This is a genomic window from Butyrivibrio fibrisolvens, assembly GCF_023206215.1.
GTDB classification, from domain to species: Bacteria; Bacillota; Clostridia; order Lachnospirales; family Lachnospiraceae; genus Butyrivibrio; species Butyrivibrio fibrisolvens_C.
In genome coordinates this window covers 3,170,873-3,228,543 of record NZ_CP065800.1, presented here as the reverse complement: position 1 = coordinate 3,228,543, position 57,671 = coordinate 3,170,873, and the positions used below count along the sequence as shown (strand labels likewise).

The 57,671-nt window shown below is 40.1% G+C and carries 48 protein-coding genes, 1 tRNA gene and 3 rRNA genes (1 of these 52 cut by a window edge); 45 read left to right on the top strand and 7 right to left on the bottom strand.

Annotated features, from left to right (window positions below):
* Positions 1-633 precede the first annotated feature (633 nt).
* The 16 genes from I7804_RS13500 to I7804_RS13425 all read left to right on the top strand — a co-directional run bounded on the left by I7804_RS13500 (position 634) and on the right by I7804_RS13425 (position 21,984).
* Positions 634-1,290: a hypothetical protein gene (locus tag I7804_RS13500; RefSeq protein WP_248403860.1), complete on the top strand. Its 657-nt coding sequence runs from the start codon at positions 634-636 to the stop codon at positions 1,288-1,290.
* A gap of 141 nt (positions 1,291-1,431) precedes the next feature.
* Entirely contained in the window at positions 1,432-2,106 is a 675-nt protein-coding gene (locus tag I7804_RS13495; RefSeq protein WP_248403859.1) for a response regulator transcription factor, read from the top strand.
* Between the two features lie 5 nt (positions 2,107-2,111).
* A complete protein-coding gene (locus I7804_RS13490; protein WP_110073219.1) occupies positions 2,112-3,611 on the top strand; it encodes a sensor histidine kinase in 1,500 nt (499 codons plus the stop codon).
* A gap of 138 nt (positions 3,612-3,749) precedes the next feature.
* On the top strand, positions 3,750-4,739 hold the full coding sequence (locus tag I7804_RS13485; RefSeq protein WP_248403858.1) for a hypothetical protein: 990 nt from the start codon (positions 3,750-3,752) through the stop codon (positions 4,737-4,739).
* 918 nt (positions 4,740-5,657) lie between these two features.
* Positions 5,658-7,202: ribosomal RNA gene (locus I7804_RS13480) — 16S ribosomal RNA — on the top strand.
* A gap of 164 nt (positions 7,203-7,366) precedes the next feature.
* Positions 7,367-7,484: ribosomal RNA gene (gene rrf, locus I7804_RS13475) — 5S ribosomal RNA — on the top strand.
* 336 nt (positions 7,485-7,820) lie between these two features.
* Positions 7,821-10,734: ribosomal RNA gene (locus tag I7804_RS13470) — 23S ribosomal RNA — on the top strand.
* The 16S, 23S and 5S rRNA genes sit together here, the layout of an rRNA operon.
* Before the next feature lie 234 nt (positions 10,735-10,968).
* Positions 10,969-11,877 carry a chemotaxis protein gene (locus I7804_RS13465; protein WP_022756205.1) on the top strand — a complete coding sequence of 303 codons (909 nt, stop codon included), beginning with the start codon at positions 10,969-10,971 and terminating at the stop codon, positions 11,875-11,877.
* A 267-nt stretch (positions 11,878-12,144) separates the two neighbouring features.
* Positions 12,145-12,936 (top strand): hypothetical protein, encoded by a 792-nt coding sequence (locus tag I7804_RS13460; protein ID WP_051199560.1) that lies wholly within the window; start codon positions 12,145-12,147, stop codon positions 12,934-12,936.
* A gap of 7 nt (positions 12,937-12,943) precedes the next feature.
* Entirely contained in the window at positions 12,944-15,754 is a 2,811-nt protein-coding gene (locus I7804_RS13455; RefSeq protein WP_248403857.1) for a hypothetical protein, read from the top strand.
* A gap of 32 nt (positions 15,755-15,786) precedes the next feature.
* Positions 15,787-16,392 carry an imidazole glycerol phosphate synthase subunit HisH gene (gene hisH / locus I7804_RS13450; protein WP_248403856.1) on the top strand — a complete coding sequence of 202 codons (606 nt, stop codon included), beginning with the start codon at positions 15,787-15,789 and terminating at the stop codon, positions 16,390-16,392.
* A 97-nt stretch (positions 16,393-16,489) separates the two neighbouring features.
* Positions 16,490-17,251 (top strand): imidazole glycerol phosphate synthase subunit HisF, encoded by a 762-nt coding sequence (gene hisF, locus I7804_RS13445; RefSeq protein WP_022753918.1) that lies wholly within the window; start codon positions 16,490-16,492, stop codon positions 17,249-17,251.
* Positions 17,252-17,393: 142 nt separating this feature from the next.
* Positions 17,394-18,077, top strand: a complete 684-nt coding sequence (gene ung, locus I7804_RS13440; RefSeq protein ID WP_027204845.1) for a uracil-DNA glycosylase — start codon at positions 17,394-17,396, stop codon at positions 18,075-18,077.
* 165 nt (positions 18,078-18,242) lie between these two features.
* Positions 18,243-19,535 (top strand): diaminopimelate decarboxylase, encoded by a 1,293-nt coding sequence (locus I7804_RS13435; RefSeq protein WP_248403855.1) that lies wholly within the window; start codon positions 18,243-18,245, stop codon positions 19,533-19,535.
* Positions 19,536-19,653: 118 nt separating this feature from the next.
* Positions 19,654-20,961 (top strand): aminotransferase class I/II-fold pyridoxal phosphate-dependent enzyme, encoded by a 1,308-nt coding sequence (locus I7804_RS13430; RefSeq protein WP_022753921.1) that lies wholly within the window; start codon positions 19,654-19,656, stop codon positions 20,959-20,961.
* Positions 20,962-21,096: 135 nt separating this feature from the next.
* Positions 21,097-21,984, top strand: coding sequence for a tyrosine-type recombinase/integrase (locus tag I7804_RS13425; protein ID WP_248403854.1), 888 nt, complete (start codon positions 21,097-21,099; stop codon positions 21,982-21,984).
* A 211-nt stretch (positions 21,985-22,195) separates the two neighbouring features.
* On the opposite strand, the gene I7804_RS13420 is transcribed toward I7804_RS13425, so the two are convergent.
* Positions 22,196-23,224: a 3-deoxy-7-phosphoheptulonate synthase gene (locus I7804_RS13420; protein ID WP_022753923.1), complete on the bottom strand. Its 1,029-nt coding sequence runs from the start codon at positions 23,222-23,224 to the stop codon at positions 22,196-22,198.
* Between the two features lie 270 nt (positions 23,225-23,494).
* Here I7804_RS13420 and I7804_RS13415 point away from each other — a divergent pair, with 270 nt between their 5' ends.
* The 8 genes from I7804_RS13415 to I7804_RS13380 all read left to right on the top strand — a co-directional run bounded on the left by I7804_RS13415 (position 23,495) and on the right by I7804_RS13380 (position 31,027).
* Positions 23,495-24,493, top strand: a complete 999-nt coding sequence (locus I7804_RS13415; protein ID WP_248403853.1) for an AAA family ATPase — start codon at positions 23,495-23,497, stop codon at positions 24,491-24,493.
* A gap of 15 nt (positions 24,494-24,508) precedes the next feature.
* Positions 24,509-25,441 carry a DUF58 domain-containing protein gene (locus tag I7804_RS13410; protein ID WP_022757866.1) on the top strand — a complete coding sequence of 311 codons (933 nt, stop codon included), beginning with the start codon at positions 24,509-24,511 and terminating at the stop codon, positions 25,439-25,441.
* Positions 25,441-25,917 (top strand): hypothetical protein, encoded by a 477-nt coding sequence (locus I7804_RS13405; protein ID WP_022753926.1) that lies wholly within the window; start codon positions 25,441-25,443, stop codon positions 25,915-25,917. Before I7804_RS13410 ends, I7804_RS13405 begins: the two co-directional genes overlap by 1 nt.
* On the top strand, positions 25,908-27,035 hold the full coding sequence (locus tag I7804_RS13400) for a vWA domain-containing protein (RefSeq protein WP_027206978.1): 1,128 nt from the start codon (positions 25,908-25,910) through the stop codon (positions 27,033-27,035). The genes I7804_RS13405 and I7804_RS13400 overlap by 10 nt, the downstream gene beginning before the upstream one ends.
* The gene (locus I7804_RS13395) at positions 27,029-28,057 is read left to right on the top strand and encodes a vWA domain-containing protein (RefSeq protein ID WP_248403852.1); all 1,029 of its coding nucleotides are present in this window, start codon (positions 27,029-27,031) and stop codon (positions 28,055-28,057) included. Before I7804_RS13400 ends, I7804_RS13395 begins: the two co-directional genes overlap by 7 nt.
* Before the next feature lie 28 nt (positions 28,058-28,085).
* Positions 28,086-29,027 (top strand): tetratricopeptide repeat protein, encoded by a 942-nt coding sequence (locus I7804_RS13390; RefSeq protein WP_248403851.1) that lies wholly within the window; start codon positions 28,086-28,088, stop codon positions 29,025-29,027.
* Between the two features lie 2 nt (positions 29,028-29,029).
* Positions 29,030-30,040: a zinc ribbon domain-containing protein gene (locus I7804_RS13385; protein ID WP_248403850.1), complete on the top strand. Its 1,011-nt coding sequence runs from the start codon at positions 29,030-29,032 to the stop codon at positions 30,038-30,040.
* A 195-nt stretch (positions 30,041-30,235) separates the two neighbouring features.
* Complete coding sequence (locus I7804_RS13380) at positions 30,236-31,027, top strand: hypothetical protein (RefSeq protein WP_248403849.1); 792 nt, start codon at positions 30,236-30,238, stop codon at positions 31,025-31,027.
* A gap of 15 nt (positions 31,028-31,042) precedes the next feature.
* On the opposite strand, the gene I7804_RS13375 is transcribed toward I7804_RS13380, so the two are convergent.
* A tRNA-Gln gene (locus I7804_RS13375) sits at positions 31,043-31,115 on the bottom strand.
* A 32-nt stretch (positions 31,116-31,147) separates the two neighbouring features.
* Positions 31,148-31,336, bottom strand: a complete 189-nt coding sequence (locus tag I7804_RS13370; protein ID WP_022757872.1) for a hypothetical protein — start codon at positions 31,334-31,336, stop codon at positions 31,148-31,150.
* Positions 31,337-31,557: 221 nt separating this feature from the next.
* Here I7804_RS13370 and I7804_RS13365 point away from each other — a divergent pair, with 221 nt between their 5' ends.
* The 13 genes from I7804_RS13365 to I7804_RS19295 all read left to right on the top strand — a co-directional run bounded on the left by I7804_RS13365 (position 31,558) and on the right by I7804_RS19295 (position 44,065).
* A complete protein-coding gene (locus I7804_RS13365) occupies positions 31,558-31,782 on the top strand; it encodes a hypothetical protein (RefSeq protein ID WP_027206973.1) in 225 nt (74 codons plus the stop codon).
* A gap of 282 nt (positions 31,783-32,064) precedes the next feature.
* Complete coding sequence (locus I7804_RS13360; protein ID WP_248403848.1) at positions 32,065-32,778, top strand: hypothetical protein; 714 nt, start codon at positions 32,065-32,067, stop codon at positions 32,776-32,778.
* Between the two features lie 28 nt (positions 32,779-32,806).
* On the top strand, positions 32,807-34,432 hold the full coding sequence (locus I7804_RS13355; protein WP_248403847.1) for a L,D-transpeptidase family protein: 1,626 nt from the start codon (positions 32,807-32,809) through the stop codon (positions 34,430-34,432).
* A gap of 429 nt (positions 34,433-34,861) precedes the next feature.
* Positions 34,862-35,950 (top strand): hypothetical protein, encoded by a 1,089-nt coding sequence (locus tag I7804_RS13350; protein WP_022757876.1) that lies wholly within the window; start codon positions 34,862-34,864, stop codon positions 35,948-35,950.
* Positions 35,951-35,966: 16 nt separating this feature from the next.
* Entirely contained in the window at positions 35,967-36,788 is an 822-nt protein-coding gene (locus I7804_RS13345) for a TPM domain-containing protein (protein ID WP_248403846.1), read from the top strand.
* A 155-nt stretch (positions 36,789-36,943) separates the two neighbouring features.
* A complete protein-coding gene (gene trpE / locus I7804_RS13340) occupies positions 36,944-38,410 on the top strand; it encodes an anthranilate synthase component I (protein WP_248403845.1) in 1,467 nt (488 codons plus the stop codon).
* A complete protein-coding gene (locus I7804_RS13335; protein WP_022757879.1) occupies positions 38,411-38,980 on the top strand; it encodes an anthranilate synthase component II in 570 nt (189 codons plus the stop codon).
* Positions 38,981-39,096: 116 nt separating this feature from the next.
* Positions 39,097-39,975 (top strand): class B sortase, encoded by an 879-nt coding sequence (locus I7804_RS13330; protein ID WP_248403844.1) that lies wholly within the window; start codon positions 39,097-39,099, stop codon positions 39,973-39,975.
* A 170-nt stretch (positions 39,976-40,145) separates the two neighbouring features.
* Entirely contained in the window at positions 40,146-40,706 is a 561-nt protein-coding gene (locus I7804_RS13325; RefSeq protein WP_248403843.1) for a CAP domain-containing protein, read from the top strand.
* A gap of 400 nt (positions 40,707-41,106) precedes the next feature.
* Positions 41,107-41,319 carry a FeoA family protein gene (locus I7804_RS13320; protein ID WP_022753943.1) on the top strand — a complete coding sequence of 71 codons (213 nt, stop codon included), beginning with the start codon at positions 41,107-41,109 and terminating at the stop codon, positions 41,317-41,319.
* Positions 41,320-41,333: 14 nt separating this feature from the next.
* Positions 41,334-41,558, top strand: a complete 225-nt coding sequence (locus tag I7804_RS13315) for a FeoA family protein (protein ID WP_022753944.1) — start codon at positions 41,334-41,336, stop codon at positions 41,556-41,558.
* 104 nt (positions 41,559-41,662) lie between these two features.
* A complete protein-coding gene (feoB, locus tag I7804_RS13310; RefSeq protein ID WP_022753945.1) occupies positions 41,663-43,852 on the top strand; it encodes a ferrous iron transport protein B in 2,190 nt (729 codons plus the stop codon).
* A gap of 57 nt (positions 43,853-43,909) precedes the next feature.
* On the top strand, positions 43,910-44,065 hold the full coding sequence (locus I7804_RS19295; protein WP_080651681.1) for a FeoB-associated Cys-rich membrane protein: 156 nt from the start codon (positions 43,910-43,912) through the stop codon (positions 44,063-44,065).
* A gap of 171 nt (positions 44,066-44,236) precedes the next feature.
* On the opposite strand, the gene I7804_RS13300 is transcribed toward I7804_RS19295, so the two are convergent.
* The 3 genes from I7804_RS13300 to I7804_RS13290 all read right to left on the bottom strand — a co-directional run bounded on the left by I7804_RS13300 (position 44,237) and on the right by I7804_RS13290 (position 47,149).
* The gene (locus I7804_RS13300; RefSeq protein WP_022753946.1) at positions 44,237-44,695 is read right to left on the bottom strand and encodes an aspartate carbamoyltransferase regulatory subunit; all 459 of its coding nucleotides are present in this window, start codon (positions 44,693-44,695) and stop codon (positions 44,237-44,239) included.
* A gap of 128 nt (positions 44,696-44,823) precedes the next feature.
* Positions 44,824-45,771 carry an aspartate carbamoyltransferase gene (pyrB, locus tag I7804_RS13295; RefSeq protein ID WP_034453996.1) on the bottom strand — a complete coding sequence of 316 codons (948 nt, stop codon included), beginning with the start codon at positions 45,769-45,771 and terminating at the stop codon, positions 44,824-44,826.
* Between the two features lie 361 nt (positions 45,772-46,132).
* Positions 46,133-47,149, bottom strand: a complete 1,017-nt coding sequence (locus I7804_RS13290) for a DUF5050 domain-containing protein (RefSeq protein ID WP_248403842.1) — start codon at positions 47,147-47,149, stop codon at positions 46,133-46,135.
* Positions 47,150-47,421: 272 nt separating this feature from the next.
* Between I7804_RS13290 and pheA the strand changes: the two genes are divergently transcribed.
* The 6 genes from pheA (at position 47,422) to I7804_RS13260 (ending at position 55,002) form a co-directional block, all read left to right on the top strand.
* Positions 47,422-48,549 (top strand): prephenate dehydratase, encoded by a 1,128-nt coding sequence (pheA, locus tag I7804_RS13285; protein WP_248403841.1) that lies wholly within the window; start codon positions 47,422-47,424, stop codon positions 48,547-48,549.
* Between the two features lie 100 nt (positions 48,550-48,649).
* Positions 48,650-50,017 carry an ATP-binding protein gene (locus I7804_RS13280; protein WP_248405975.1) on the top strand — a complete coding sequence of 456 codons (1,368 nt, stop codon included), beginning with the start codon at positions 48,650-48,652 and terminating at the stop codon, positions 50,015-50,017.
* A 71-nt stretch (positions 50,018-50,088) separates the two neighbouring features.
* Entirely contained in the window at positions 50,089-51,633 is a 1,545-nt protein-coding gene (locus I7804_RS13275; protein ID WP_248403840.1) for an exopolyphosphatase, read from the top strand.
* Positions 51,634-51,766: 133 nt separating this feature from the next.
* The gene (locus I7804_RS13270; protein WP_248403839.1) at positions 51,767-53,965 is read left to right on the top strand and encodes an RNA degradosome polyphosphate kinase; all 2,199 of its coding nucleotides are present in this window, start codon (positions 51,767-51,769) and stop codon (positions 53,963-53,965) included.
* 31 nt (positions 53,966-53,996) lie between these two features.
* Positions 53,997-54,701, top strand: coding sequence for a Maf family protein (locus I7804_RS13265; RefSeq protein ID WP_022753953.1), 705 nt, complete (start codon positions 53,997-53,999; stop codon positions 54,699-54,701).
* A gap of 46 nt (positions 54,702-54,747) precedes the next feature.
* On the top strand, positions 54,748-55,002 hold the full coding sequence (locus I7804_RS13260; protein WP_022753954.1) for a hypothetical protein: 255 nt from the start codon (positions 54,748-54,750) through the stop codon (positions 55,000-55,002).
* A gap of 132 nt (positions 55,003-55,134) precedes the next feature.
* Here I7804_RS13260 and I7804_RS13255 read toward each other — a convergent pair whose 3' ends face one another.
* The gene (locus I7804_RS13255; protein WP_248403838.1) at positions 55,135-55,944 is read right to left on the bottom strand and encodes a Cof-type HAD-IIB family hydrolase; all 810 of its coding nucleotides are present in this window, start codon (positions 55,942-55,944) and stop codon (positions 55,135-55,137) included.
* Positions 55,945-56,088: 144 nt separating this feature from the next.
* Between I7804_RS13255 and I7804_RS13250 the strand changes: the two genes are divergently transcribed.
* Complete coding sequence (locus tag I7804_RS13250) at positions 56,089-56,934, top strand: PHP domain-containing protein (protein WP_027217967.1); 846 nt, start codon at positions 56,089-56,091, stop codon at positions 56,932-56,934.
* Positions 56,935-57,095: 161 nt separating this feature from the next.
* A protein-coding gene (locus I7804_RS13245; RefSeq protein ID WP_022753957.1) for an ABC-F family ATP-binding cassette domain-containing protein crosses the window boundary here: on the top strand, positions 57,096-57,671 show its beginning. The gene runs 1,065 nt beyond the window's last position; only the first 576 of its 1,641 coding nucleotides appear in the window; the start codon lies at positions 57,096-57,098; its stop codon lies beyond the right edge, outside the window.

Here is a 57,671-nt window from a genome sequence, read left to right as displayed (position 1 = left end):
ATAAAAAGGATTTTATTGTCTGGACTTTGATCCGGCAATAAAATCTTTTTTGTTTTATTGACTTGATTACACTCAGATAACAGAAACTTCGCACTTGCCAAACATACGCCACCCTCTGAGGCAACGCCGATGCGGATAGTTTATAATGCATTTTCATATCTTGAAGGTGTTATAATTCAGGGCATGATATCTGGATTTTTATATTCTAGGGTCTGAAACTCGCTTCGCTCAGACATGCAGACCCTAAGAAGAATATAAAAATCCATCTCTCATGCTCCTGAATTTTATAACACCTTCAAAAGATATGAAAATGCATTATAAACTACCCGCATCGGCGCTGCCTCAGAGGGTGGCGTATGTTTGGCAAGTGCGAAGTTTGAGTCAGATAACAAGAACTTATTTATTGTATGTTTGAAGCAAATCCTGGATAAAACAAAATAAAATCTTGATATTATTGGATTTTCTGCCGAAATAGAAGAGTGAAGTACATGGAAATACATCCATGTATTTCCATACATGTACTAAATACATCCTGTATTTGTACATGGAAATACATCCCCCCAAAAAAATTAGCTGCTGAGGGGATAATGATTTTGCGAAAAATGGGTTATTGTGTATCTTCAGGAGGCTGCAATGGCAGATTTGCGAGACAATATAATTCCAGATAAAAATACTGAGCCTGCTAAGAATGATCCTGTAGAGACTGATGATGCACTTGATGTTGGCGGCTTTTTGTTTAAGACCAAAGAAGACGCAGACAAAGCAAGAGTCGATGCCAGAAAAATAGAGTATCTGGAGTCCCATGTCAAACTGAACAGTCTTGCCAATATTAAAACAGTCTATACTAAATCTATACAGAACAAAGTATTTGGAACGCCTCTTGGATGGAGCTTTCTGTCTTTTTTGCGTCGTCAGGTCATGCTCCAGGGAGGGGATCTGTCTGATATGCCATCTATAGAACTAAAGCATATCTATACACATACAACTTCTCCTGATGATTATGTTCCGAAGGAAATTGTTAAAGAAAAACCGGAGAAAAAGAAAAGCCCCAAATTTTTGCAGTATTCTCTTTTTCTAAATATATTCCTGATAATCCTTGTAATTGCGATGTTCCTCATAGCTGCTAGTAACAGTTCAACTACTGTGCTTAATTATAAAGAAACTATAACCGATGAGTATGAAGCCTGGGAAGAGGAGCTTGCTGAGAGAGAGAAGGCAGTGAAGGAAAAAGAGAAAGAACTTGGAATTGAATCAAAGAAGGATTTTAGAAGCTCTTCTGAAGAGGAGTGATTTGTATATAAACGTTTGAGGGAGGATTTTTATCTTTTCACAAAAAAGACATATAAAGGGTATACTATATATATGGTCGTTGTGAGCCCTGTATAGTATACAAAGGAGGCGAAGACCCGTAAAAGAGGTCTGACTAAGGGAATGGATAAACTTAAGATTTTAGTAGTAGATGATGAAAGCAGAATGAGAAAACTTGTCAGTGATTTCCTGATAAAAGCCGGGTATGAAGTGGAAGAGGCCGGTGATGGAATGGAAGCTATAGACAAGTTTTTTGCTGATAAGAGTATATCTTTGATAATACTTGATGTGATGATGCCTAAGATGGACGGATGGGAAGTATGTCGCGAGATAAGAAGGTACAGCAAAGTCCCGATAATAATGCTGACTGCAAGGTCTGATGAAAGAGATGAGCTTCAGGGATTTGAACTTGGAGTGGATGAATATATATCTAAACCATTTAGCCCTAAGATTCTCGTTGCCAGAGTTTCGGCTATACTTAGAAGAAGCTCTCAGACGTCTAATGAAGATTCTATCGAAGAAGGCGGTATCGTTATCAATAAATCTGCTCATATTGCTTCTATCGATGGTACCCCTATTGAACTATCTTTTAAGGAGTTTGAACTGCTTACTTATTTCCTTGAGAATAAAGGAATCGCACTTTCGAGAGAAAATATTCTGAATAATGTTTGGAATTATGACTACTTCGGTGATGCAAGAACCATAGATACTCATGTAAAAAAACTAAGAGCAAAACTAGGAGATAAAGGTGACATGATAAAGACTATTTGGGGGATGGGATATAAGTTTGAGGTATAGTTATTATGAGTGATAATAACAAAAACAAAATAAAAAGACCGCTTCGCCGTGACTTCATGCTTATCTTTGCAGTACTTTTAATAGGCATGGTGGGCGGCGTTTTGCTTTTTAATAATATATTACTTGAAAAATATTATATAAATGATAAAGCTAATGTAATAACTATAGCTTATGAAAGCGTCAATGATGCGATGAATTCAGGGGACATTACCTCGGATTCTTTTAACATAGAACTGATGAGGATATGTGAACGCTATAACATTGATGTTATCGTTGCGGACGAAAATTCGAACATCGTAAAATCGTCATCTCCTGATTATTTTTATCTTCAGAAAAAACTATGGGCTAACATGCTGGGGTTATCTGAATATAGTGATAATCCGACGATACTGATTCAAAAAGACGATTATATTCTCCAAATAGACACAGATGCAAGAACAGATACTGATTATATGGAAATGTTCGGCTTTTTGGATAATGGAAATGTATTCATGATAAGAAGTGCGCTGGAAGGAATTAAAGACAGTGTACGAATTTCCAATACTTTTATGACTTATGTAGCGATAGGAATTCTTTTGATCGGGGCGTTATTATCTTTTTTTCTGGCAAGAAGGATCACTAAACCAATCAGTAAACTTACTGAAATCTCAAATAGGATGAAGGAACTGGATTTCGATGCAAAATATACGAGCAAACATAAAAATGAGCTTGATCTTCTGGGAGAAAATATAAACGAACTTTCGGAAACGCTTGAAAAAACGATACGTGAATTGAAGACAGCTAACCTGGAACTGAAAAAAGATATTGAAACCAAAGAAAAGATAGACAAGATGAGGAGTGAATTTCTTGCAAATGTTTCTCACGAGCTCAAGACTCCTATTGCACTGATCCAAGGATATGCAGAAGGACTGCAGGATGGAATAGCAGATGATGATCCTGAAAGCAGGGAGTTTTACTGCGATGTAATTGTAGATGAAGCGGGCAAGATGAATAAGATGGTCAAACAGCTTATGACGCTCAATGAGCTGGAATTTGGCAAGAACAATTATAATCTTGAACGCTTTGATATAGTAGCGGTTATTCAGAATTATCTCAAATCAGCCGATATATTAGCGAAGCAGAAAGATGTCACTGTGCAGATAGAGGATTCTGAACCGATATATGTCTGGGCAGATGAATTCAAGGTAGAGGAGGTACTTCAGAACTATTACAGCAATGCTCTAAACCATATAGATGGAGACAGGATAATAAAGATAAAATTCAAAAAAGGTGACGGAGTAGTTAGGGTGTCCGTCTATAATACTGGAGATCCAATTCCTCAAGATAGTATTGAACATCTCTGGGAGAAGTTTTATAAAGTTGATAAAGCAAGAACCAGAGAATACGGCGGAAGCGGCGTGGGTCTGTCGATAGTGAAAGCTATCATGGACTCAATGGGACAAAGATATGGAGTTGTGAATTGCGAAAAAGGTGTTGAATTCTGGTTTGAGCTTGAGACCTGCTAGACATGTTCATGATTTGATCAGATATGAGTAAGACACTACAGAAGGCAGTATGAAATATTAACCATAAGATTTGGCATTACTGAAAACATTGGTACCTGAACAAAAGTTGTGATAGCTCATGAAAGTAGGAACAAGAAAATGAAGAGATTATTGTCCAAAATATCATTGATCATAATAATTCCATCGGTTTCTCTGTTTATGTCTGCATGCGCAACAGATGATACGATTCCCATCTCAAAAGAAGAGAACAAAGAGGAATACGATCAAGTGACAACCTATGCAGCAGAGCTTCTTATGAAGTATTCGTACAATGTAGTGGATGATCTGACTTATGTGGCTATCAAGAATTCTGATAAAGGTCCTTACTATGATGAAAAAAAGACAGTGGATACTACCAATGCTTTTGCCGACATGGCGATTGAGGCTGGTGAAGGGCAGACTACAGAAGTGGTTGATGCAGGTAATACAGAAGCGGATGATCCTGATGCTGATAATATTGACCAGACAGGAAGTGATATTGATGTTCCTGAATCAGGAGATGATAACATTGTTGCAGGTATAGAAGACGATAATACTGATACAGACAGCAGTACAGATGTTTCTATAGATGTATCTGGTGGTCAGGGAAATGATGACGGATCTGACAAAGGAACGGACCAGGATGACAGCGGGTCTGATCTGCAAAATACAGTAGAAACAGCGGCTGCGGATGATGACCTATCTGATCTGGATTCTGAACTTGGTGGTCTTAAACTTTCATTTAACGGTTATTCGGTTATGAATGCCTATCCTTCATCGAGTGCACAAGGCGGTGTAGTAGCAGGAGATGGAGAAAAAATACTAGTTCTTAACTTTGGGCTTAGTAATCCTACTTCATCAGCGATATCACTTAATATACTCAACAGAAATGCGACTTTTAAAGTAAGTGTAAACGGGCAGAATGTAGGATACACAAAAGTTACAATGCTTATAAATGACCTTAGCAGCTATGTAGGAACAGTATCATCCGGATCGGAAGAACAGCTTGTGCTTCTGGTTGTGATTCCATCATCACAGGCCTCATCCATAAGCGACATAACAGTAACTGCGGCTATCAATGGTAAGACTTATACAATAAAGCTGGAATAATGAGATTGGTATAATAAAACTGGAGTAAAAAATAATTTGACTGAAACTTCGCACTTGCCAAACATACGCCACCCTTTGAGACAGTGCCGATGCTGATAGTTTATAATGCATTTTCATATCTTGAAGGTGTTATAATTCAGGGCATGATATCTGGATTTTTATATTCTAGGGTCTGAAACTCACTTCGCTCAGACATGCAGACCCTAAGAAGAATATAAAAATTCATATCTCATGCTCCTGAATTTTATAACACCTTCAAAAGATATGAAAATGCATTATAAACTATCAGCATCGGCACTGTCTCAAAGGGTGGCGTATGTTTGGCAAGTGCGAAGTTTGAATTATTTAACCAGAATAAATGATAGTGATAATATGCAGTGGTGATATTTGTGAAAAGAGGAAGCTGATCATGAATAGTTTCCTCTTTTGTGATATAAAATAAACGTAAAAATAATTGTTGACGTTAGAGTATTACTGTCATATAATCAATTTCGCTGTCGCAAAGAGCTCGTGTAATAACGAGCAGATTGCTTTAATAAATAGTATCGAGCCATCCTTGAATGAGCTGATATGAAATAAAAAAAGCAGTTGACAAAAAAAAAGCGAGAGAGTAAAATAATAAATGTTCCGCAAAAAACGGAACGTGCAAAAATCGAATAGATTTAATGCAAAAGCACTTTGACAACTTAACAGTAATGCAACCCTGAAAATTCCAGTTCTTCTTTTAAAGAAGAACAGAATGTTCAGAAGAACAAAAACCAAAAGTAAATTTTTGATGGTTTAGCCACCATCAAGCTGTTAGAAATAACAGTGGAGCAGAATTATTCTGATTAAGTCAGCATAAGTCTGAACCGGCGAACTCGGAATCACGAAGTGATTCCAAGCGTAAGAAGATCATTTATGATTTTTGTCGCATTTTAAAGTGAGAGTTCGATCCTGGCTCAGGATGAACGCTGGCGGCGTGCCTAACACATGCAAGTCGAACGGAGTTTAGCGCTGATGAAGCTTCGGCAGATTCTTGTTAAACTTAGTGGCGGACGGGTGAGTAACGCGTGGGTAACCTGCCTCATACAGGGGGATAGCAGTTGGAAACGACTGATAACACCGCATAAGCGCACAGGATCGCATGATCTAGTGTGAAAATATTTATAGGTATGAGATGGACCCGCGTCTGATTAGCTAGTTGGTGAGGTAACGGCCCACCAAGGCGACGATCAGTAGCCGGCCTGAGAGGGCGGACGGCCACATTGGGACTGAGACACGGCCCAAACTCCTACGGGAGGCAGCAGTGGGGGATATTGCACAATGGGCGAAAGCCTGATGCAGCGACGCCGCGTGAGTGAAGAAGTATTTCGGTATGTAAAGCTCTATCAGCAGGGAAGAAAGGCCTCGAAAGAGGAGATGACGGTACCTGAGTAAGAAGCCCCGGCTAACTACGTGCCAGCAGCCGCGGTAATACGTAGGGGGCAAGCGTTATCCGGATTTACTGGGTGTAAAGGGAGCGTAGACGGTGTATCAAGTCTGAAGTGAAACCCCACGGCTCAACCGTGGGCTTGCTTTGGAAACTGGTAGACTAGAGTACTGGAGAGGTAAGCGGAATTCCTGGTGTAGTAGTGAAATGCGTAGATATCAGGAAGAACATCAGTGGCGAAGGCGGCTTACGGGACAGCAACTGACGTTGAGGCTCGAAGGCGTGGGGAGCAAACAGGATTAGATACCCTGGTAGTCCACGCAGTAAACGATGAATACTAGGTGTTGGGAGACATAGTCTTTCAGTGCCGGCGCTAACGCAATAAGTATTCCACCTGGGGAGTACGTTCGCAAGAATGAAACTCAAAGGAATTGACGGGGACCCGCACAAGCGGTGGAGCATGTGGTTTAATTCGAAGCAACGCGAAGAACCTTACCAGATCTTGAGATCCAGATGAATTATGGGTAATGCCATAAGACCTTCGGGACATCTGAGACAGGTGGTGCATGGTTGTCGTCAGCTCGTGTCGTGAGATGTTGGGTCAAGTCCCGCAACGAGCGCAACCCTTGTCCATAGTAGCCAGCAGTAAGATGGGCACTCTATGGAGACTGCCAGGGATAACCTGGAGGAAGGTGGGGATGACGTCAAATCATCATGCCCCTTATGATCTGGGCCACACACGTGCTACAATGTCGTAACAAAGGGAAGCAACCCTGCGAAGGTGAGCAAATCCCAAAAATAACGACCCAGTTCGGACTGTAGGCTGCAACCCGCCTGCACGAAGCTGGAATCGCTAGTAATCGCAGATCAGAATGCTGCGGTGAATACGTTCCCGGGTCTTGTACACACCGCCCGTCACACCATGGGAGTCGGAAATGCCCAAAGTCAGTGGCCTAACCGTAAGGAGGGAGCTGCCTAAGGCAGGTCGGATAACTGGGGTGAAGTCGTAACAAGGTAGCCGTAGGAGAACCTGCGGCTGGATCACCTCCTTTCTAAGGAAAATAAAGAAGGAAGAAGTAGGGAGTTGCATTACTGTTTAGTTGTTAAGGTTATTTATTAACTAAAAAGCAAAGAAAAGTCTTTGAAAAATCGAGCTTGACAGGCGAAAAACTGCAGAGTAAGATATCAAAGCGCTGAACATTAACAACAAAACATTTCTGGTGGCGATGCGCTTGGGGGAAACACCCGTTCCCATCTCGAACACGACGGTTAAGACCTAAGCGGCCGAAAGTACTATACTGGTGACGGTATGGGAGGATAGGTGGCTGCCAGATTTATAAAAAAAGTTTGAATGATGATGAGAGATCAGAAAACAAAAGTCTTCCGATTTCTGATGACTGTTCAAACAGTCAGACTTAGATCGTGATCGAAGATCATGAATAAGGTAATTGTTCCTTGAAAACCGAATACTGAAATATAGATTATATCAAGATCCAAAAAGATCAAAGATATGTTCTATGTCCAAACCAAAATCAAGACATCAAAAAATGATGAAGAAATTCATCAAGACCATTTCGAAAGAAATGGGCCTTATCTGACTCATATCGCTGTGAGAAAGATAAGAAGAGAATCCAGATGATCGAAAGATCAGGACTGATTCCTGCATAACAGGTTAAGTTATGTAGGGCGCAGGGCGGATGCCTTGGCACTAAGAGCCGATGAAAGACGTGATAAGCTGCGAAAAGCTGCGGGAGAGGCAAATACTTCAAGATCCGCAGATATCTGAATGGGGCAACCTAACCAGGGAGACCCTGGTTGACCTTAACTGAATCCATAGGTTAAGGCCGGGAACCCGGTGAACTGAAACATCTAAGTAGCCGGAGGAAGAGAAAACAAAAGTGATTCCGTAAGTAGCGGCGAGCGAACGCGGAAGAGCCCAAACCGGAGAGCTTGCTTTCCGGGGTTCGGACTGCATGATCGATTCAAATCTGCTAACAGAAAGGTCCTGGAAAGACCTGCCAGAGAACGTGAAAGCCGTGTATGTGAAAGTGGAAGAGACGAGGCAGAATCCAGAGTAGGACGAGACACGTGAAACCTTGTCTGAAAGAGCGGGGACCACCCCGTAAGGCTAAATACTACTTAGTGACCGATAGCGCATAGTACCGTGAGGGAAAGGTGAAAAGGACCCCGGGAGGGGAGTGAAAGAGAACCTGAAACCCTGTGCCTGCAAGCTGCGAAAGCTCTATATACGAGTGATCGCGTACTTTTTGTAGAACGGTCCGGCGAGTTATGTATACCGGCAAGGTTAAGTGTTTAAGACACGTAAGCCGAAGGGAAACCAAGTGTGAATAGTGCGAATAGTCAGTATACATAGACCCGAAACCGGGTGATCTATCCATGGACAGGATGAAGCGGCCGTAAAAGGCTGTGGAGGTCCGAACGCACATCCGTTGAAAAGGGTGGCGATGAGCTGTGGATAGGGGAGAAATTCCAATCGAACTCGGAGATAGCTGGTTCTCCCCGAAATAGCTTTAGGGCTAGCCTTGTAGCGTGCCTGTTGGAGGTAGAGCACTGAATATCCGCGGGGCTTCACCGCTTACCAAAGATTATCAAACTGCGAATGCCAGTCAGGTTAAGCACAGGAGTCAGACTGCACGAGATAAGTTGGGCAGTCAAAAGGGAAACAGCCCAGATCTACGGCTAAGGTCCCAAAGTACGTGTTAAGTGGAAAAGGATGTGGGATTTCATAGACAGCTAGGATGTTGGCTCAGAAGCAGCCACCCATTCAAAGAGTGCGTAATAGCTCACTAGCCGAGAGGTCCTGCGCCGAAAATTACCGGGGCTAAAACACGACACCGAAGCCTAGGGATTGCTTGTATCTACGGGTATAAGTGATCGGTAGGGGAGCATTCATAAGAGCGTAGAAACTGTACCGATAAGGAGCAGCGGAGCGTTATGAAGAGAGAATGCCGGAATGAGTAGCGAGATGAGGGTGAGAATCCCTCAGGCCGAATATCCAAGGATTCCAGGGTAAAGCTGATCTGCCCTGGGGAAGTCGGGACCTAAGACGAGGCCGAAAGGCGTAGCCGATGGACAGCAGGTTGATATTCCTGCACCAGATATCATCAGAACTGTGGGGACACAGGTAATAAGGACAGCCCGGGAGAGCAGCCCGGGGCAAGCATGGCAAGAGGAAAGGGAGAAAACCCCTTTCAGGATCGAGCTGTGTGATGCGGAGCGAAATAAAGTAGTGAAGTGTCCGGAGGACCTGTCGAGAAAAGCCGCTATAGTGTGATATCTGCCCGTACCGTAAACCGACACAGGTGGATGAGGAGAGAATCCTAAGGCCGACGGAAGAAGCATTGCTAAGGAACTCGGCAAAATGTACCCGTAACTTCGGGATAAGGGTAGCCCTCATGTATGAGTATATGAGGGCCGCAGAGAAGAGGCTCAAGCAACTGTTTAGCAAAAACACAGGTCTATGCGAAACCGAAAGGTGAAGTATATGGGCTGACGCCTGCCCGGTGCTGGAAGGTTAAGAGGAGAGGTTAGAGCAATCGAAGCTTTGAATTTAAGCCCCAGTAAACGGCGGCCGTAACTATAACGGTCCTAAGGTAGCGAAATTCCTTGTCGGGTAAGTTCCGACCCGCACGAAAGGCGTAATGATTTGAGTACTGTCTCGGCAATGCATCCGGTGAAATTGAAGTGCCAGTGAAGATGCTGGCTACCCGCGCCAGGACGGAAAGACCCCATGGAGCTTTACTCCAGCTTGATACTGGGATCCGGTATTGTATGTACAGGATAGGTGGGAGGCTAAGAGATTGTGGCGTCAGCTGCAAAGGAGCCGCTGTTGGGATACCACCCTTACCGTACTGGATTTCTAACCATGGACCGTGAAACCGGTCCGGGGACAATGTCTGGCGGGGAGTTTGACTGGGGCGGTCGCCTCCGAAAGAGTATCGGAGGCGCTCAAAGGTTCCTTCAGGATGGACGGAAACCATCCGAAGAGTGCAAAGGCATAAGGGAGCCTGACTGTGACACCGACGGGTGGAACAGGTACGAAAGTAGGACTTAGTGATCCGGTGGCAGAACGTGGGATTGCCATCGCTCAACGGATAAAAGCTACCCTGGGGATAACAGGCTTATCACTCCCAAGAGTTCACATCGACGGAGTGGTTTGGCACCTCGATGTCGGCTCATCACATCCTGGGGCTGTAGCAGGTCCCAAGGGTTGGGCTGTTCGCCCATTAAAGTGGTACGCGAGCTGGGTTCAGAACGTCGTGAGACAGTTCGGTCCCTATCCGGCGCGGGCGTAGGATATCTGAGAGGAGCTGTCCTTAGTACGAGAGGACCGGGATGGACGGACCGCTGGTGTATCTGCTGCGAAGGCAATCGCATAAGGCAGGGTAGCCAAGTCTGGCAGGGATAAACGCTGAAGGCATCTAAGCGTGAAGCCCCCCTCAAGATGAGATATCCCCACGCAAGTGGTAAGACCCCTTGGAGAGTACGAGGTTGATAGGCACAAGGTGTAAGAGTGGTAACATTCTCAGCTGATGTGTACTAATAGGTCGAGGACTTAACCAAAAAGTCAAGAAAAGTTTGGAGATTCAGTGTTCGGTTTTGAAGGAATGATCAAGGCTCTATGCATTGCATGGAGCTTTTTTATTGGTACAAAATATACTACTAATATATTTACCAGTATCATCCGATATCTCTTATGCAATACTGTCAAAAAATATTTATTTTAAACCTTAAGTTACCAGGCTCTAAGCCGATATAATAAGTGAGCCATTATTTATTTCATTGCGAGGTGATAAGATGGAAAGTAAAATTCTGTTGGAAAACGGTACTAATGAGCTGGAGGTTTTGGAATTTAAAATTGACGATCACTGTTATGGAATAAACGTTGCTAAGATAAAAGAAATAATTACTTATCAGGAAGTAACGCCTGTTCCTAATGCACATCCTAGTATCGAAGGCATATTTATGCCACGTGATATGATGATCACTGCAATCGATCTTCGCAATTGTCTTCAAAGAGGAACATCGAAACCCGGCGGACTTTTTATAGTTACTAATTTCAATAAGCTCGATATTGCATTCCATGTTGATTCCGTTATTGGTATTCATCGTGTGTCCTGGGCTGATATAATCAAGCCCAATGCTACTATATCCACAGCTGAACAAAGTATTTCCACAGGTATCATAAAATTTGAAGATCGTCTTATCATCATCCTTGATTTTGAAAAGATTGTATCTGATATTAATCCTAATACTGGTCTTAATATGGATCAGATAAAGGATATCGGTCCAAGAACAAGGACAGATGTACCGATTGTCCTTGCAGAAGACTCACAGCTTCTTAATAAGCTCATTGTTGATGCTCTTAACAAGGCTGGATATTCTAATGTAAGACATTTTGAAAATGGTAAGCTTGCATATGATTATATTCAGGAGCTTAAGAAGAGAGAAAAGCTTGATCAGGTTAAATGTATAATTACTGATGTAGAAATGCCTATCATGGATGGTCATCGTCTTACTAAACTTGTTAAGACAGATGAAGCAACTAAGGATATTCCTCTTATCATCTTCTCATCACTGGTTAATGAGGAAATGAGAAGAAAAGGTGAAGCTCTTGGTGCTGACAGACAGCTATCAAAGCCTGAGATTGGTAACCTTGTATCCGTGATTGATGAACTTGTACAGGTTCAGGATACAGAAGGCTGACAATATATAAAGCTTATAAACTCCCTTTACAGGTGCAGGTAGGATGACTACTTCGTATCCTATGAAGGGAGTTTTTATGTATTAATTCAAACTTCGCACTTGGGTGATACTGCACCGTCCAAGTGCGAAGTCAGTTATTAATGCTGTTGCAGCCATAAAAGTCATTGTTTTATAATACTTATGCATTAAAATAGGAATTATGCTTGGATATAATCTTCAAGTTTTTTTACTATTTAATAAATAATAAAAATTTATAACGAGGTTATTATGGATAATATACTTGTACCTGCACTTAGTCAGACAAAGAAGGTTCTTATAGGACTTGGAGAAGAATGGTTTTATGATTATAAAAACATTTCAAATGATATAGATTATAAAAATCTTCTGGAAAAGGCTTGTCTTGATCACGAATGGCTTATTCCCTTTATTCAGTACCATTATATGAAAAATCATGATGATTCAAGGACCAGGGCTTTTACTAAGCTCGCAGATCTTATTAAGGATAAAGATTATTTTATCGTTTCAACTATATATGATTTTAGTAATAAAGATAATCTTTTTGATTCTTCAAGGATGGTTTTTCCATGCGGTAATATTGAATATCTGCAGCAGAAGCAAAGTAGAGACGGCGAACTCATCTCGGTAGAAGAATCGGAAGATTTCGCACAGCTGATGCAACAAATTGACAAAGCACTAAAAAATAATGGGGAACTCTCCGAAATAAAAAGAGTAATATATGGCAATGATGAGCTCATATTCAATCAGAAAAGGCGTGAATGGAGCAAGGCACAGTACAATGAGAGTGCTTATCTTGCGCAATGGAACAATTATCAAAGATGGCTATCAGGGACTTTGTCGGAGGATCTACTGATTCTGGAACTTGGAGTAGGGCTGGAATATCCGACTGTTATTCGATTCCCTTTTGAAAAGATAGCATATATCAATAATAAAGCTTATATGATTCGTGTACATGAAAAATTGTATCAGCTGACTGAGCAAATTAGTAAGAAGGCGGTATCTGTACAAGGTAATTCGATGGATTACATAAAACAAGTATGAGGACATTATGGCATCGATCGATAAGACAAATGAAATTGATTCATTATCAAGATTGGCAGGCAAAGTGCCCGTCGCATCTTCTGATGCACAAAACGAGATCGATGTAGACAATGAAGACCTGAAAGAAATCAATAATCTTCTCAGTAAAGTTGATAGTGGAGAGATAATTGACCCTGAACTTGCTCAGGTAGCTAGAAGTTATAAGGCTGCTGAAGCTGCTAGTGAAGGTATACCGCATTATACAGTTGGAGATGAATCACCTGATTTTTTTGATGATGATGAAGAAGAGCAGGATCTTGATAAGGCTATAGCTCAAGCTGAAGAGGCTATGCATAGGTTGGAGGATCCTGATGCTAACAGTGGACTTGCACAAGATGATCTAAATTCTGATGATAACGAGTCTGAACAGGAAGAACCTGTCGAAGCTACAGAAGAAGCTTTGCAGGAAATTCCGGTAAAAGATGTTAATGAGCCTGAAATAGCAGACTCTGTAGTAGCTACAGAAGAAACTTCACAGGAAGTTCCGATAAAAGATGTTAATGAGCCTGAACAAGTAGAATCTATAACAGCTGATAAGGAAATAAAACAGGAAGACTTATCAATAGATATCAACGAATCAGATACTCCTGAATTGGAGAAAGGTGCAAACGTGGCTGATAACAATGTACCTGAAGTGCCAACTGCATCAGATGATCCCAACAAGCAGTTATCTCCTGAAGAGATAGCGGCTATGTTTGCTGCGGCCGGAGGCGGAGACAGTGAACCGGAGCCTGAGCCAGAGCCAGAACCGGCACCTGCAGCACCTGGTCCAGGGGATGATCCCAACAAGAAGTTGTCTCCTGAAGAGATAGCGGCTATGTTTGCTGCGGCCGGAGGCGGAGACAATGAACCGGAGCCTGAGCCAGAACCGGCACCTGCAGCACCTGATCCCGGGGATGATCCTAACAAGAAGCTGTCTCCTGAAGAGATAGCGGCTATGTTTGCTGCGGCCGGAGGCGGGGATAGTGAACCGGAGCCTGAGCCGGAACAGACACCTTCAGAGGATGCAGGTAAGGGAGATGATGATACTCCTTCTCCGGACGATATTTTAAAATCTATGCAGCCGGCAGATGATGATCCTAACAGGGCACTTAGTCCTGAAGAAATAGAAGCTATGTTTGCTGCAGCCGGTGGAGGAGATGATGCTGCCGGAGACAGTAGTGCAGAAGAAGTCAGTGGAACTTCAGATGATACTGCAGATAGTGCTAATGAAGCAGAAGAATCATCGGAAGATGCCGGTGTTGATGAACTGTCATTAGATGATATTCAGGAAGAAACACCTGCTGCAGATGAAAGCGGTGAATCGGCAGAAGGTGCTGCTGAAGAAGAGAATAATTCTGATGACAGTAACTCTGAAGATAGTAATTCGGAAGAAAGTAAAGATGAAAATAGAGTAGAAGAAGCTGCATCATCAGAAGAATCGTCGCAAGGTGATGCTACAGAAGAAGCATCTGCTTCTGAAGCTACTCAAGACGCTTCTAATGATGAGTCAGATGAAGCGTCAGAAGACCTTGACTCCTTGATGGATTCGCTTGGAAGTGACGACATGGATCTTCTTGAGAATGAAGGGGCAAGTGGTGATTCTGGCGAAGGCGCATCTGACGAACTTAATATAGAAGAGCCATCAGAAGTACCAAAAGATGAGCTGAATATAGAAGAGCCTTCTTCTGAGGGTGATGAATTAAGCCTTGAAGAGCCGGTAGAGGGCGGAGAAGATCTAAATCTTGATGACGACGGAGATGATCTTATGTCGCTTTCTGAAGGCGGTGCATCAGGTGAAGAATCAGAAGATGAGGAGTCTGCTGTTTCCAATGATGAGCTTGATGACATCGAACTTGAGAAGAAGTCTTCTAAAGGCAAAAAAGGCAGCAAGAAACCTGCAAAAGAAAAGAAAGGCAAGGAAGATGACGGCGAAAAGAAAGGATTTTTTGCCAAGATACTTGCAGCACTTTTCAAAGAAGATGATGAAGAAGATGGAAGCGGCAATGTAGAGAATAACGAGCTTGCATCACTGACAGATGAGAATCAGGCTGTTCTCAATGAAATAGAAGGCGACAAGAAGAAAAAGAAGGAAAAGAAGGAAAAAGAGCCAAAGCCAAAGAAAGAGAAGAAGCCTGCAAAGAAGAAAGAAAAAAAGCCAAAGCCGCCAAAGGAGCCGAAACCCAAGAAAGAAAAGAAACCGAAGGTTCCGGAGGGGCCGCCGCCTAAGCCTATTCCGCCAAGGAAATTCATACTTGCATTTCTTTTGGTTATACCTATTGGAATATTATGTGCACTTCCGGCATACACTGTTCCAGAGAAGGCTATTCATGAAGAAGCGCAGATGGCCTTTCTTAACGGTGATTATGAAGGTGCATACAGAGATTATTACAGCTTATACAGGGCAGGAAAACTCTCTGAAGATGATCAGATCCTGTATTGGAAAGCAAGATATATAGCCCAGATGAGGCACTATTACAAGCAGTATGAAGTATTTGCTTCTATAGGACTGAATGTCGAAGCTTTGAACGCACTTGTAAAAGGCGTTGAACAGTATGAAGAGATCCTGGAGGACAATGAGAGACTAAAAGAACTGGAACTTGAATATAACCCCGGTGCTACACCTGATTCTTTAGTTGAAACTGAAGTCAATATAGCGTACTATAATATACAATCGGCGCTAGAAACTGAATATGGCCTTTCAATTGATGATGTTAAGGAACTCATCATCATAGAAGAGGAAGTTGATTATACCAAGCAGCTTCAGATAATATGTGGCCTTAGAGCAGCGCCTGAGTAGCTATTGTATATGCAAAAAGGGAGGAGAGTTTTTTGGTCGCTATATTGGATTATGATGCCGGTAATATAAAGAGCGTTGAAAAGGCATTTAAGTTTCTTGGAACAGATGTAGTTACAACACGAGATGAGAAGGAAATAGCCAGAGCTGATCATGTTGTGTTACCTGGTGTTGGTGCTTTTGGCGATGCCATGGGCAGATTAAATGAATACGGACTTGTGGATGTTATCAAAAAGACTGTATCGTCTGACATCCCCTTTTTAGGAATATGCCTGGGCCAGCAACTCATGTTCGATTCAAGTGAAGAATCGGAGGGAGTTGACGGCCTGGGTATTTTTCGTGGAACAATCAAGAAAATCCCGCAGGTACATGGTCTTAAAGTTCCGCAGATTGGATGGAATGATCTTTCTTTTCCCAGGCAGGGACGTCTTTTTAAGAATATTCCGGAACATTCTTACGTGTATTTTGTTCATTCATATTATCTTGATGCTATGGACAAGACTATAGTAACAGCAACTACTGATTACGGCGTGTGCGTAGAAGCTTCTGTAGAAAAAAACAATGTATTTGCATGTCAGTTTCATCCGGAGAAAAGCTCAGAAGTAGGAATGCAGATTTTGAAGAATTTTCTGGAGGTATAAGTTTGAAAGTGTTCCACTTTCAAACCCAAATTGGTGTCGCGAGCAACACCAATTTGAACCATTAGTCACTCGTTTCACTCGCGACATGAGGTTAAAAATGCTTACTAAAAGAATAATACCTTGTCTTGATGTTAAAGACGGAAGAGTTGTTAAAGGAATTAATTTTGTAGAGCTTAGAGATGCAGGCGATCCGGTTTCTGTAGGAGAAGCTTACAGCAAAGCAGGTGCCGATGAGCTTGTTTTTTTGGATATTACTGCTACATCTGATGCCAGGCAGACTGTTGTGGATATGGTCAGAAAAGTTGCTGAGCGAGTTTTTATCCCGTTTACAGTTGGCGGTGGAATTCGAACTGTCGATGACATGAAAGCTATATTAAGAGAAGGTGCTGATAAGTGTGCAGTCAACTCTGCCGCCATAAACAGACCTGAGCTCATATCAGAAGGCGCTGACAAATTTGGAAGTCAGTGCGTAGTAGTAGCAATAGATGCAAGAAAAAGAGAAGACGGATCAGGATGGAACGTGTTCAAAAACGGTGGTCGTATTGATACCGGGCTTGATGCGGTAGAGTGGGCAAGGAAAGCATATGAACTCGGAGCGGGCGAGATACTTCTTACCAGCATGGATGGAGATGGAACTAAAGCCGGTTATGATATAGAACTGACAAGGGCAATCGCTGATCAGGTTGGAATTCCGGTTATAGCATCCGGCGGAGCCGGCACTAAAGAACATTTCTACGAGGCACTTACCAAGGGCGGCGCAGATGCAGCACTTGCGGCATCGTTGTTTCATTACAAGGAACTGGAGATTCTGGAAGTCAAGGAATACTTAAGAAGTAAGGGCGTTCCTGTGAGATTATAAAAGGTAATATTTTGAAAATGTTACATTTTCTAATCAAATATATAAATATAGAATTATATAAATATAGAATTATAGAAATATAGACTTAAAGAGGAATAAACGATCATTGATATGATTATCGATATGCGTTAAAGAGGATAAAATGGGAGCAATTGAAGGAAAATGGGCTGATGCTCTTAAAGAAGAGTTCAGAAAACCATACTATGCCAATTTATACAAATTTATAAAAGAGGAATACAGTTCGCACGTTGTATATCCGCCATCTGAAGACATATTTAATGCTCTTCATCTGACAGATCTTAAAGATATAAAGGTTGTCATATTGGGCCAGGATCCATATCACGAACCGGGACAGGCTCATGGCCTATGCTTCTCGGTGAGACCGGAGGTTGATATTCCGCCGTCACTTGTGAATATCTATAAAGAGCTTCATGATGATCTTGGATGTAAGATCCCGGATAACGGATATCTTGTTCATTGGGCCGAGCAGGGAGTGCTTCTTTTGAACACGCTTCTTACTGTTAGAGCTCATCAGGCTTTTTCTCATAAAGGTAAAGGGTGGGAGAACTTCACAGATGCGATCATAAGGGCTGTTAATAAAGAAGACAGACCTATCGTCTACATGTTATGGGGAAGCCCTGCTCAGAAGAAGGCACAAATGCTGGACAATCCCAAGCATCTTATTTTAAAAGCTCCACATCCAAGCCCATTGTCAGCATACAGGGGATTTTTTGGCTGTAGGCATTTTAGTAAGTGTAATGAGTTTTTGGAAAAAAACGGCATTGCTCCTATTGACTGGCAGATTCCTGATAAAGCTGATATCTAAAAGCAGGAAGCTGGGATAGACTAAGCCCACTGCGATTTTAACCAATTTAAAAAACTTATTTTAAACTCTGTACAAGTGGCATGATTTATGGTACTTTTACTAGAGTAAACGTTCAAATTGTATACAAAGATACAATTACACAAAAAGAAAGGCATAAATTGTAATATGAAAAGAGCTTTTATCAGCAAAGAACAGGCAGAAGCAATTGCAAAAGAGTACCCAACCCCTTTTTATATTTATGATGAAAAGGCTATAAGAGAGAATGCCCGTGCGGTTAACAAGGCATTTTCATGGAATAAAGGTTTCCGTGAATATTTTGCAGTCAAGGCAACTCCCAATCCTGAGATCCTTAAGATCCTGTTTGAAGAAGGATGTGGTTTTGATTGTTCATCCATGGCAGAACTTGTACTATCAAAAGCTGTTGGGGCCAAGGGGAAGGACATTATGTTTTCCTCCAATGATACTCCTTTAGAAGAGTTTTTCTATGCTGATGAGCTTGGTTCTATCATTAATCTTGATGATCTTACACATGTTGACTATTTTATAGACAATAACATTCCTTTTCAGGAGACAATGTGCTGTAGATTTAATCCGGGTGGAGTATTCAAGATGAGTAATGGGATCATGGACAATCCCGGAGATTCCAAGTACGGAATGAGTGAAGAGCAGATGGCTACTGCGTTTACCAGAATGATGGAAAGAGGTGTCAAGCATTTTGGAATTCACGCTTTCCTGGCTAGTAACACAGTAACCAATGAGTATTATCCACAGCTTGCAGGCCAGCTTTTTGAGCTTGCAATAAGGCTAAAGAAAGCTACCGGAGCAGACATTAAGTTTATCAATCTTTCAGGCGGAGTAGGTATTCCTTATACTCCGGATCAGACTCCAAACGATATTGCTGTCATCGGAGAAGGTGTTCATAAAAAGTTTGACGAGATCATGGTTCCTGCAGGTCTTTCTGATGTAGCCATATTTACAGAAATGGGAAGATTCATGATGGGACCTTATGGAAGCCTTGTAACAAGAGCAATCCATGAGAAACATATATACAAAGAGTATATAGGAGTTGATGCATGTGCAGCCAATCTTATGCGTCCTGCTATGTATGGCTCTTATCATCACATAACAGTCCTTGGCAAAGAGAATGAGCCTTGTGATCATACATATGATGTTACAGGTTCTCTTTGTGAGAATAATGACAAGTTTGCTATAGACAGAAAACTTCCTAAGATTGATATGGGTGATCTTCTCTATATTCATGATGCAGGTGCTCATGGTTTTGCGATGGGTTACAATTATAACGGCCGTTTATGGAGCAGTGAGCTTTTGCTCAAAGAAGACGGAAGCGTAAAATGCATCAGAAGAGCTCAGACTATGAGAGATTATTTTGCTACATTTGATGAGCTCCCTGTATTTGATGCTATTGAAGAGGCTATTGAAGAGTCAGGTGGAAATTGAGTCTTTTGTTAATTGCAATTAAGAGCATTACGGGAATTAAAGGTATACAAGGTATATAAAGTATTAACAGGCAATAAACTGCCTATGATAATATTTGGAAGGTGGAGAAATAAAGGCAATGAGTTCAAAGAATAATGTAAAGAAGTACACAGAGATGTCCAAGGATGAGCTTAAACAGGAGCTCGTTTCATTGAAAAAGGAGTATGAGAGATATCAGGCTATGGAGATGACTCTTGATATGAGTCGCGGTAAGCCTTGCAAAGAGCAGCTTGATCTTTCCATGGGAATGATGGATGTTCTTAGTTCTGATTCTGATCTTGCCTGCGAAGATGGCACAGATTGTCGTAATTATGGTGTTCTTACAGGTATTGATGAAGCTAAGGAGCTTCTTTCAGATATGATGGAGAACAATCCTGATAATATCATCATTTTCGGTAATTCTTCTCTTAATGTTATGTATGATTGTATCAGCCGTTCTTTCACACACGGAGTTATGGGCAATACTCCTTGGTGCAAGCTTGACAAGGTTAAGTGGCTTTGTCCTGCTCCCGGATATGACAGACATTTTGCGATAACAGAGTATTTTGGTATCGAGATGATCACGGTTCCGATGTCACCTGAGGGACCTGATATGGATATGATCGAGAAGCTTGTTTCTGAAGATGAAAGCATTAAGGGTATCTGGTGTGTTCCGAAGTATTCTAATCCTCAGGGCTATTCATATTCTGATGTTACTGTAAGACGATTTGCTAATCTTAAGCCTGCAGCACATGACTTTAGAATCTACTGGGACAATGCTTATGGTATACATCACCTGTATGACAAGGAACAGGATTATCTTATCGAGATCCTTGCAGAATGCAAGAAGGCTGGTAATCCGGATCTTGTATACAAATTCGCTTCTACATCCAAGATCACTTTCCCCGGATCAGGAATTGCTGCAATGGCTACAAGCCCTAATAATATGGAGGATATAGTCAAGCAGATGAACTTCCAGACAATAGGTCACGACAAGGTTAATCAGCTTCGTCATGTCAGATATTTTAAGGATATTCATGGTATGGTAGAGCATATGAAGAAGCAGGCTGACATCTTAAGACCTAAATTTGAAGCAGTTGAGAATATATTCGAAGAGAATCTTGGCGGCCTTGGAATAGGACAGTGGACCAATCCCAAGGGAGGATATTTCATTAGCTTTGATTCTTTGCCTGGATGTGCTAAGAGTATTGTTGCCTATTGCAAGAAGGCAGGCGTTAAGCTGACAGGCGCAGGATCAACATATCCATATCACAAGGATCCTACAGATAGCAACATCCGTATTGCTCCGACATATCCATCACTTGCAGATCTTAAGACAGCAGCAACTCTTTTTACACTTTGTGTAAAATATGTTAGTGCTGAAAAGCTCCTTTCAACTATGAATTAAGCTTATTGAATTATTGTTTTAAAATTATATAATAAATATATGAAGATCCCACTGCTCCTTACGGGTAGTGGGTAATCTTTTATCTTAATTGCCGCTTTTTAAAACTGCCATGAGCTATCATAACAGGTGAAATCCATGGAAGAAGCCATTGACGAATTTATAAGGTATTTAAGCTTTGTCAAAGAAGCCAAAGAAAATTCGCTGGTATCATATAGGCGGGATCTTATGCGCCTTTTATTTTTTATGCGCAAAGAGAGTATAAACAGCTGGTCGGAGGTTACTGAGGACCAGCTTTATTCATATGTAAGAAGCATGAATGAGAAGCTTATGGCTGACACCACTATATCAAGACATATCTCTACAATTCGGTCATTCTGGCACTTTATGGTTGAGAGCGGAGAGCTTGAAAATGATATTACAGAAGGACTTAAAGCGCCCCACATAGAAAAGTCTCTTCCTAAAATTCTTACTGAACGTGAGATAGCTATGCTTTTGGAACAGCCGGATATTAATACTCCTAAGGGAAAAAGAGATAAAGCTATGCTTGAACTTCTTTTCGCTACTGGTATACGTGCAAGTGAGATTACAAGATTGCGGATTGATGATATAGAATTTAGACTAAACTGTATTGATTTTAAAAACTTTGGTCAAGACAGAATAGTTCCTTTTGGACAGCATGCAAGAAGCGCTATCATGGATTATCTAAAAGGGGGAAGGTTGAACCTTCTTGGAGATACCGTTGATGAGGGGATTCTTTTTTTGTCAGCAACTGGTGGCAAAGCCATGAGCAGGCAAGGTGTGTGGAAGATGATCAAGAAATACGGGAAGATGGCTGGAATAAAGGCAGATATAACACCTTTTTCCATAAGGCATACATTTGCTTCTCATATGATTGAAAATGGCGCTGATATACAGGTGGTGCAGGAAATGCTGGGACATACAGATATAGCTTCTACGCAGCGCTATGCTGACAATAAACATAATTATATAAGAGAGATATATCAAAGAACTCAGCCAAGGTAAGCAGTACTGTTAGACCTATACTAACCGGAATAAGTAATGACTATAAGCCTAAATACGATTACATAATAAAACGATGTTGTATCCATAAAGACTTTTTTCGTGGGTACGTGGCAAAATTTATCATCTATATGCCTATAAATGCGTTCCCATGAAATGTCTTTGAGGATATAACATCGTCTAGGTTGATCGTTCTTAATGTATAAAAATTATATCAGCTAAGTTCAGCAATATCATAAAGGAGTCTTTCTGTAGCATCCCATCCAAGACATGGATCGGTAATAGACTTGCCGTAGATGCCTTCTCCAATCTTCTGAGCACCTTCTTCAATGTAACTTTCTATCATTACACCCTTTACAAGTTTATGAATTTCGTCAGAGTGCTGGCGGCTGTGAAGCACTTCCTTGACAATCCTTACCTGTTCACGGTACTTCTTGCCTGAGTTATTATGGTTGGAATCAACGATAACTGCAGGGTTTTGGATGTCGTGCTCTTTGTAGAGCTGGTTAACAAGACTAAGATCCTCATAATGGTAGTTAGGTATATTACGTCCGTTCTTGTTCTGAGATCCGCGCAGTACGCAGTGTGCAAGGGGGTTACCGGATGTTGTGACTTCATAGCCCCTGTACAGGAATGAATGAGGATGCTGGGCTGCGTATATTGAATTGAGCATGACAGTAAGATATCCGCTTGTGGGATTTTTCATTCCGGCAGGAACATCGAATCCGCTTGCTGTCATTCGGTGCTGCTGATCTTCTACAGAACGGGCTCCTATAGCTACGTAGGAAAGAATATCTTCTACATAACCCCAGTTTTCAGGGTAGAGCATCTCATCAGCAGATGTAAGGCCGGATTCTTCGATCGCACGTATGTGCATATGTCTCATGGCTATAAGACCCTGTCTGAAATCTGGCTTTCCTTCAGGATCAGGCTGTGATGTGATGCCTTTATAGCCTTCACCTGTAGTACGTGGCTTATTGGTATAGATTCTTGGAATAATGATAAGTTTATCCTTGACTTTGTCGTTGACTTTTGCAAGGCGTGATACATAATCGATAACAGCTTCTTCATTGTCAGCAGAACATGGTCCGACTATAACCAGGAATTTATCGCTTTTTCCTGTAAAAACGTCTGCAATGGCCTTATCTCTTTCTTTTTTGATCTCTTTAAGTGATGCTGCAACAGGGAATTCTTCCTGTATCTCCTGAGGTGTAGGAACCTTCTGAATGTATTCGAATGACATGGTGCTCCTTTCAAAGGTGGTAAAAGACAAGCATTTACCACTAAATACTTTTGTACTTTGGCGCTTTAAAGTGCCGATATAAAGTATAACATATTTTCTATAAAAATAAAGAAGAAATTTAGTGACGATATTAATTATTTTAAGGAAACAACCAAATGTCAAGAGAATTTGCATTTCATCCTATATTTATGACGTTTTATCAGAATTATGTGATATTCTATAAAACAGTGTTAAATTATAATTATCAAAATAATATATTGAGGTGAGATAATGAATGTTCAGATAAGTAATGAGGATTTTGCCTGGTCACAGCAGGCTATAGGTAAACTTTCAAGATATTTTGAGCAGAATGTTGTAGGACAAAAGCTCCTGGAAAGATCAATGATAGCAGCACTTCTTGGTAATGGGCATGTACTTGTAGAGTCAGTTCCGGGGCTTGCTAAGACTACAGCAGCAAGAGCTTTGGCAGATGCGGTCGGTGGTAAATTTTCAAGGATACAGTGTACACCGGATCTTTTGCCAGGTGATATAGTTGGTACACAGATATACAGGCAGGATTCCGGTAAGTTTGAAACAGTCCTTGGACCGGTATTTGCTAATATAGTACTTCTTGATGAGATCAACAGATCAAGTGCAAAAACTCAAAGTGCAATGCTTGAGGCCATGCAGGAGAAGCAGGTTACTATAGGTGGTAACTCTTATCATATGCCTAAAGATACTTTCTTTGTAATTGCAACACAGAACCCTATTGAACAGGAAGGTACATATCCTTTATCAGAGGCACAGGCTGACCGTTTTCTTATAAAAGAGAAGATTTCCTATCCGTCTATTCAGGAAGAGGTTTCTATCCTTAATATGATGGAAGCTATAGATAATAATGTAAAACAGGAGAAGCTGCCTGCAGTTCTTACTATTGAAGAGATTGCCAGACTTCAGAAAATCGTGGCATCTATTTATTGTGATCCTACAGTTAAGAACTACATTGCAGCTATTGTTGCTGCAACAAGATGCGCGGATCAGTACCTTCCCAATAATCTCAAGGGTTATGTGAGTCTTGGAGCCAGCCCTAGGGCAACTATTGCTTTTCTTAAGATGGGTAAGGCACTTGCGCTTATGCAGGGAAGACTTTTTGTGACTCCTGATGATATTAAGAGCATCTCAAGACAGGTTTTGAGACATCGTATATCTCTTCGCTATCTGGCAGCAGCAGATGGAATCAATGAGGATATGATCGTTGATGGTATCGTTAGAGCCATCAGAACTCCGTGAAAGGAATAAAACCATATGATGGGGAAAAAGCATAATACCGGTACATTAAGACTTCGTCCGGATTACGAGGCGCTTAATCTGCCGTCAGCTCAAATACATTTTAACGGGTTCTCTAAGACAGTGGGACGTTCAGACGGAGCTTTTAGATCTGTTTTCAGAGGAAGGAGTATGGAGCTTGAGGATCTGCGGGAATATGTCGCAGGTGACAACCTTCGTGATATTGACTGGAAATCTTCATCCAGAACAGGAGAGATTCTTGTCAGAAACTATGTTGCAGATAAGAAAAGAAGATTCATGTTTGTAGTGGATACTGGCAAGAACATGCTGGGTGCTATGCCGGATGGACATTCTAAGACTGCTGCAGGTATCATTACTGCAGCAAGTGCAGCTTACATGTGCACAAGGGCAGGAGCGGAATACCAGATCCTGGGAAGCATGGAAGCAGGACGGCAGGAGAGATATTCGTGTGGCCCCGGTTTTTTGGAGGCTTCCTTAAGACGTCTTGAAGGATGCTACAGTATGAGCGTAAAGCTTGCAGGAAGAAAGAAAGCTTTACTTTCTGATGAATTCAACATGCAGCTTAGACGTATCACATCAACTCCTATGAGGAGCGTGTCACTTTTTTTGATAACAGACTTGTACGGAGTCCTTACTCTTGATGACAGGCTTATAAGGAGTATATGCTCAGTCAGAGACTTGTACGTGCTTCTTATGGAAGACGCAGACTGGGGAAGCAGCCATATATATAATGCACAGACAGGCGTTGCTGTCTCAGAGTATCTGTCATATTCTTCCAGAATGGCCAATGAGATCAGCGACAAGAAGGCTGCTCTTTTGACCAAAGCAATGAGAAATCTGCGCGCCTGTGGTGCTTCTTATGATATAGTCAGAAGTACTCAGGATATTACAGAATCTATAATTAAAGTATTAAATAGAGGAGTGGGCTAATGGAATTTTCAATTTCTCTTCAGAATGCCTTTTTTGATGACAAATATCTCTATATCGTGCTCATATCCCTGGCGATGGCAGCAGCAATATGTTTTGTGACTTTCTGCCTGATAAGGATAGAAAAGCCTGTGGCAGCAGTTGTTAAGAATGCTCCCAACAAGACGAATGAGATGATAGAGAAAAAACGTATTGAGACTCTGACAAGACTTAATGATCTTGATGTGAGATACAAGAGAAAAGAAATCGGAGTCAGAGAGACTAGTACGATTATCAGTATCACAGTAAGAGAATTTCTTACATATGCTACTGGCAAAGAGATGGATTGTAGTACACTTACCGAAATGAATAAGTGGAACAGTAAAGACCTTACAAAACTCATCGGATGCCTGTACGGCGCAGAGTTTTCAAAATATTCAGCAAAGGATGCAGCTAATTTCTTACGAGATGCTAAAAAACTGGTGGCAGCATGGAGATAGTACTTAGAAATAAAGAGCTGGCAATTTGTGTCGCGATAGGTGCAGCACTTGTGATTGCCGGGATACTTGGATTTAGAGAATATAAGAAAAGAAAAGCTCTTTCTAAAGATGAAATGAGCAAATATATGGGCTATGGCGCAATGTGGATGGTAGGTAGCATGAAAAGCTACAGGATCAGAAGTCTTATTCACAAGGTGCTTAATGTTATAGGAATCCTTGGCATTTCACTTAGTATAGTGTCTTCGGCATATCTTGTCGGAAGACCTTCATATACTGAGGAAGTAACAACAGGTGTTCAGAGACGAGATATATTCCTGTGTCTGGATGTTTCATATTCACTGTATGCTCTTAATTATGACTTTGTAGAGAATCTTAAGACTGTTGTAAAGGGGCTTGATGGAGATAGAATAGGTATTTCTATTTTTAATACTTCATCAGTCCTTTATATGCCGCTTACAGATGACAAAGAGTTCGCCTGTGAAAAGCTTGATGAGCTTGAACAGTACTTCATCAATCAGAAAAGATATTATGAATTGTATGAAAAATATTATGATGATATTACAGATGAAGAGGAAGAAGAGTTCTATGATCTTATAGATTGGCTTCTGGATTTTGAAGCGGGAACCGTTGTGAACAGTGATAATCTTGGAAGTTCACTTATTGGTGAAGGTCTGGCAACCTGCTTATATGATTTTCCTTCACTTGAAGACTCTGAGAGGACCAGAATAATCCTTCTGGTAACAGATAATGCAGAAAATGCATTCAAGAAGCCTTTTGTAAGACTTCCTGAAGCAGCAGATCTATGTGCAAAAAATGATGTAGTACTATTCAGTGTCTTCCCGCCTGAGGACAAGTTTAATGAAATGAACTATGGTTATGACTTTGATGAGCTAAGTGAAGAACTTGAAGATTCTTCCGTCAAGACTGGTGGAGCATTTTATATAGCTGATGATGATTTTGATACAAAAGGTATAGTCAGTGAGATACAGTCGCATGAAGCTATGCAGGTTGATGAAATAAAAGAGACGAGAACTTATGATATGCCCAAAACACCTTTTATATTTGTGGTAGTTGGAATTCTTGCACTGGCTTTAGCAAGAGCAGGAGGTGCATGTTGATTACCAATCCTATATTTCCTTTAATAGTTATAATACCTGTAATAGTTTTGGTTTTTATAGGACTTTTTATCGGGACTGTAAGGTCTCATGCCGGAATGTTCAAAAAGGTTATAGAAACAGTTGTTACAGTGCTTATATGTATTTGTATATATGTTATCAATTTGAGAATCATGTTACCTTCAAGCCAGGCAACTGTTAAGGTTCCAAGTCTTAATGTTCTTTTTGTCATGGATTCTACGATCAGTATGTGGGCTGAGGATTATGACGGTGATAACTCTCGTATGGATGGAGCGATAGAGGCTTGTAACTATATAATGGATGAGTTCAATGGCAGCTCTTTTGCACTGATCACTTTTGATCATGAAGCAAAGGTCAAGATACCGCTTACTCCTGATAGGGAGTCTATAACAGATGCACTTGAATATATCTATGAGCCCAGCATGTATGTTGCTAAGGGTAGTGATATGAACAGCCCTGTAGATGAGATGAGCAGGATACTAACTCATATGAAGGATAAATATGAGAACAGAGAGACAATTGTATTCTTTTTCTCTGACGGAGAAGAAACCTTCGATAGTTCAAAAGAGTCTGGTAAGGATGACTCTAAAGATGATGAGTCCGGAGATGAACAAGATGATGAGTCATCAGAAAATAGTTATGCATCTTATGCAAGGCTTATAGGCCTCGTTGACGGAGGAGCTATAGTTGGCGTAGGTTCTGAAGATGGAACTACCATGAAAGACGGCGATGGCAATGATATATATGATCCTGAAACCGGTGATCTTGCAGTTTCATGTATAGGAGAAGAAAGCCTTGAGAGCATTGCATCTAAAGTGGGATTGGAGTATGTCCATATGGAGGATGTTGATGATCTGGAAGATATAGTAGATCATGTCATAGAAGATGCTACTTATGAGGCAGAATTAAGAGATGACGTTGAGAACAAAGAGGACACATATTATTATGTTCTTCCAATTCTTATGATACTGCTTGTATCAGAACTTATGATGTTCAGAAAGTGACCTTGAATAGGTAAATGTGAGGTTTTTAATGAAAAAGGTAAAGTTTGGCTTTTTGGCTGCGGCATTTGTCATTGCGATTCTGGCTGTAATAGTTTTTGGCAGAGTCGGATTAAACCATGTGTTTGCAAAAATGGTTGATTCAGGGAAATATTATATCTTGATGGAAGATATGGAAGACAGGGATCGTTACATGAATATGGAACAGAAGGTTCTGGAGATGCTTCCATATGATGCCTATGTTATGAACTATAATCTTGGTAATGCCAATTATAAGAATAAAGATTATTCCAAAGCTCAGATCTATTACGAAAAATGTCTTGAGTTCGAACTTCCAAAACAGAAAGAGTGTTCTGTACGCATCAATCTCACAATGACAAAGATCATGCAGATTGACTTTAATACAGTAGATACAGGATATGAGGCATTCAAAAACGATGAAGAAGTTGATAAAGAAGCTCTTATAAAAAAGATAGACGGTGTTATAGATCAGCTCAAGGCTGACAGAGTGATCCTTACTGAGAAAAACTGTGCTGGGGCAGAGGATGATAATGGCCATAGCAAAGAGGCTGAGACTCTGAAAAAAGATATCGATGATAAGATCGAAGAGCTTGAAAAGATGAAGGAAGAGATCCAGAAAAAGATCGATGAAGAAAAGCAGCAGAATAAGGATCAAGACCAGAATCAGCAGGATCAGGACAAGCAGAATGAACAGAAAAACTCTGATGATAAACAAAATCAGGATAATAAACAGGACCAGAATAACAATAATTCTAAGCCTGACGATGTAGATGATGATCGCGAAGATGACATCAAAGAAAAAATGAAAGAAAAAGAACAAGACGCAAGACAGGAAAGAGAAGATGACCAGAAACAGTCTCAAAAGAATAAAGAAAGTCAGGAATACTGGGACAACTACACTTATGGAAGTGAAGGCGGACAGAATGATAAAGGCAAAGAGAGGATATGGTGATCATGAAGTGTCCTAACTGCGGAGTTGAGAATGATGATAACGCATTGTATTGCTATTTTTGTGGACGCGTGTTGCCACAAAAAGAGTGGAATATAAGTGCAGATCCGGATTCGGATCTAAAAAAGAAAAAATCAAATAGGATTCTAAAGATCATGCTAGGCATATTTGGCGGCCTTTTGGCCGTCAGCCTGGCTTTTCTTGCTGTAATGATAATAAGAGATAATAAAAAAACTGATCCTGAACCTGTGGACATGCTGGAACTTGCTAACAAGTTGTATGAAGAAAAGGATTATATGACCGCAGCTACAAGGTATGAACTGGTACTGCAGGATGACCCGGATAATGAGGAAGCGGCCTTTGGGTCAGCTATGTCCAAATTGTATTTTATATCTGAAGAACTCGGAAGATATGTCATGGACGAAGAGTACATGGAAGCTTCGGAGTATATGAGAGACTTTTTGATTAATGATCAAATAGAAGATGCAAATGAGCTTGGATTGGAATTCCCTATAATATGTGAGACTATGTATGGTAAAGTCGGTTTTTATCTGGATAGCGAAGATAGATGTTATGTATATGTAGGCGATTTTGAAGACAGCATAAGGAGCGGATTTGGCTGCATTATCGCAAGTGATGTAAGTGATTTTATCCACGGAACGATAGAATGTTATGCAGCATATGGTCAATGGAAGGATGATATGCCCAATGGACAGATGGAAGTTATCAGAGATAGTGCTACAGATGATCATACATATATCAAAGGCACAGTCAAAAATGGCGTATGGACAGGTGATGTCGAGTTCATAGGAATTGGATATAGCGGAGAGAATACCTTTGACCTTTGGTGTGAGTTCGAGGACGGAATTGCGGTGATACAGGAAGAAGTCAAGAATCAGGAAGGAAGATTTTATCGTATAAGTAAGGATGGCGATGATACAGGTACATATATTGTTCAACCGATTGATGCCAGCGATATGACATATGGAATATATGCATACGCAGACATTATGTGATAATAAGTGGTTTTTTCGGTTAGGGGAGATTATTACTGATTGAATGATTAATAATAATAAACAAAAAGGATAAAAAAAGTCTATCTTTTTTGTGCATAATGTGATACATTATGTAGTAGTTAAGGCTATGTGATTTATGACTAGCCATAAAAGAGGGGATGCTTCCACTTAAGAGAAGCAGAGGGTGAGAAAAAAGTGAAAAGTTATATAGAATTGATTACTGCCAGTTCAGGATCAGTTATTGTTGATAATGGATTTGTACTTGCTGCATATTCAGATGGGAACGGAGCTGTACAGATCGGTATAGAAAGTGTGGGAGTAAAGAGTCGTAGTGGTGTCAGAAAGAAAAGAAATCTTGAGGCCATTCTCGATGCGCTTTCATACATGATAGAACATCCCGGGGAGGATAATAATCAGTCTTCTGTTGCAGATAACCTTCGTATTGTTCTTCATCATGCAGATGGTGGAGTTACAACAACAGGTAATGCAGTCTTATATAACGCTCGCCAGAACAATTATTATTTTGTAGGACTTGGATGCGATTCTCCTTATATAGAGCTTTTTTATCGTTTTGTAGAGGAGCATTGTGCCAGAATGCTTGATGAAGTACCTGGAAGGGCTGGAGCTTCTTTTCTTCCTGATAAACCACTTCCCAGCGGATTTGATGAAGCATATGATGAGAGATTTTTCAAAGCGGTTCCGCATCATAAACCTCGTAAGGATCTCAGACTTAGAAGTGCATTCGATTATGTGAGTTCAGGTATTTTTGTATTTGCTTATACCAAGGAAGAGGAGAGATATATTCATCGTTTTGCTCAGATCACAGGCATTTCAGATGCAAAGATCAAAGAAGGAATGTATGAATTCTATCCTTACGTTACTATTCAGGATAGAGCAATGGTTCCTGTAAGAAAAACAAATTGGGACAATATAATATCCTGCAGAGCATTACTCTGCAGGATGGGAGATTCAAAACTATTTGATTAAAATAAATAGAGGAAACTGGGCTAGCAGGATTCGAACCTGCGAAGTGACGGAGTCAGAGTCCGTTGCCTTACCGCTTGGCGATAGCCCATTGAATATATAATGAAAATCGAGATATAACAATTATATCAGATTGACATTAGCAGATGATGAATATGTTTTCTTTTTAGATTCTGCATTAAATGTATAACGCTTGGATCTAGGGATCATCCGATAACCGTTCTCGGTATCTTTGAGCTCATATTCTTGATGGTAAATCTTATTAAGAACATCAATTGAATGTATCTGTTTGTTGCTCTTTGAAATACTCATTGCTAAATACCTTATTACCCTGTGAAAAACCCGTGTATCAATCCACTTATGCTATTATACATAAAGGGTTGGAAAAGTCAAGCATAAAAAATAAAAAAATACAAAATCGAAAATATACTGAATAATATCCCATGTATTATCTTAAGAAAATCCCTTTTTCAGTCGATGTAATCTATACAAAAGTTGTTACTGGTATTAGATATTCGAAAGGGATGATTCGCATGGAAGTGATTTTTGCCGGTATTTTTCTGGTTATTGTCGGAATCTTTGTATGTTGTCTTAACTATAGTATAGAGAACAAAATAGTAGAGAAAGAAACTGAGAAAAATAAGAAGATCGTCAGTTTCAGAGCTCATAGGTTCAAACTGCGCTTCATGAAAAAAAAGAGCAAAGTCAGAAAATCAAGGAAAGCAAGTCAATACAATAGGAGAGCTAATTCCTATTAATTTATAGATTAAGTATATATGGCAAAAACTTGTATTCGGTCTGAATTCGTGGTATCGTAAAATGGGTTCAGACCGAATTTTGTTGTCTGATTTAATACCAAAATATATCTTTTTAGTTACAATAAATTAAAATTACATCTTCGCTTTTGTGCGCAATAACCAAAAAAACAGAGTTTCATAACTGTAAGTTATGACATTTTACATTGATTGTAAAGCTTTATTGGTATATTATTATTAAGGACTCGTGCGAATTTTGTGGATAATTACAAGAGGTTTTCAGATATGGATACAACAGTATATGCTAGTAGGACAGCGGTTAAGAAGAGAACTCGTACTTCTTCCAAGGCTGTTCATAAGATAAATAAGCTTACAATAGTCAAGTGGATCGTAGCAGTAGCTCTTATAGTAGGTTTTACTGTACTTACTGAAGTTGTTACAAAGCCGGATATATTTATGTTCTTTGCGCTTGGCGCAGGACTCATAATTCTGTTTCACAAGGGCTTTTCCATAAAAAAGTATGGAAGAAATTTTATAAGCGGATGGCAGTTCTGGGTATGGACAGCTGTTTCTGTGGCTCTTTTGATTGGAGCTGATCAGCTCAAGAAATACATGCTCTGGACCATGTTTGTAGGACAGAACTCAGGCATTATACAGATCTGGCAGAAGGAGAACTATATAGGAGTAGTTTTTTATGCTATTACTATGATCATTATTCTGCCGCTTGCTGAGAACCTTCTTATATGTAAGGGACTTTTATCAGGCAAGAATAAGATTGCGCTATTTGTTCTGGCTATAGCAGGTCTTTTTGTAAGAGGTTTGTTTTATGCTCATGGATTCTACGGAATCCTTTCGTATGCAGTAGTTGCTATTCCGATAGTACTTGTATATCTTAAAACCAAAAATATGTATATAACATTAACAGCTCAGATTATAGTATCTGCATATCTTTTTATTCCTGATATAGCATATGATGTTGCCAGATTAATGCTCAGATAAGAGGGCTATGTCTTATTGAGGGGGAAGCGTGAAGAAAAAAAATCTGATTCTTATTATAGCTGCTACGACTGTGGCAGCTATTTATTTAGGGGCAGCTACATTTTTCTCATTTCATTTCTGTCCCGGATCCAAACTTAATGGTCAGGATATTTCCTGGATGACTATCAGCCAGGTTAGAGATCTTGTTGATTCAAAGGCATCGAGCTATGTTCTTGATATTGTTGGAAGAAGTGGTCTTGATGAGAAGATTACAGCAAGTGATATCTCCTGGAAGCCTGATTTTAACGAAAGTCTTAATGACAATCTGGGATTTGTGAATGGTCTTAAATGGCCGGTTTATGTCCTTTCCCACCGATCATTTACCAATGAAGATATGGCTTCTTTTGATGAAGAGCTGCTTAAATCAAAAATAAACAGTATGTCTTTTTTCAAAGAAGAGAACATGATATCACCGGTAGATGCTCAGCTTGTATTCGATGAAACTCTGGCTGAATATACTATAGTTCCGGAAGATTATGGCAGCAAGGCAGATAGAGATGCCTTTTATGAGGCTGTTGTAGAAGCGCTGTCTACTATGCAGATGACATTGTCGCTTGACAAGGCCGGAGTCTATGAAGAACCCAAGATCTTGTCTGACAATAAAGCTCTTACAGACGAATGTCAGAGTCTTAATAAGTATGCTTCAGCCAAGATCACATATACGTTTGGTGATGATGTGATCACAGTTGATGGCAATTATATCAAAGACTGGATCAGCTATGATGGTACAACAACAACGCTTGATACAGATAAGGTCAATGAGTTTGTTAATACGCTGGGAAGGACATATGATACCTTCGGGCGTGACAGGACATTTACAACATCTCTCGGCCAGACTATTACTGTATCCGGCGGTGATTACGGCTGGTGGATGGATAGGGATACGACTTTGAGCGAACTTGTGACTGCAATCGAGTCTACAAGTATATGCGATATGACACCGGTTTATTTCGGAACGGCAGCTCAGTACGGCTCTCAGGATTATGGTACTAGTTATGTTGAAGTGGATCTTGATCATCAGCATGTTTATGTATATGAGAATGGATCCCTGGTAATAGATACTGACTGCGTATCTGGTAAGGCTACCAATGACAGAGTGACGCCAACAGGTACTTTTGGAATCACTTATAAAGAAAGAGATGCAACTCTTACAGGACAGAACTATTCATCTGATGTAAAATATTGGATGCCTTTTTATGGTAATGTTGGACTCCATGATGCAAGTTGGAGATCATCTTTTGGCTCTGATATTTATGTTACTAACGGATCACATGGATGTATTAATCTTCCACCTGATGCTGCTGCAGTCATATTCGAGCATGTAGAAAAGGGTGAAGCGGTTATAGTCTATGGCGGCATACAACCAAGTCAGGCCAAAGACTATTTGAAAAATAAGGATAAATCAGAAGAAGGAAATACTGATAATACTGACGATGGAGATTCTGCGGCAGGTGATGGAAATTCGCAGGCTCCGGTCGCTCCTGAAAACACAGGCACACCGGATGCTACAGATGCATCTTCAAATGTTCCGACACCGGATACTTCCACAGATGAATCTTTGGCGGTACCGGAGTCAACTGACCCGAGCGAGCAGATATCCGGAAGTGGTGAATAAGATATTTGATATTAAGAAAGCGTCGACTCATGTATTAGTGAGCCGACGCTTTCTTTGTGCCGAGTACTATAAAACAGAATAACTGTAATTTTAGGGAGGAGGGACGGACTGATGGGGATCAATCCGTCCGGTATGAAAAAAGTTTTGTTGGGGAGTCAGAAACAATTGACTGTTTCTGATGGTTATTATATTACAACGAATTTGTGTCCTAAATTTGGATAGTTTCTAAAGGCTTTATAAAGTAAAAATAAAAGTAAAAGTATTAATACAAATCTTCCTACTAGTGGGAAAATCGAGTCGCTTTGCTTTATTACCGGATTATTAAGGCATTAGATGCTTATAATACTTCAATTAATGGGTGGGAAACATTCTGATATATGGTAGAATAAAACTACATGTAAGTAAGTTTTGTTTTGGAGGATTATAAAAATGGCAACTCAGGAATATGAATGCCCTGCGTGTGGAGGAGTTATGGAGTTTGATGCTCCTTCGCAGAAGCTTAAATGCTTATACTGTGATACTACAATATCTGTAGATGAGTATCATAAGATGGTTTCTAAAGGTAAAGCAGAGAAAACAGCTGATTCAGAAGAGAAGTCTGACAGATTGTCTGATGAAGAGGCTGAAAACTATGGATTTGGCAAAGACAAAAACGTATATATCTGTAAGTCTTGTGGCGGCGAAATCATAGCAGACAAGACTCAGGGGGCTACCCAGTGCCCGTTTTGTGGCAATAATGTAACTTTTAAAGAGGTCTTTACTAATGGTCGAAGACCTGACTATGTAATCCCATTTCAGCTTACCAAGGAACAGGCTAAGCAGAAATATAAGGATTATATCAAGGGAAGAAAACTTCTTCCCAAAGCTTTTTCCACAGAAAATCATATAGATGAGATCAAAGGGGTATACATTCCATACTGGCTTTTTGATGCCAATATGCATGTGTCTCTTAACTGCGAAGCAACCAAGGTAAGAACCTGGAGTGACAGGGATTATAGATATACAGAGACAAGCTTTTATGACGTATATCGTGAAGGTGATGTGCCTTTTAGTAAAGTCCCCGTAGATGGATCCAGCAAGATGCCTGATGATCTGACAGAATCAATAGAGCCCTATGATGACAAAGGACTTAAAAAATATGACGATGCGTATTTTGCAGGATATGTTGCCAATCAGTATGATGTTGATGAAGAAAAGTCAAGACCTCGTGCTAAGCAGCGTATGACAAATAGTGCTGTTAATGAGATCAAAAACAGTGTTCAGGGTTATAGCTCTGTAATGGTACGTAACCAAAATGTAGCTACTACATCAGAAGCCTGTAAATATGCTCTTTATCCCGTATGGCTTTTGTCTACGACCTGGAATGGACAAAATTTCTTATTTGCGATGAACGGACAGACCGGTAAATTTGTCGGAAACCTGCCTGTTGATAAGGGCGCAGCTTTTAAATATTTTGCGCTTAGTTCAGTTTTGTTTACTGTGCTTTTTGCAGTACTGGAACTGATATTCCGTATTTGAGACTGGGGGATGGACGATGAAAGGCTTATTTAAAAATAAAAGAATAATTACGCTTTGCGCAGGAATGGCAGCTGCTATATTTATGTCGGCTCCGTTGTGCAATGAAGTATATGCCCAAAATGCGCAGGTTAGATCCGGCGAATATGGCTTTGTATATGATGATGGTGACCTTCTTACTGACGAAGAGGAAAAAGATCTTCAGGATAAGCTTGAAGAAGTTGGAAGTGCACATGATGTTCAGATTGCTGTAGTTACTACAGATTCATATTCTCAGTATACTATTGAAGAGTATGCGGATGATATGATGGATAGTGGTGAACTTGGCATGGCTAAAGGCAATAATGATGCAGGTATCCTTCTTGCAGTATGCATGGATACAAGAGAGTTTTATGCAAGTACCAGAGGAGAAGCTATTCAGATCTTTACAGATAATAATCTGTATTCTCTTGAAGATAAGTATACTCCTTATCTTTCAAGCGGTGATTATGCCAGAGCATTTGATAAGTTTGCAGATGGAGTTGACAGCTACTGCACAGCATATGAAAACAGAGATAAGATACCTGCTTGGAAATGGTTTGTATGCCTCCTTCTTGGACTCTTGTTTGGAGGTATCACAGTTGGCGTCATGGCAAGTGGCATGAAAAATATCAAACAAAATAACAGCGCTGCAGAGTATGAGCAGAAAAATAATGTCCGAATCACAGGAAGACATGATAGATTTATAAGAAAGAGTGTTAACAGAACCCGCAAGGAGACTGAGAATAGATCCGGAGGCGGTTCTACAACACATCGTTCGTCTTCCGGCAACACACACGGCGGTCATGGCGGACATTTCTAAATGTGTAGCATAAATAATTAAAAAGATAAAATTATTTTATATCATTGTTTTTTATATATAAAATCTTTAAAATTTTGAATCAGAAAGCTTTTTACGGCTTTCTGATTTTTTTAATATAATAAAATCCGGCAATTGGGAGCGTGGGAGGATTTGGCATGAAACAGACATCTTTGGACGAAGTCAGAAAGATTGCAGCATCAGGGGATTATAAACTAATACCTGTCAAAAGAGAGATCTTTTCTGATATAAGAACACCGCTTGAAACACTTAGAGCGCTTCAGAATGTAAGTAATCACTGTTTTCTTCTTGAAAGTTGTGAAGATAACAGACAGTGGGGCAGATATAGTTTTCTAGGCTATGCTCCTGATATGACTATTACAGTTAAGGATCATGAACTTACTGTAGTGACTTCAAATGGAACTAACACAAGCAAATGCGATAATCCCGGAGAGTATATCAAAAAAATAGTCGAAGATAATAAAGCTCCGAGTATTCCGGGATTTCCGACTTTTACCGGAGGTCTTGTAGGCTATTTTAGTTATGAATATATGCAATACGGGGAACCTTCTCTTCATTTTAAATCCCAAAACGAAAATGATTTTGACGATATGGATCTGATGCTTTTTAGAAAGATCATCTGCTATGATAACTTAAAGCAGAAGATCCTTCTAATAGCTAATGTGGGAACTGATGATATAGAAGCATCATATAAGGAAGCTGTATCCGGAATAGATGAAATGGAGCATCTTATAAGAGGAGGACTCCAGAAACCTGTGATGAAGGGAATATTAAAGACAGAACTCAAACCAAAGTTTAGTAAAGAAGAGTTCTGTGAGAAGATAGAAAAGGTAAAGTATCACATCACAGAGGGCGATATATTCCAGCTCGTTTTATCTAATCCAATGGAAGCAGAATTTGAAGGATCACTTCTCAATATTTACAGAGTACTTAGAACTACAAATCCAAGTCCATATATGTTCTATTTTTATGGTGATATGGAGATCGCCGGTGCATCACCTGAGACACTTGTCAAAGTTACAGACAGGACCATAAGAACATTTCCTCTTGCAGGTACCAGGCCAAGAGGCGCCACATACGAAGAGGATCAGGCTTTGGAAAAAGAGCTTCTGGCTGATGAAAAAGAAAAAGCTGAGCATAATATGCTGGTTGATCTGGGGCGAAACGATCTTGGAAGATTGTGCAAGTTTGGATCTGTAGAAGTAGAAAAATACATGGAAGTAGAAAGATACTCACATGTAATGCATATCGGATCTGAAGTAAAAGGAATACTTAGTGATGAACGATCACAAGTTGAAGCGATAGATTCTGTTCTTCCTGCCGGAACACTATCCGGAGCTCCTAAAATAAGAGCCTGTGAGATCATAGATGAACTTGAAGACAGCCGCAGAGGAATATATGGTGGAGCTATCGGATATGTAGACTTTACAGGCAATCTTGATACCTGCATAGCTATACGACTTGCATACAAAAAAGGTGGCAAAGTATTTGTCAGAAGCGGAGCTGGTATTGTTGCTGATTCTATAGCAGAGAACGAATATCAGGAATGCATCAATAAGGCCAAAGCCGTAGTTCTTGCGATCAAGGAAGCGGAGGAAGAATAAATGATACTACTCATCGACAATTATGATAGCTTTACTTATAACCTGTATCAGTATTTTGGAACTCTCGATCCTGATATCAAAGCAGTAAGAAATGATAAAATTACTATAGAAGAGATTAGAAAGCTATGTCCCAAAGCAATAATCCTCTCTCCAGGTCCCGGAAAGCCCAAAGATGCAGGAATCTGTGAAGAGGTTGTAGGCCAGCTTGGGGATAAGATCCCGATACTTGGAGTATGCCTTGGACACCAGGCTATATGTGAATATTATGGCGGAACTGTAGATCATGCCAAAAAGCTTATGCATGGCAAACAGTCTGATACACAAATAGATACAACATCTCCCCTTTTTAAGGAAATGCCTGCTATAATAAAAGTAGCAAGATATCATTCTCTTTCCCTTAAAGAGGATACACTTCCGGATTGCCTTAAAGTAGTTGCAAGGGCGGATGATGGTGAGATTATGGCAGTTCAGCACAAACAGTACAATGTGTTTGGAGTTCAGTTTCATCCGGAATCCATAATGACTCCTCTAGGAATGGATATACTTAAGAATTTTCTTAAGCTCACATGATCTCTTGACTTAGTGCAGGACATGAGGTTAAGTTTGGAAATGTTCCATTTTCAAACCCAAATTGGTGTCGCGAGCTTCACCAATTTGAACCATATGTCACTTGCTTTGCTCGCGACATGAGGTTATTTATGAGTGCTGAAAACAAAGGAAAAAGAAAAACATTCAGGATCAATCCATGGCTTGCCAAGATTCTAATTGTGATACTGGTAGTTGTTATCGGGTACGAAGGCTATGATATTTACAAAGAAGTCCATGAAAGAGAAGTGGCTGTCAAGGAGTATGACGATATTGCAAGTAGCGCAGTTTCGACCAATCCTAAAAAGGACCCTGAAACAGGAGAGGAAAGTGTTGCAATAGATGAAGAAACCGGAATACCGGAGCTTGTTATTGATTATGACCTTCTATCCTCCCAGAATAGTGATTTTATAGGATGGCTTTACTGGGACTTTGATGTTGAAGATGATAAGTTCGACTTTACTTTGAACTATCCTATAGTCAAAGAGCATTATGCTAATCAGTATCTGCATGTTACGTTTACAGGTGAGAAGAACTCTTCTGGATGCATATTCCTTGACGAATTTTCTAACGAGAATTTTATGGGATACAGTGATTTCCTTTTTGGTCATAATATGCGTAACGGATCTATGTTTGGATCTTTGGACAGCCTTTATAAAATGCCAAATAGAGAAGAACTTAGTGAAGAACCTATGTATTTTTACATCTATACCAAAGATGCAGTTTTTAAATATGTGGTATATGAATTTGAAAGTACCACCAACGGCGATGATACTGTTTATGCGGTCATAGAAGATGATGCCGGATATGACTCATATGTATCAAGACTTAAGAACCTGAACAATTACAATTGCCCTATAGATATATCCTTTGAGGATAGACCAGAGATACTGAATCTATCAACTTGCTCCGGTCCGCATGGATCTTCAAAAAGATTCGTTATACACGCAGTTAAAGTAGGGACAATGGAAAATACATAAAAAATAAAAAACAAGAATCTTGGAAACAAGGTTCTTGTTTTTTGTTTTATTACCGATAAATAAAAAAGAGCAGAAGCAAAATAACAATCATAAAAACATGCTAATACTTGAAAAATAATCACAAATATGATAGTATAAACATGAGTAATGAGACCATGGAGGAAATCATTATGAGGAAATTTAAGAGTATTAAGAAAACGGTATCGGTTATTATCACTGCGCTGTTCGTGCTAGGAGCTGCAGCGTGTGGTTCAAGAAATGCAGAGATCGGAGATGCTGCATATCGTGCTGCGGGCGAGGGAGCCGGAGAGTTTTATATTGATAACAATGCTATAATCCTTTCTGGTGAGTTTAAATCTACTGAAGAAATCAATGCAGCTCTTTCTGATGCGCTGGCACTTGTAAATGCGCAAAGAGCCGCTGCAGGACTATCTGCACTTGTATGGAGTGATGGGCTTGCTGACGCAGCTGCTGTTCGTGCTCATGAGATTACAACTTTGTTCTCACATACTCGTCCTGACGGATCGAATTGGTGGACTGTAAACAGTACGCTTCAATATGGAGAGAACCTTGCAAAGCTATATCAGAGCTCGTCTTCTGTAGTAGATGCATGGATGAATTCTCCAACACATAGAGCTAATATCATGGATGGTTCCTTTGTTACAGTAGGAATGGCAATATACCAGACGGATAATGGATCCTGGTATTGGGCTCAGGAGTTCGGATACTAAAGATTAAATATATGAATATCAAAAATCTTCCTATCTGTTTTAGGGTAGGAAGATTTTTTTTTGTGTATATAAGATGAAAATGTCATTAAGGAATATCTTTTATTTGTTGGCAATTTGTTTGATGTACAAAATATCCAAAAATAAGATGACTATATCCGGATGATTAGTGCTTATTTTGAAAACATCGTGTACAATTTAATGTTTTTTTTATAATTTCGTGGAAATAGCCAAAATGATATTGACTTTCAAAATCTTCAACTGTATTATAATGTTAGCTGCGGGTAACTTCTTTGTTATGCGCAAAAATAAATGTTTTCCGGGTTATACATCCCGGAAATGCTGAATCGAAGCTTGTTAAGATAATACTGATTCAGGAAATATAGAAAGTAAAGGAGTTTGAATGATGCCACTTACATTATTAGCACCCGGCAATGTAGCAACTGTCCGCAAAGTTGGCGGATTGGAGGATACAAGAAGATTCCTTGAAAACCTCGGTTTTACTGAAGGCGCAGAGGTAACAGCAGTGAGTACTATGGATGGCAATATGATCGTTAAGATCAGAGATGCCAGAGTAGCAATAAATATGGATATGGCCAAAAAAATAATGGTCTAAAGGAGAGGAGACTAATGAAAACATTAAGAGACGTTCAGGTTGGAGAGACAGTAACTGTCAAGAAGCTTGACGGAGCTGATTCTGCACTGAAAAGAAGAGTAATGGACATGGGGATCACAAAGGGTAGTTCTGTATACATCAGAAAGGTTGCTCCTTTAGGGGATCCTGTAGAGATCACAGTTCGTGGTTATGAGCTTTCTCTTAGAAAAGAAGATGCTCAGATAGTTGAAGTAGAATAATTATTTTTTTTTTACTTGTTAAATGAAAATGATTATCATAACAGATATCATTAAAACTGGTTGATTTTTAATTAAAATAACATATAACGTTAGAGGAGAAGATCATGGCACTTAAAATTGCACTGGCAGGTAATCCGAACTGCGGTAAAACAACTCTGTTTAATGCACTTACCGGTTCCAATCAGTATGTAGGTAACTGGCCGGGTGTTACAGTTGAGAAAAAAGAGGGTAAATTAAAGGGACAGAAGGATGTAGTAGTAACTGACCTTCCCGGTATCTATTCTCTTTCACCATATACACTCGAAGAAGTAGTATCTCGTAAGTATCTTCTGGAAGAAACTCCTGATGCTATTATAAATATGGTGGATGCGACCAATATTGAACGTAATCTGTATCTTACAACTCAGGTTGTAGAACTTGGAATCCCTGTTGTTATCGCTCTTAACATGATGGATGTTGTACGTAAGAACGGAGATAAGATTGATTCCAAGAAGCTTTCATCAGAACTTGGAGTAGAAGTAGTTGAGATATCTGCTCTTAAATCTGAAGGTCTTGATAAGCTTATATCCAAAGCTGTTGCAGCTGCTAAGTCAGGCAAGGCTGCTACACCTGTTAGATTTGATGATAATACAGAAAAAGCAATTGCTGCAGCAGATACTATTCTTCCTCAGAATGCTTGCAAGTCTGAGCAGCGCAGATGGTTTGATATAAAACTTCTTGAGAAAGATTCAAAGGTTCTTGAAAAGCTCACAATTACTGATCAGAGTATGAAAGAGCTTGATAAAGTAAGAACAGAGCTTGAAGTTGCAAATGATGATGATACAGAAAGCGTTATCACAAATGCAAGATATGAAGTGATCACAGATGTTGTGAAGAAGTCTGTATCAAAGGCAAATTCAGGACTTTCAGTTTCTGATAAGATTGACAGGATCGTAACTAACAGAATTCTTGCACTTCCTATTTTTGCACTTGTTATGTTCATTGTATACTATGTATCCGTTACAACAATAGGTACAATTGTTACAGACTGGACCAATGATGTGCTTTTTGGAGATATAATTCCTCCACTTGTAGAGTCCGGACTTGATGCAATTGGTGTTGCCGGTTGGCTTAAGAGCCTTATCCTTGATGGTATTGTTGCAGGTGTTGGTGCTGTACTTGGTTTCGTACCTCAGATGCTTATCCTGTTTATATTCCTTGCATTCCTTGAGTACTGCGGATATATGGCTCGTGTAGCATTCATCATGGACAGAATCTTCCGTAAATTCGGTCTTTCAGGTAAATCCTTCATTCCTATGCTCATCGCATCAGGATGCGGAGTTCCCGGCGTAATGGCTTCTCGTACAATTGATACTGAGAAAGACCGCCGTATGACTATCATGACAACAACTTTCATCCCTTGCGGAGCTAAGCTTCCTATCATCGCTCTTATTGCAGGTGCTTTCTTTGGAAATAGTGGATGGGTAGCATGGAGTTCATACTTTATCGGAATTGCAGCTGTCATCTTTACAGGTATCGTACTTAAGAAGACTAAGGTATTTGCAGGTGATCCTGCACCATTCGTTATGGAGCTTCCTGCTTATCATATGCCTACTGTTGGAAGTATCCTTCGCAGCATGTGGGAGCGTGGTTGGTCATTCATCAAGAAGGCAGGTACAGTTATCCTTCTTTCAACAATCGTTCTCTGGTTCCTTATGAACTTCGGATTCACAGAAAACGGATTTGGAATGCTTGACTTTGGCGATCTTGAAGGTGAAGCTCTGATCGTAGCACAGGAAGAATCAATTCTTGCCAAGATAGGTGGTTTCCTTGCTCCTATCTTTGCTCCTCTTGGATTTGGAACATGGCAGATGACAGTCGCTGCTGTATCTGGCCTTATCGCTAAGGAAAACGTTGTAGCAACAATCGGTATGCTCTTCGGATTTGCAGAAGTTGCAGAAGATGGTGCGGAGTACTGGGATATCATTCAGGCTCACATCGTTCCTATAGCAGCATATGCTTATCTTGTATTCAACCTTCTGTGTGCTCCTTGCTTTGCAGCTATGGGTGCTATCAAGAGAGAGATGAACAATGGTAAGTGGACAATGTTCGCAATCGGATATCAGTGCGTACTTGCTTATGTAGTAGGCCTCATCATCTATCAGATCGGCGGACTTATCATTGGACAGGTAAGCTTTGGAATTGGTACAATAGTAGCAGCAGCCCTTGTAATCGGAATGGTATATCTTCTTGTTCGTCCTAACCCATACAAGGATGCTCAGATTGAGAGCCGCAGAGCTGTTTCTGAGAACTAAGAAAAAGAAGTAGTTTTGATATACCCGTAAGCTTTATAGCTGTAGGAAGGAGGCACTTTGGTAGCAACAATTATAATTGCCGCTTTGATATTCGGATATTGCGCATATCTTCTATATAATATGATCAAAGGATTTAAAAGCGGAAAGGGTAATCCGTATTCCTGCACGGGGGATTGTACATCCTGCCACGGCGGATGTCACAGTCATAAATAAGTTTATACAATAAGTATTCAAAACTTTTTCATTTGAGATTATTTATGCATCGAATGGAAAGCTGGTATATAAAAAGATTTCCGATATCTTGTATATAAGAATCGGAAATCTTTTTGTGCAAATAAAGAAAAGCCGCGAAACCATTATGCTTGTTTTCGCGGCTTATGTATATTATAAGCAATGACCTGCGTCAAAGTCTGCGTCGTTCTCTGTGTATTTCTCATCACAGTATTTGCAGCGATATATCTCATTGGCTTCATCCGCAAGGTAGAAGATATGAGGAAGTCCCTGCTCGATAGAAGTGATGCAGCGAGGATTGTGGCATCTAAGAACCTGCTTGATCTCTTTTGGAAGAACGAGAGCTCTTTTTTCAATGATTTCTCCATCCTTTATAACATTAACAGTGATGTTATGATCGATGAAAGCAAGGATGTTAAGATCCATAGAATCGATATCGCATTCAACTTTCAGGATATCCTTACGGCCCATTTTGCCTGAGCGGGCATTCTTGATAATGGCAACTGTGCAATCAAGGCGGTTAAGACCCAGGTGATGATAGATTGACATTGCCTTACCGGCCTGAATATGATCTAGAACGAAGCCTTCGTCTATTTTACCAACATTAAGCATTGTGTATTCCTCCGTATGTATAAATCTTGATATGTGAATCAGGAACTATTTCTATACCAATTGAATTGAATAGCATTCTGTATGGATAGATAAAAGCGGTTCAATCCAATAAATCCTTGGTATCAGGATCAGAATTTTCTTAGAAGTCCATCATTGATATGAGCATCTGTCATGTTAAGAAGAGTGAGTATTAGAGCCATTCTGACATAAAGTCCATACTGAACCTGTTTGAAGTAGGCGGCTCTTGGATCATCATCGACTTCTACAGATATCTCGTTAACACGTGGAAGCGGATGGAGTACCTGCATGGTGGACTTTGCCATATCGAGCTTTTTCTTATCAAGGATATAGAAATCTTTAAGTCTTATATAGTCTTCCTCGTTGAAGAAACGCTCCTTCTGAACTCTTGTCATGTAGAGGAAGTCAAGATCAGCGATGACATCTTCAAGTTTGATCACTTCGCGGTAGGGGATATTCTTGGAATTCAGCATCTCTGTGATATAATCAGGGACTCTCAGTTCCTGAGGTGAGATGAAGATGAAGTTGATACCTTCGTATCTGGTAAGAGCATTGATAAGAGAGTGGACAGTACGACCGAACTTAAGATCGCCGCAAAGACCGATGGTGAAGTTGTTAAGACTGCCATGAAGTGATCTTATAGTAAGAAGATCTGTAAGAGTCTGAGTCGGATGCTGATGACCACCGTCACCTGCATTGATAACAGGAATAAGAGATTTGGAAGCAGCTACCATAGGAGCACCTTCTTTGGGATGACGCATAGCGCATATATCAGCGAAGCAGCTTATAACACGGATTGTATCAGCTACGCTCTCTCCCTTGGAAGCAGAAGAGTTAGAAGCATCTGCAAAACCCAATGTCTTGCCGCCGAGTCGAAGCATTGCAGTTTCAAAAGAAAGACGGGTTCTTGTACTAGGCTCATAGAAGCAGGTTGCAAGAATCTTGCCATCACATTTATGTGAGTACTTGTCCATATTGCGTTCGATGTCATTGGCAACATCAAACAGGTCTTCTAATTCCTGAACAGTAAAGTCCATAGGACTCATTAAATGACGCATTGAATTCATAATATTCCTCCATTGTATGCATAATAAAAGAGATATTTATTTTAAAAAATAAATATCCCTTCATAATTGATGTTTATTAAAATAATGATTAGAAATAACAATAAAAAATGAAAAATACAAAGCAGAAAAGAGCGGCTGCAGACACATGGGTATTGTACCGGTTGTAGACTTAGTAATGCGCATACTCTCTCCTTATTTGTAATAGTTTTATTATCTAGGGTATAATAACATGCCGGACTGATAAGTTCAACAGTTTTTTATAAGGTAGATAACGCAGATAACGTAAGGAGTGTTGTATGTTTAGCAAGTGCGAAGCTTTAGATGCTGAAAAAATACAGTTTGAGTTATTCGATCATTCAAGAGGATTAAAAAGACTCGGAGCTTCAGATCCGTCTATAGGCATATGATATATGCGCATGTCATCATTGAAGGCCGTGAAGTACACATATTTGGAAGTAAGACTTATGTGAAAATATACTCCCTGCAGAACCGGCACATCACTTGAGCCGTCAAGAGTCATGACATGAAGGGCAGGTATCAGCGCTTCTGAAACAGAATAGAAGATGTAGTTGTCATTAAGATTAAAGCAGTCCACACGATTAGAGGTAAGTTCCTCTACTCTATTGGTTGAAAGTTCCATGCGCTTTAAATGATAATTGTCCACAGCATCCATGTAATATATATACCCGTCGTGGTAGATAGGATAGAAGATATATCCGTCTGCAATCTTGGTTATCTTATCATTGTTTTGAGTATCCATCATATATAGATTATGATCATTAGTAACACCGGTAAAATAGATCTTTCCATCATAGAATCCGCAAGGATCAATGTACTCTTCGGATACTATGGACAGATTGGTCTTATCGGTCTTGATCTTGGCAAGCTGTCCGCCATCGGCTTCTTTGATCTGAAAGTATATATAATTGCCGCAAAGCTGCTGAGCAGCAGTCCTGCCGCGATACAGGCACTTTTGCTTAGTTCCGTCCGTTCTTGACTGATATACACCGTAGTACTTGACTGTAGTTCCGATACCGCTTGTAGAGTAGGACAAGTGCTGGGAATCCATATAATAATACAGATAATTGCCTGCTCCGCTTACAAAATATACGTTCATAGTAGTCAGAGGCTTAATGTCCTGTTCATCAACAGTCATACTGTAAAGACATCCGTTGTCATAATTGTTACGAAAGTAAACATGGCCGTCCAGTTCGCAGAAATACCCACCATTATAGAGATTTCCGACAGTGTTACCTGCATAGGTAGGATCGTTGTCAGGGATCATATTGATATAAAAGTAGAAAACAACTGCAGCTCCAATTATTACTGTAACAAGGATGGCAATTATAATATTTCTTATTCTACTCATAATTGCTTAATTTTCCTTTCTTGCGCCATCTATCAATACGCGGTATTATTTTTTTAACGCAAAGATAAGACTATGAAACTTATAGTATCAGTTAAAAAATCAAACTATTATACGCAGCATTACCGATATCTCTTAATAGTTATCGGCATAAAAGTGCAAGCTTATAATGTTTTAACTAAAACTTTCCACTTGTATGATGCAGTATCACCAAAGTTGAAAGTATAGGTCTACGACCATATTAAAAGTAATATAAATGCATTCTGGAGGTATTAATGGATTTAAAAGATCTTAGAGCAAAGCTCGATGAAATTGACCCTAAAATTGTCGAACTGTATGAGCAGCGAATGGAAATCTGCTCACAGGTTGCGGATTACAAAATAGGTACAGGCAAGAAAGTATTTGATCCTGCCAGGGAAAAAGAAAAGATAGACACAGTAAAAAGTCTTACACACAACGATTTCAACCGCACAGGAGTAGAGGAACTCTTCGAGCAGATAATGGCCATGAGCAGAAAGCTTCAGTATCAGAAGCTTACACAGGCCGGATCGCTTGGAAGACTTCCTTTTATATCCATAGATTCTATTGACAAAAAATCCTGCCGAGTAGTATTTCAGGGAGCAGAAGGCGCATATTCTCAGGCTGCCATGTTCAAGTTTTTTGGCAAAAAAGTCAACAACTTCCATGTAGATACCTTTAGAGATGCAATGATCGCTATAGAAGAAGGTGCTGCTGACTATGCAGTACTTCCAATCGAGAATTCTACAGCAGGAATAGTATCAGAGATCTATGACCTTCTGACAGAGTACGAGAACTACATAATAGGGGAGCAGATCATCAAGATAGAGCACTGCCTTATAGGTCTTCCCGGAGCTAAGATAAGTGATATAAAGACAGTGTATTCTCATGCGCAGTCCCTAATGCAAAGTAGCAGATTTCTGTCAGACCACCCTGCCTGGCAACAGATCAGCATGAAAAACAACGCCTTCGGAGTTCAGAAGATAGCAAGTGACGGTGATATCTCACAGGCTGCTATCGCAAGTGAGTATGCAGCTGAGTACTATGGTATGAATATACTAAAAAAAGGCATTAATAAATCTGATACCAATTCTACAAGATTTATAATTGTTACCAATCAGAAAGTTTTCCTCAAAAAGGCAAATAAGATTAGTATCATGCTTGAAATAGGAAATGAGGTAGGCGCTTTATATCACATCCTGTCTCATTTTCATTACAATCATGTTAACCTTTCAAGAATAGAATCCCGCCCTATTGGTGATAGAAATTGGGAATACAGGTTCTTCATCGACTTTGAAGGCAATCTTGCAGACAGCTCTGTTAAGAACGCTCTAAGAGGCCTTAGAGAAGAAGCCAAAGCCTTAAGAGTACTTGGTAATTACTGATATTTTTATAAAACACAAAGTAAATGTCTGCTTTGCTAACAGGATTACAAGAAGATAAACATACATGAATTACTTATTTTGAATAAATTATGGAGATGGTATAATGATAGAAGAACTGATCTGCTACAGGAATTTTGAAAATGACAAGCTATTGATGATGGTTTCTGAGCTTATAGACCAGACCACTCAGGGAAGTTTTGTGACTGTGAGTAGTCATGACAAAGCGCTTTTATATAATAGTATGTCAGAACTTATAAGATTTGCTGGAGAAGGCGGATTTTATGGCAATCTGTGGCATGACTATCTTACATCACTTCTTGTTAATAATGAAAATACCTATTCGCTTGCCTGTGAGATGAAAGGCCAGGTAGATGGTACGATCAATGACATTGTCATTCATGACATGGAAGTTTTTGAAAAATTCTTCCATTACGATTTTAAGACGCTTTTGGATAACCTTGGAGACAAGCAGTTCTATAAACTTTTAGATTATAAGCCTGTAGGTGAAGGCTCAAAGATATATAACAAAAGGATAAGAGACCGTATATGTATTCTTGCAAGGGATCTTAGTCTGGCAGACGGTGCAGCAGCTATGAAGGACTGCCTTACATCGTTCTATAAAGAGTATGGAGTAGGTAAAATTGGACTTCATAAGGCATTTCGCGTGAGTCGCCATATGGATGATGAGATAGGTGACTTGTCAGATGACAGAGCATATGCAAGGCCTGTACCATCATACAATAACCGTGTCACAATTGAGCCTATCAAGAATATAAGACATGTTAAGTTTGATGACCTTATAGGATATGATAATGCCAAGAATAAGCTGATAGACAACACAGAAGCTTTTCTTGCGGGACGACCTGCCAATAACTGCCTCTTATACGGCGATGCAGGAACCGGCAAATCTACATGTATCAAAGCTCTTGCCAATACCTATTTTGACAAGGGGCTTCGTATCATAGAGATATACAAGCATCAGTTCAAAGACTTAAATGATGTGATAGCGATGGTCAAAGGCAGGAACTATCGCTTCATAATATATATGGATGATCTGTCATTTGAAGACTTTGAAACTGAGTACAAATACTTAAAAGCTGTAATTGAGGGCGGTCTTGAGAAAAAACCTGAGAACGTCCTGATCTATGCTACATCCAATAGAAGACATCTTATCAAAGAAAGCTTCAAGGATAAAAAGAGCCTGTCTGATGATGGCGATATCCATTCAAGTGACACAGTTCAGGAGAAGATATCCTTGTCGGCTAGATTTGGTGTATCTATCTATTTTGGTAAGCCAGATCCCAAGGAATTTAAGCTTATAGTAAAAGGGCTTGCTGACAGGAATGGAATAGATATGCCGGAGGAAGAGCTTCTAAGAAAGGCCGGCCAGTGGGAACTTAATCATGGAGGCTTGTCCGGAAGATGTGCGCAGCAGTTTGTGGATTATCTTCTTGGACAGAACCTGTGACCTTGAAACTTGAGCTTCAAAAGAACTTTTTTAAACATGCAGTAAATTCTTTTTATAATGAAAGGATTTGTATGAGTGATACTTTTGCAGCAGTTCATGTAGGATCATATGAACTTACAATGAAGATCTTCGAAATCTCAAGAAAAAACGGGCTGAAATGTCTCGATCATATCAGACACCGCATAGATCTTGGATCGGAGACTTATGCAACGGGGACTATTTCAAGCAGACATATGCTGGAGCTTACAAGAGTATTAAAAGAGTTCTCTGAGATCATGAAAAGCTACGGTGTTACAAACGTACAGGCTTATGGAACCAGTGCTCTTAGAGAGACTCACAATATCAACATAGTCTGCGCCCAGCTAGAGCAAAGGACCGGGATCAAGGTTGATATTCTGTCCAATTCAGAACAAAGATTCCTTGATTACAAATCAATAGCGCTTCAGTCCACCAAATTCACAGAACTTATTGAAGAACCCACTGCTATCATAGATATAGGTGGAGGTTCTATTCAGGTATCTCTTTTTGATAAGGATAAACTTGTAACAACTCAGAATATGAAGCTTGGTGTACTTCGCCTTCGCCAGACACTTGAGCACCTTGCGGAAGGTAAGGACAGGTACCCTGAACTTATTGCAGAACTGGTGGATTCACAGCTTCATGTTTTGTCCAAATTCTATCTAAATGACAGAACCTACAAGAATCTGGTTATAATAGACGATTACATGTCTCCTGTTTTTCAGAAGATATCATCACCTGGTTATGACAAGGGTTTTATCACAAGCTCTGACTTTGATAAGATGCTTGAAAGATTTTCAAGGATGTCCAATGACTATATTGCCAAAGAGTTAAGTATATCAACTGAATATGTAACACTTGCTTATATATCCGGAATCCTTGTTAAAAGGATAACTGTAGCCCTTATGTCACAGCTTCTCTGGGCACCCGGCGTCACTCTGTGTGATGGTATAGCATATGAATATGCAGAAAAGAAAAAGTATATAACACCAATTCATGACTTTGAAGCCGATATCATAGCCTGCGGAATGTCTATAGCCAAGCGCTACGGCGGAAGTAAATCAAGGGCAAGGACTCTTGAATCCATCGCACTTCCTATATTTGACAAGACCAAAAAACTTCATGGACTAGGGCATAGAGAAAGACTCCTTTTGGAATTGTCTACTATACTACATGATTGTGGCAAGTATATAAGCCTTATGAACATGGGCTTTTGCTGCTATAACATAATAATGTCAACGGAGATCATAGGCCTCTCCCACAGAGAGCGCTCTATAGTGGCCAATGTAGTAAGATTCAATCATGAAGATTTTTTATACTTTGATGATTCGCCTGACTGTTACAAGGGGCTTACCAGAAAAGATTATCTGACTATAGCCAAGCTCACAGCGATTCTAAGAGTTGCCAATGCCCTCGACAGAACACACAATCATAAGTTCAAGGACGTATCGGTTACTGTCAAAGACGATGAAGTACAGATCCTGTTGGATACGACTTCTGATATTACAATAGAAAAGGGTCTTATCAACAACAGAGCCTCTTTCTTTGAAGAGATATTCGGAGTAAAGCCTGTGATCAGACAGAAGAGACTATTTTAGTATAGTTCCTTAAGTTTGCTTTTTACGAGCTTGTAACTATCAGGTTCCAAAATACATATATATCTATAAGATTACTGATTATTTATTATTTATTTTTTAAATAATACTTCATTATCAAAAAGGAGACCGTCATATGGCATCTTCATCCAAAATAGATTTTGAAGACTCTAAATATTATATAAACAGGGAACTTTCATGGATCCAGTTCAACAAAAGGTGCTTGAATGAAGCAAGAGACAAGAATACACCATTATTCGAAAGATTAAAATTCCTGTCGATCACAGCTTCTAACCTTGATGAATTTTTCATGGTCAGAGTAGCATCTTTAAAGGATATGATCCACGCAGGCTATACCAAGCCTGATATAGCAGGCTTGTCTGCAACCAAACAGCTTGAACGGGTATCAGAAGCGCTTCATGAATTTGTAGACCTTCAGTATGATACTCTTAACAGGATGCTGACACCTTTACTTGAAGAAAACAAACTCTTTATCCTAAGAAGTCACACTGAGATGACAGACAAAGAGTGCGAGTATGCAGACAGGTATTTTAGAGAGTTCGTATATCCTGTTCTGACCCCAATGGCAGTTGACTCCTCAAGACCTTTTCCTCTTATAAGGAACAAGTCTCTTAACATAGGAGCTTTGATTAAAGCCAAGAAGCAGGAATACCGTCACATGGATGAAGGCAAGAACTCTGAAGGCAAAAAAGCTGCCAAGAAAGCATATGACTTTGCCCTTGTTCAGGTTCCGGATGTCCTTCCGCGAATCCTTGAACTTCCTATAGGCGATAAGGATGAGCACAGAGTTATTCTTCTTGAGCAGATCATCCTTAGAAATATGGATATGCTGTTTCTAAATTACAATATAGAATGTGCATATACTTTCAGAGTTGAGAGAAATGCCGACTTGTCCATAGATGAGGATGAGGCAGAAGATCTTCTTAAAGAGATAGAGAAACAGGTCAAGCAGCGCCAGTGGGGCGAAGCAATAAGACTTGAAGTTGACAAGAAGATCGACAAGCGCCTTATGGACCTTATAGTTGCAGAAATGCATGTAACAGAAAATGAGATCTATAATATAGACGGACCGCTCGATCTCACCTTCCTTATGAAGATATACAAGATACAGGGCTTTGATAAGTTCAAGGAACACAGCTACCGTGAACCTCAGCCTGTACCTGAGTTTAGAAGCGATGAGAATATATTTGCCTCCATCAGGAAAAAAGATATACTGATGCATCATCCATATCAGACCTTCGACCCGGTTGTAAGGTTTATATCAGATGCAGCGCAGGATCCTAAAGTCCTTGCCATCAAGCAGACACTTTACCGTGTCAGCGGCAATTCGCCTATTATCGCAGCCCTTGCCAAGGCAGCAGACAATGGCAAACAGGTAACAGTTCTGGTAGAACTTAAGGCCCGTTTTGATGAGGAAAATAACATCGTGTGGGCCAAGATGCTGGAGCAGGCAGGATGTCACGTTATCTACGGACTAGTGGGACTTAAGACTCACTGTAAGATAACACTTGTGGTCAGAAGAGAAGATGACGGCATAAGACGTTATGTTCATCTTGCAACAGGTAACTATAATGATTCGACAGCCCGTCAGTATACAGACGTAGGCATGTTCACCTGTAAGGATTCTTATGGTGAAGATGCAACAGCGGTATTTAATATGCTGTCAGGATATAGTGAACCTCTTGCCTGGAACCGTCTGTCGATAGCTCCTTTATGGCTCAAGGACCGTATACTTTACATGATCGAAAGAGAAACTGAAAATGCAAAAAAGGGAGAACCTGCAAGGATCATAGCCAAGATGAATTCCATCTGTCACAAGGATGTAATAGCAGCCCTTTATAAAGCCAGCAGCGCAGGTGTTAGAATAGACCTTATAGTAAGAGGAATATGTTGCCTTCGTACCGGAATCAAAGGCGTATCAGAGAATATTACAGTAAGATCCATAGTTGGCAATTATCTGGAGCATAGCCGCATCTTTTATTTTGAAAACGCCGGAAAGCCTGAATATTATTGCTCAAGTGCCGACTGGATGCCAAGAAACCTTGAAAGAAGAGTAGAGATACTCTTCCCGGTAGAAGATCCTGATCTTCAAAAGAAGATATGGCATATCCTTGATGTGGAGCTTCGTGATACACTAAAAGCCAGCATAATGAATGAAGACGGTGAATATGTTAAGATAGACAAGAGAGGCAAGGAAGCCCTTAATTCACAGCTTGTATTTGGTAAGGAAGCATATGAGTATGCAAGTCAGGCAATGGGGGATGTTCGAGATTCAAGAGTTTTTACACCCGAGAGAAGTCCTAAGCTTAGCTGACAGGAAAAAATAGAAAGAGATAGTTGATTTAATGGCAACAAAAATAGTTTTAGCATCAGGAAGCCCCAGAAGAAGGGAACTAATGCAGCAGGCAGGCCTTTCGTTTGAGGTAAAACCTGCTACAGGTGAAGAAATAATAACAAGTAATATACCCCAGGAGGTAGTCAAAGAACTTTCTTTTCAGAAGGCAGCAGAAATCTTTGCAAAAGAGACCGGCAGCAAGGTGAAGCGAGATGAAATCATATTTTTAAGTGATAAAATACTGCAAGAGCTTTCTGTAAATGGCAATTTTGACAAAAAATCATCCGATAAGTTTGGGAATTTTTCGGAAGGAGATATTCAAAGTCCTGTTGTAATAGGCGCTGATACCGTTGTATCATATAAGCAGAAGATACTTGGTAAACCCAAAGATAAAGATGATGCACGTAATATGATATCCGGTATTCAAGGCGATAAGCATGAAGTATATACCGGAGTCACAGTTTTGTGGAAGCAGGATGACAAAGTTCATTCTCTTGTCTTTGCAGAAGAAACGCTAGTTTTTGTATATCCTATGACGGATGAACAGATTGAAGGCTATATCTCAACAGATGAGCCTTATGATAAGGCCGGCGCTTATGGAATACAAGGTATGTTCGGAGTGTATGTAAAAGGTATACACGGAGATTACAATAATGTAGTCGGACTTCCGATCGCCAGACTTTATCAGGCACTTATGAATTACAATTTAGTGTAATGTTGTGCATAATCAGGGGCGATCTGATGCCCGAAAGGAGTAGACTATGCATGATTTTGATGATGACGTACTGGATTATTTTATTGAGAATCAGGGACAGCTTTTTCCTGAAGATGTAGCATCTTCCCGTGAAGAAGCAGAAGCTTTCCTTGAGGACTGCTGCGCTGTAGTAGTCGAGTCTGTTGATGAAGTTATCGAATACTTCGAAGACGCGGGTGTAGACTTTGATGCAGACAGTATCATGGAAGCTTCTGAGGTTTTCGATATAGGAGACGGTCGTTTTCTCATCGTAGAAGGATAAGTTTTCTTTTGAGGGAGATTATCCTATACCCGGATATGGTAAGATCTATAACCTGTCCGGCAGATTATGAAACAGATAAACCGCAGCGTGCTGATTGCTCCGCTGCGGTTTTTGCTTTAAGACTTATAACAATCAGATAGCCTTTTCAATAAAAGGAGCAAGGCCGTCATGATCATTGTCTGATTCTGTGATAACATCAGCATTATCCTTGACCATATCAGTAGCATTGAGCATAGCGATGCCTGTGCCTGCAGCTTTGATCATACTGATATCATTCTGTTCATCTCCTGCAGCAAAAGAGTTTTCAATAGGTATATCAAGATAGTCGCACAGACGAACTACTGCAGAACCCTTACCGGCTTCACTAGGGAAGATCTCAAGATAGTAGGGATTTGAATACATGACAGAAAGCTTATCTGGTGCTATCTTTAAGACTTCTTCTCTGAATCTCTCCATCTTTTCATGATCATGAAGCTCTATGGCAATGCACTTGGACGGACCATATTCGAGCTCTTTAGTAACATCGTCTGTAACAATGTAAGGAGTTTTTATAACTCTTCTATAATAGTCTATGCATTCGCCGTCATCCGGTGTCAGGATGTGATCATCATTGTAGGTATGGATGTGAATATTATGCTCTTTAGCCAGATCAAAACACTTTTTCACAAGATCCAAAGGAATCTGCGCTCTGTAAACCAGCTCTTTATTATCGCAGTCATAGATCTGCCCGCCATTGTAACCTACAAGGAATGTTCCCGGGAAAAAGAGCCCCAGTTCCTTTTGTACATCCATGGCAGAATCTATGGCACGTCCTGTACTTATGGCAAAGTGATTGCCGGCATCTGTAAAACGCTTTAGCGCCTCCATTGTTTTTGATGTGATCTCTTTTTTACTGTTTAATAATGTACCATCAAGGTCAAAGAAAAATATTTTTTTACTCATGGTTAACATAATGAACTTAAATGCGGATTTAGTCAATCTCTTTAAAAGAATCATGTGTTATACTGATAGACGTGTTAATTGGATTTGAACATGAAAAAACGGAAATAACGGAATTGGTTATAGAAAGATGAGGAAAATATAATTATGAGACCTGTAGATTTACATACACATTCAACTGCATCAGACGGAACCTATACTCCCACGCAGCTTATAGATTATGCTCATGAAAAAGGCCTTGCTGCTATAGCTCTTACTGATCATGATACTACTAAGGGTCTTGCAGAGGCTATGGAAGCGGGTAGGAGATATGACGATCTTGAAGTTATCCCCGGAATTGAGTTTAGTACTGATTATGAAGGAAAAGATATCCATATAGTCGGTCTGTACATGCATTATGATGACCCTGAGATCCAGAGAAGACTTCAGGAGTTTGTAGATTCTAGGGTATCCCGTAACAGGAAGATGTGCAGACTTTTGACTGAGCACGGCGTACCTATGGATTTTGATGATCTTCAGGCTGCGTTTCCTGATTCTGTTATTACAAGAGCTCATTATGCAGCATATATGCTTGAAAAGGGCTATATCAAATCAAGACAGGAAGCTTTTGACAGATATATAGGAGATAACTGCGAGTGTTTTGTTCCAAGAGAGAAGATCACTCCCGATATGGCTGTTAAGATGGTCCTTGATGCAGGCGGCGTTCCGATCCTCGCTCATCCAATCCTTTACGGAATGTCTGATGCAAGGCTTAGAAAACTTGTTGGAGAGCTGAAGGAAGCTGGACTTAAAGGTATAGAAGCGATCTATACTACTTATACAGCTTCTGATGAGCGCCAGATAATGGAGATTGCGAAGGATTATGACCTTCTTATAAGCGGAGGATCTGATTTTCATGGCGCCAACAAGCAGGATATAGACCTTGCAGTAGGATATGGCAAGCTCTTTGTACCTGAGACAGCACTTGAGAAGATCAAGGAATCTTTAAACTGACAAAACAGGCAAGTTGTTTACTATGCTTTACACAGTGCCCTTTTTTGTGTACAATACGAAATGGTGCAATTTTTTAATATTATTTTTATAGAACTATCAAAACGCATTATTGCTTCTTATAGTTCGTATATCATATCTATTAGATATCTATGAGGTAAATTATGATTCAGGCAAATGGAGTAACACTTAGAGTCGGCAAGAAGGCTCTTTTCGAAGATGTTAACATCAAGTTCACAGAGGGTAACTGCTACGGTATCATCGGAGCTAATGGTGCAGGTAAGTCAACCTTCCTTAAGATCCTTTCAGGCAAGATCGAGACCACTAACGGTGAGGTCTCTATGACACCCGGTCAGCGTCTTTCATTCCTTGAACAGGATCAGTTCAAGTATGATGACAATCAGGTTCTTAACACTGTAATTGGCGGTAATGCTCGTCTCCTTGAGGTAATGGAGGAGAAAGATGCCATCTACGCCAAGGAAGACTTCACAGATGAAGATGGTATCAAGGCTTCAGAGCTTGAAGCTGAGTTCGCAGAAATGGACGGATGGGAAGCAGAAGCTAATGCAGAATCCCTTCTTAATGGTCTTGGAATCGAGACTGAGCTTCATACTAAGCTTATGAAGGAACTTAATGGTGCACAGAAGGTTAAGGTTCTCCTTGCAAGAGCTCTTTTTGGTAATCCTGATATCCTTCTTTTGGATGAGCCTACCAACCACCTTGATCTGGATGCTATCGCT

Excerpts from the sequence above, each read along its gene's own strand:
- I7804_RS13500 (WP_248403860.1), top strand. The coding sequence starts at position 634 with ATGGCAGATTTGCGAGACAATATAATTCCAGATAAAAATACTGAGCCT.
- I7804_RS13495 (WP_248403859.1), top strand. The coding sequence starts at position 1,432 with ATGGATAAACTTAAGATTTTAGTAGTAGATGATGAAAGCAGAATGAGA.
- I7804_RS13490 (WP_110073219.1), top strand. The coding sequence starts at position 2,112 with ATGAGTGATAATAACAAAAACAAAATAAAAAGACCGCTTCGCCGTGAC.
- I7804_RS13485 (WP_248403858.1), top strand. The coding sequence starts at position 3,750 with ATGAAGAGATTATTGTCCAAAATATCATTGATCATAATAATTCCATCG.
- I7804_RS13465 (WP_022756205.1), top strand. The coding sequence starts at position 10,969 with ATGGAAAGTAAAATTCTGTTGGAAAACGGTACTAATGAGCTGGAGGTT.
- I7804_RS13460 (WP_051199560.1), top strand. The coding sequence starts at position 12,145 with ATGGATAATATACTTGTACCTGCACTTAGTCAGACAAAGAAGGTTCTT.
- I7804_RS13455 (WP_248403857.1), top strand. The coding sequence starts at position 12,944 with ATGGCATCGATCGATAAGACAAATGAAATTGATTCATTATCAAGATTG.
- hisF (WP_022753918.1), top strand. The coding sequence starts at position 16,490 with ATGCTTACTAAAAGAATAATACCTTGTCTTGATGTTAAAGACGGAAGA.
- ung (WP_027204845.1), top strand. The coding sequence starts at position 17,394 with ATGGGAGCAATTGAAGGAAAATGGGCTGATGCTCTTAAAGAAGAGTTC.
- I7804_RS13435 (WP_248403855.1), top strand. The coding sequence starts at position 18,243 with ATGAAAAGAGCTTTTATCAGCAAAGAACAGGCAGAAGCAATTGCAAAA.
- I7804_RS13430 (WP_022753921.1), top strand. The coding sequence starts at position 19,654 with ATGAGTTCAAAGAATAATGTAAAGAAGTACACAGAGATGTCCAAGGAT.
- I7804_RS13425 (WP_248403854.1), top strand. The coding sequence starts at position 21,097 with ATGGAAGAAGCCATTGACGAATTTATAAGGTATTTAAGCTTTGTCAAA.
- I7804_RS13420 (WP_022753923.1), bottom strand. The coding sequence starts at position 23,224 with ATGTCATTCGAATACATTCAGAAGGTTCCTACACCTCAGGAGATACAG.
- I7804_RS13415 (WP_248403853.1), top strand. The coding sequence starts at position 23,495 with ATGAATGTTCAGATAAGTAATGAGGATTTTGCCTGGTCACAGCAGGCT.
- I7804_RS13410 (WP_022757866.1), top strand. The coding sequence starts at position 24,509 with ATGATGGGGAAAAAGCATAATACCGGTACATTAAGACTTCGTCCGGAT.
- I7804_RS13405 (WP_022753926.1), top strand. The coding sequence starts at position 25,441 with ATGGAATTTTCAATTTCTCTTCAGAATGCCTTTTTTGATGACAAATAT.
- I7804_RS13400 (WP_027206978.1), top strand. The coding sequence starts at position 25,908 with ATGGAGATAGTACTTAGAAATAAAGAGCTGGCAATTTGTGTCGCGATA.
- I7804_RS13395 (WP_248403852.1), top strand. The coding sequence starts at position 27,029 with ATGTTGATTACCAATCCTATATTTCCTTTAATAGTTATAATACCTGTA.
- I7804_RS13390 (WP_248403851.1), top strand. The coding sequence starts at position 28,086 with ATGAAAAAGGTAAAGTTTGGCTTTTTGGCTGCGGCATTTGTCATTGCG.
- I7804_RS13385 (WP_248403850.1), top strand. The coding sequence starts at position 29,030 with ATGAAGTGTCCTAACTGCGGAGTTGAGAATGATGATAACGCATTGTAT.
- I7804_RS13370 (WP_022757872.1), bottom strand. The coding sequence starts at position 31,336 with ATGAGTATTTCAAAGAGCAACAAACAGATACATTCAATTGATGTTCTT.
- I7804_RS13365 (WP_027206973.1), top strand. The coding sequence starts at position 31,558 with ATGGAAGTGATTTTTGCCGGTATTTTTCTGGTTATTGTCGGAATCTTT.
- I7804_RS13360 (WP_248403848.1), top strand. The coding sequence starts at position 32,065 with ATGGATACAACAGTATATGCTAGTAGGACAGCGGTTAAGAAGAGAACT.
- I7804_RS13350 (WP_022757876.1), top strand. The coding sequence starts at position 34,862 with ATGGCAACTCAGGAATATGAATGCCCTGCGTGTGGAGGAGTTATGGAG.
- I7804_RS13345 (WP_248403846.1), top strand. The coding sequence starts at position 35,967 with ATGAAAGGCTTATTTAAAAATAAAAGAATAATTACGCTTTGCGCAGGA.
- trpE (WP_248403845.1), top strand. The coding sequence starts at position 36,944 with ATGAAACAGACATCTTTGGACGAAGTCAGAAAGATTGCAGCATCAGGG.
- I7804_RS13335 (WP_022757879.1), top strand. The coding sequence starts at position 38,411 with ATGATACTACTCATCGACAATTATGATAGCTTTACTTATAACCTGTAT.
- I7804_RS13330 (WP_248403844.1), top strand. The coding sequence starts at position 39,097 with ATGAGGTTATTTATGAGTGCTGAAAACAAAGGAAAAAGAAAAACATTC.
- I7804_RS13325 (WP_248403843.1), top strand. The coding sequence starts at position 40,146 with ATGAGGAAATTTAAGAGTATTAAGAAAACGGTATCGGTTATTATCACT.
- I7804_RS13320 (WP_022753943.1), top strand. The coding sequence starts at position 41,107 with ATGATGCCACTTACATTATTAGCACCCGGCAATGTAGCAACTGTCCGC.
- I7804_RS13315 (WP_022753944.1), top strand. The coding sequence starts at position 41,334 with ATGAAAACATTAAGAGACGTTCAGGTTGGAGAGACAGTAACTGTCAAG.
- feoB (WP_022753945.1), top strand. The coding sequence starts at position 41,663 with ATGGCACTTAAAATTGCACTGGCAGGTAATCCGAACTGCGGTAAAACA.
- I7804_RS13300 (WP_022753946.1), bottom strand. The coding sequence starts at position 44,695 with ATGCTTAATGTTGGTAAAATAGACGAAGGCTTCGTTCTAGATCATATT.
- pyrB (WP_034453996.1), bottom strand. The coding sequence starts at position 45,771 with ATGCGTCATTTAATGAGTCCTATGGACTTTACTGTTCAGGAATTAGAA.
- I7804_RS13290 (WP_248403842.1), bottom strand. The coding sequence starts at position 47,149 with ATGAGTAGAATAAGAAATATTATAATTGCCATCCTTGTTACAGTAATA.
- pheA (WP_248403841.1), top strand. The coding sequence starts at position 47,422 with ATGGATTTAAAAGATCTTAGAGCAAAGCTCGATGAAATTGACCCTAAA.
- I7804_RS13275 (WP_248403840.1), top strand. The coding sequence starts at position 50,089 with ATGAGTGATACTTTTGCAGCAGTTCATGTAGGATCATATGAACTTACA.
- I7804_RS13270 (WP_248403839.1), top strand. The coding sequence starts at position 51,767 with ATGGCATCTTCATCCAAAATAGATTTTGAAGACTCTAAATATTATATA.
- I7804_RS13265 (WP_022753953.1), top strand. The coding sequence starts at position 53,997 with ATGGCAACAAAAATAGTTTTAGCATCAGGAAGCCCCAGAAGAAGGGAA.
- I7804_RS13260 (WP_022753954.1), top strand. The coding sequence starts at position 54,748 with ATGCATGATTTTGATGATGACGTACTGGATTATTTTATTGAGAATCAG.
- I7804_RS13255 (WP_248403838.1), bottom strand. The coding sequence starts at position 55,944 with ATGAGTAAAAAAATATTTTTCTTTGACCTTGATGGTACATTATTAAAC.
- I7804_RS13250 (WP_027217967.1), top strand. The coding sequence starts at position 56,089 with ATGAGACCTGTAGATTTACATACACATTCAACTGCATCAGACGGAACC.